Source organism: Mycobacterium fragae (assembly GCF_002102185.1).
GTDB lineage: Bacteria > Actinomycetota > Actinomycetes > Mycobacteriales > Mycobacteriaceae > Mycobacterium > Mycobacterium fragae.
In genome coordinates this window covers 1-44,833 of record NZ_LQOW01000021.1, presented here as the reverse complement: position 1 = coordinate 44,833, position 44,833 = coordinate 1, and the positions used below count along the sequence as shown (strand labels likewise).

Sequence of the window (44,833 nt, the reverse complement as noted above, 5' to 3'; positions counted from 1 at the left end):
CACCCGCCGAGAGTCGAGCGCTCAACCTATTCCGATGTCTTGCGACACGCTATTCGCATGTCCTGGAACCACACACCTCCGCCACCGCGCGCGCCCAGCCTCACCCGCGGGATCTCGGCGGCGATGCAGTCCATCAGGGCCGCATAGCGGCCGGATTCCGGATCTCTGCCCGGTTTCCCACTGCTGACCAAGCCCGCGGCCAGCTCGCGCTCGGGGTCAGCCCAGATCGCGACGTTCACCAACCCGAGGTGGCCGAATGCTGCCGGCGCGTTGCGGCCGAACGGTCCAAACCGGTTGGATCCCAGCATGAACCCGGTGCCCCAGCGAAGCGGAACCAGCCCGGTCGCGAAATCCGGTCGTAGGCGGCGGCATTCGCGCACCGCCTCGCGTAGCGTTTCCGGACGCATGACCCGGACCCCGTCGAGTTCGCCACCGCGACGCCATATTTCGGCAAATCGTGACATCTCATCCGCATTCGAGACGGTGTTGGATGACGGGACCACTGTGGTGAGGAACCTCGGGTCGTTGGTGAACGGGATGATCTGGTGCACCGTTCCACCGATCGCCTTGCGGAACGCCGTCGCGATCGGGGGCGGCAATGGCTTACCGGTCGCGTGGCTGGGCGCGACCAGCGGGACATCCTCTTTGGCGACACCGAAGTTGGTCCACCGGAAACCCAGTGGGTCGAGGATTTCGGTGGCGAGAATCTCGCGGATGTCCTTGCCGGTGGCGGCGTAAACAATCTCGCGCATCAGCGGGCCCCACGTCAGCGCGTGGTAGATGTGCACCAGTCCCGACCGATACAGCGGTCGCAGCTTCCCAAGCTGTTCCTGTGCGTACTCGTGGTCGTCCGCGCGCCTGAGGTCCGGCCTGGGCCCGGTCGGGAAAGGCACGCCCGCGCTGTGGGTCATCACGTGCCGGATCGTCGTGCGGTGCTTGCCGTGGCTGGTGTAGGTCGGCAGGTAGTCGCAGACGCGGTCGTCGAGCGAGAAGTGGCCTCGCTCGACGAGCATGTGCACGACGGTCGCGGTGATCGCCTTGGCCGACGAGTACACACAGAACGGCGTATCGGTCTGCACCGGAATCTTCTCCGCGTCCGGCGGGTCCGTGGGGGCATTGCCCCAGCCGTGCCCGATCGCCCGGTTCAGCACGACCTTGCCGTTGTGTCGCAGGCACAGCTGGATCGCCGGGTGCATCCCCGCCTGATACCAGTGCCGCACGGCCTGCCAGATCCGCTCGACGGCCAGGGGGTCGATCCCGGAGTAGTCTTCTTCGCTCACCGCGGTGACGGCGTCGAGGTCGGCCGGAACACGGATCCTGCCGCCAAAATTGCTCACCCAGCGAGGGTACGTGGACTGTTCAGTGAAGCGTGGGCGCGTACCGCAGCACGGCACCGATACCGTCGGCCGGGGCGATCCGCTCGTCGGTGCGCACCAGTGACGCGCCGACCGACACCGCGAGCAGCGGCAGCGCCTCGTCGGCGCGCAGCGTTCGCGCCGGGGCGGCGCCCTGCTCGGATAGCACCTCGGCGTTCGGCGCGACGGTCGTGAGATCCTCGTCGGCGACCACCGTCTGCTCCCCGATATCGCCGATGATCAGGGTCTCCACAGCGCCCTGGCGTAGACCCGAGCACACCGGCCCGAGCCCTTCGGCGGCCAGCCCTGATTGGCGGCCGATCTCGGCGGTGAAACGTTGCGCGGCGTCGTCGAGCACGGCCAGCCGGCGTTTGAGCAGCTCGGCCTCGATGGCCTGCTGGACCTCGTCGAAGTCGTGCCCGCTGTGGCGCGCTCCGACCTGCAGCTCAATCGCGAGGTCGGCGACCCGGTCCGGCAGCGTGGCCAGAAGATCCGAGCGTGATCGCACCTCGCCGACCACGAACACAGCGTCGGCGCCGACGCGGTCCACCAGCTCGGCGACCCGGTCGGCCACTGCGCGCAAGTTCTTGCGCGCGGCTTCGTCGGTGCGCAGCTGGGGATCCCCGTATCCGGCGGTCTCGGCGCCCGCCGACTTGTGCACGGGATGACCGCCGCCGTCGACAGTCTCCGAGCGCAGCCCGCCGTCGGCGTGCACGGTGATATCGGCGCCGGTGTGATCAACCGCGACCAGCACGTAGTCGAGATCCTCAAAGCCGTGCTCGACGATCGGCACGATGTAGGGCAGCTCGGAAACCCGGACGATCGGCGCGGTGGTGGGGCGCAGCAGGTGCTCGTTGAGCACCACGCCGTCGGCGCCGGCGACCACCGCGCGGCCGCTGCGGCCGATCGGCGGGCGCAGGTCCATGACGGCCCGCTCGATATCGGCGGTGACGGATTCATCCACACCCTGCTCGACGAGTTGATCGCGTACTCCCCGCCATTTGAGGTCAAGCTGGGCGGCGGCGTCCTGGGTGTCGTGCGAGTCCTCGAAGTAGACCGATGCGAACGGGCCCTTGGTGGTCAGCAGTTCGCGGAAGCGTTCCGAATCCATGCCTGGTTGGGTTGCCGTCCGGCGCGGCAGACAAACGCGCCGCGCTAGGGGCGGTCGCCCTCGGTGTGTTCGAAGAACCGCCAGTCACCGTCGAGGTTGACTTCCAGCCGCCAGCCGAGTTCGGTGTTGTCGGCTTTCTGGTCGACGAACCATGCGTGCGCGTCGTCGGCGCTGGCGATGTCCTTGGTGGCGACGACCTCGCCCTTCGGGTTGAGCACTCGGTAGGTAGACATACCCGAGTGTTCCCGCCCACCGGCGAGCCGAATCGCCTATTCGCCGGTGAACTGCGGCGGACGTTTGGCGAAGGTGGCCGACATTCCCTCGGCCAGGTCCTTGGACGGCAGGAACGCCGCATTCCAGGCGGCGACGTAGCGCAGACTGGCCGACACAGCCGAAATCCGTTGCTGGTCAAGGACATCCTTGATGCCGCGTACGGTCAGCGGCGGGTTGGCGGCGATCTCCGCGGCGGTGGCGTGCGCGGCGGCCAGTGTGGCCTCGGGGTCGGCGAACACATCGTTGACCAAGCCGATCTTCTCGGCGCGGGCGGCATCGATGTCCTTGCCGGTCAGTGCGAGTTCCCGCAGGTGCCCGTCGGAAAGGATCAGCGGCAGCCGGGCGAGGCTGCCGACGTCGGCGACAATCGCCAGCTTGACCTCGCGGACGGAGAACTTCGCGTCAGCGCTGGCGTAGCGGATGTCCACCGCCGATATCAAGTCGACGCCACCGCCGACGCACCAGCCGTGCACTGAGGCGATGGTCGGGGTGCGGCAATCCGCGACGGCGTTGATGGTGTTCTGCATGCGCAGTACTTCGGCGTGGAAATCGGCGCGGGGTCGGGCCAGCGCGCCCTCAGCCAGGACGGGCGCCAACGTCCCACCCATCGCCGGCAGGTCCAGGCCGTAGCTGAAGTTGGCGCCGGAGCCCGTGATCACGATGGCGCGCACATCGTCGTCGGCGTCCAAAGCGGCGAACACCTCGGGCAGCTCCGACCAGAAGGCCGGCCCCATCGCATTTCCCTTGCCCGGCCCGATCAGCGTCACCTGTGCGACCTGATCTTTGGTTTCGACTGTTACGGATTCGTACGGCTGACCCATGTCGAGACCGTACCGTGGACGTCATGTCTCCCGATCTGCGACCCGGACCCGATGCCCCGCCCACCGACGAACTGGCCGGCGCGGAAGCCACGCTGGGTGCTCTGCAACATGTGCTGCATCCGATTTCGCGCGACGAGTTGTCCAAACCGACGCCGTGCACGGAGTATGACGTGGCGCAGCTGACCGACCATCTGCTGAACTCCATCACGATCATCGGCGGCGCGGCGGGCGCACAGTTCCCTGACCGCGACGCCGGCGATTCGCTGGAGGGCCAGGTCATCAGTGCGGCCCGGCCAGCGCTTGACGCATGGCACCGCCGCGGCCTGGATGGCACCGTGAGCCTGGGCCCGAACGAGGTCCCGGCCAGATTCGGGCCCGGCATCTTATCGCTCGAATTCCTGGTGCACGCCTGGGATTACGCGACGGCGACCGGGCGCCATGTGGACGTTGCAGATTCCGTCGCCGAGTATGTGCTCGGGCTGGCGAAGAAAGTCATTACGCCGCAAGGCCGTTCGACGGTCGGGTTCGCCGACCCGGTCGACGTCGCCGATGATGCCCCCGCCCTGGACCGGCTGGTCGCCTTCACCGGCCGAAGGCCCTAGACCCGCGCGAGCGTGCGGCTAGCTGCACACTCGTCGCCGAATGTGCGGTCAGCCGCACATTCGAGCGGTATGCCTAGATCCGCTCGAGGTAGAAGTAGAAGTACCGGCCGCCATCGACGACGCCCTTGCCGTTCATGATGCCCATCACGGCGTCGTCGTCGATCTTTTTGAAGTGATCGTGTACGGGCTGGCCGTCGTAGACCATGGTGGCGGTGACCTCGCCGCGGAACTCCTCCAGCCATAGGCTCGCTTCGCCCTTGCCCATTTTGACGTTGGAGAACCGGTTCCCGTCATCGTCGAGACACACCAGCGGCTGCACATCGGTGGAGGAGTTGAAAGTCTTACCGAACCAACGGGCCTTCTCCAGTTGGCCGTTCATCCGGTGGCCGGTGACGAATTCGCCGCCCTTCCACTCGCCGAGCATGCCGTCGATGGTCGCCGGCGGAAGACTCGCCCAGTAGTCGTCGAGCTCGGCATCGGCGATCGTGCCGGCGCGTTCCTTGAACTCGGTGAACTTCTTGCGGGCCAACTCGTCACTCATCGCGCTCTCCTCTGATCCAGCGCTGCGCGAACCGTAACAGGGCGTCGTTTTCCTCGGGCGAGCCGATCGTGATCCGCACACCGTCGCTGCCATACGGGCGCACCACGATCCCGGCGTCGGCGGCCTGCCCCACGAAGTCGAGCGTTCGTTCGGCGAGCGGCAGCCAGACGAAGTTTGCCTGCGACGGCGGCAACACGAAGCCGGCGTCGCGCAGAGCGGCAGAAACCCGCACCCGTTCGGCGACGACGGCGTCGGTGCGGGCCAGCAATTCGTCGGCGGCGTCCAGCGAGGCGATGGCCGCGACTTGGGAGATGCTCGTCGCGGTAAACGGCACGTAGACCTTGCCCAGTGCGGTGATCACGTCGGGGTCGCCGACCGCGTAGCCGATCCGCAGTCCCGCTAAGCCGTATGCCTTCGAAAAAGTCCGCAGCACAACAACATTCGGATGGGCCCGGACAAATCCCAGGCTGTCGGGCAGCATACCGTCGCGAATGTACTCGACATAGGCCTCGTCGATGGCGATCAGGATGTGCGACGGAACAGCCTCGATGAAGCGGGCCAGTGCGTCTGGGTCGACGACCGTGGACGTCGGGTTATTGGGATTGCAGACGAAGATCAGCCGGGTGCGGTCGGTTACCGCGGCCAGCATGGCGTAGAGGTCGAATGTCTCGTCACGCAGCGGCACCTGGACGGGGACAGCGCCGGCGACGCGGACCTGCAGCGGGTAGAGCTCAAAGCTGCGCCAGCCGAACAGCACCTCGTCGCCCACCGAGGCGGTGATCTGGATGAGCTGTTGGCACAGGCTCACCGAGCCGCAGCCCACGGAAATGTGCTCGGGGGCGAAGTCGACATGCTTGGCCAGCCGCGACTTGAGCTCCGCGTAGCCGTTGTCCGGATAGCGGTTGACGGTGTCGATGGCCCCCTCGATGGCCGCTCGGACGCTGGGCAGCGGCGCGTGCACCGTCTCGTTGCTGGCCAGTTTGATCGCGCCTGCAATGGACTTGCCTTCGACGTAAGCCGGCAGCTCAGCCAGCTCAGGGCGCAGGCGGGCAGTCACTTCGACAGCATATGTCCGGGCTGTGTACGCTGTGGCCCCGGCGGTTCCGCGGCCCGGCCGGGGTCCGGTACCCTCGGGAAATCCAAGGAGGCGTGCCAGAGCGGCCGAATGGGACTCACTGCTAATGAGTTGTCCTCTTTACCGGGGACCGGAGGTTCAAATCCTCTCGCCTCCGCCACCGACATAACTAAACACCTGCGCCCGTAGCTCAACGGATAGAGCATCTGACTACGGATCAGAAGGTTGGGGGTTCGAATCCCTTCGGGCGCGCTTTTCGCACAATGGATTAGCCTGCGCTGGGCCGGGTCGAAGTAGTCACGCCAGGCGGTGATCTTGCCGTCGTGCACCTCGAAGACGCCCACCACCGGCAAGTCAATCGTTCGCTGGCTGCTGACGAAGTGATCGACCCGCTCGACCATCACGACCGGGCCTGACGCGACGATGTGACTGATATCGACCCTCACCTGGCCGCCCATAGTCATGAAGCCCGCCACGGTCGCCTCAATCGCTTCGCGCCCCTCAACAGGATCCATCGGGACGTTGTGATAGATCGCATCGTCGCTGAAGAACGACGCAACCCGAGCCGCATCCCTCTTCGCTCAGGCCGACGAGAAGGCCGATATGAAGTCTTGGATCGTCTCCTTCGGCGTTGTCATTCCCTCAAGTCTGGCGGAACCCGCTCCGCGAAATCCGCGGGTTGCGACACGGTCACGGATGCATACCTATCAGTGCATCACCGATCACAACAGTCCCACTGAACACTATCGTCACATACGCCCACTGCGGACGTCTATGCGAGGTCTGCCCCTGGAAAGGTGTGACATTGTCGGCGATTCGTCGAATCGTTTCGGTATCGGTGGCATCGGCGGCCGTTGTCGGACTCATCGTGCCGATAGGCCCCGCGCCGCTTGCCGCCGCCACGCCTTGCACCGCACCGGAAGCCAACGTGGAGCCGCCTGCCGCGCCCCCGGCGATACCTGCGCCCGCTCCGGTCGTCCAGCCACCGACCGGGCGCAGGCCTCGCGGCACGAATGAGCACGCGCCGCTGCCCAAGCTGGGTCCACTGATATCCAGGTTGTTGAACCCGGGAAAATCGGCGCAACTTCAAGCTGCCGTCGTGCCGCCCGGGCCGAATCCGCCCGGCCCCGGCCAGCCGTCGCCGAATGCTGCGCAGCTGGGGCCGGACGGCGCCCCGGCGCCGCCGCCGCCCCCCTCGATTGCAGGCGCCCCGACATCTCTGGTCGAGTGGGTGACCGGACCGAACAGCCCGAACAAGACTCTTCAACGTTTCAGCATCTCCGGGACCGACCTCGGGATCCCCTGGGACAACGGCGATCCCGCCAACCATCAGGTGCTGATGGCCTTCGGTGACACGTTCGGCTACTGTGCAGTCCACGGTCAGCAATGGCGCTATAACACACTGTTCCGCAGCCAAGACCGTGATCTGTCGGACGGAATCCAGGTGGCCGACGGCGTGCCCAACAACCGATACTCCGGTTCGCCGCTTTGGGCCCCGGGCGTTTCCAAGCAGATCATCAGCAGCATCAAGCGGGCGCCCCACGAGACGGGACTCATCCCCACCTCCGGGATCTCCATCGGCAGAACCCAATACGTCAACTTCATGTCGATCAGGAACTGGGGCCGTGATGGCGAATGGTCGACGAACTTCTCGGCACTCGCGGTGTCGCCCGACAATGGCCAGAACTGGGGGATCTACCCGAGCTCGGTGCGTCCCGCTGACCCGGAGGCCATCCCCGGAGCCAGGTTCGTTCCGGGGAATGAGAATTTCCAGATGGGCGCGTTCATGCGCGGAAACGACGGTTACATCTATTCGTTCGGGACGCCGTCCGGACGCGGCGGCGCGGCGTTTCTTTCACGGGTCCCACCGCGCTATCTGCCCGACCTGACCAAATACCAATACTGGAACGGCGACTCGAACTCCTGGGTCGCGGCGGATCCGTCGAAGGCCACGCCGATTTGGCCCGGCCCGGTCGGTGAAATGTCTGCGCAATACAACAACTATCTCAAGCAGTACCTGGTGCTTTACACCAACGGCGGCAGCAACGACGTCGTGGCACGGACCGCGCCGGCTCCGCAAGGACCATGGAGCCCCGAGCAGGTGCTGGTCTCGTCATTCCAGATGCCCGGTGGCATCTATGCGCCGATGATTCATCCCTGGTCGTCGGGCAAAGACCTATACTTCAACCTGTCCTTGTGGCAGGCGTACGACGTGATGTTGATGCACACTGTGCTGCCATAGCGTTCAGCAGGCTCGCGACAGGCTGAAGCTCATGTCGACCGTGGTTCCCGACGGTGTGCACTCCAGCTCGAGCCAATCGCTCACGGCGCGAATCAACAACAGTCCCCTTCCGCGATTGCCTGGATGCTCCGGTGCCGCCTTCCATGAGCCGGAATCGATGATCCGCAGATGCGCTCGGGCGCCGTCGTTTTCGGCCTCGACGCGGACCTTGCCCGGCTCGTGTTCCCGGTAACCGTGCTCGATGCTGTTGGCACACGCTTCGTTGACCGCCAAGACGATGTCGGTGGCCAGCGCGTCCGGGATCCTGGCCGCACGGGCCCACGCGGCGAGCTGATGGCGGATGTCGCTCAATTCGTCTGCTGCTGCATACTTTTCGATGACGAGCGGCGGGTACGGCCGTCGATAAACCACAATCGCGACGTCATCGTCGTACCCCGCCGCCGGAGCCATCTCGGCAAGCAACGATTCGGCTACTGCGTCAACGGGCTGATGCATGCCGTTCGCCACGATCTCGGCGACCTGGGCGATCCCGTCGTCGATCGATGCGTCGCGCCGCTCGACCAGGCCGTCGGTGTACAGCATCAACGTCGAACCCGGAGGCAGGACCACCGATGTCTGCGGCCGAGAACCTTTGTGCTGCACAGCAAGCGGCACCGATCGAGCGTCCGAGAGCAATACCGGCTCGGACTGCGGCGCGGCCAGCACAGCCGGTAGGTGGCCAGCGCAACTGTAGGAGAAGGCGCCGGCTTCCGTATCGAGGATCGCCAGGAAAACGGTGGTGCAGAACGCGTCCGGGATAAGCTGAGCCGCCGCATCGAGCTGCTGGAGTAACATCGCGGGCTCGGCGCCGGTAAGCAGCAGCGCTCGCGCGGAGCTGCGAAGCTGACCCATCACCGCCGCAGCGGATAAGCCCCGACCTACGCAGTCGCCGACGATGATGCCGATCCGGTGGTCGCCGATGGGTAGTACGTCATACCAGTCGCCGCCGATTTCCAACGGCGGGACAGCGGGTTCGTAGCGAACGGCGAAGCCGGGCGGAAGCTCGGTGGGCGAAAGCATCGCGTGCTGGAGCGTCAGCGAAGTCTCACGCGCACTTTCGAACTGGCGCACATGCTGGATGGCCAGCCCAAGGTGCCCGGCAAGCACCGTTACCAGCAGGCGATCTTCGGCACTGACCCGGCGCGGTGCCCGGAGCTCGAGCCACAACGCGACGTCTCCTCCGCCGGAGAGCACTGCAATGATGCCGCGTGACTTGCCGGGTGAGTCCGCCCATTCGACCGGCTGGATCGTGAGCGGCAACTGATGGCGCGCCTGCTGAAACGTCTGGCGCAACAACGGATCGAGGTCACGCCAGGTCGGTGCGGGTTGCTCGCCTGCCACGTGGATGGTGGGGTCACCGCCGTTGGTCGGCCACACGGCGGCCACCACCCGGTGCACATCGATGGCCGCTCGGCATTCATCGAGGGTGGTGGAGAGCACCTCATCCAGGCTTTTGGCCAGCCCCACCGCAGTTGCCAGGCGCAGGACCGCGCTTTCCCGCGCCGCAAAGGCACGTTCGGCGGTGATATCACGAAGCGTCCCGACGTATACCCGATCAATGGCCGCATCCGCCGTCACCCTGTTGATGTTGGCCGCGACCCACGCGAGACGGCCGTCTCGATGCCGGATCGGCGTCTCGTATTGGACGTGGTTTTCGCTGTTGAGGCGGGATTGTTGCAGCCTCGCCGCGTTCTCGTCGACCAGCCACGGGTGCGGCCACGGGTACGGCAGATCGCTCGCCGGATAGCCGGTGATTCTGGTGAAGGCGTCATTGATCTCGATGACCGCACCGTTGTCGTCGGCGACGAAGAAGCCCTCCTGTAGGGAATTCACCAAAGCGGTGCGAAACTCGTCACGATCGGCGAGATCATCGGCTCGGGCCCGCTGCTCCTCGTAACGCTTTGTGCCGTCGAGGAATCCGCGCGTAGCGACGTCGAGGGGAGCCAGGGTTTGCAGCAGGAAACCCAGAGCTGCCGATCTGTCTACCGCCGATTGCTTTGAGAGCTCGTCGTTGACCAGCCGGAAGTGATTCTCGACGATCTCGAGCGTGCTGACGCCTTCCTGCAACGCAAGTCGCCCCAGCTCGTGTCCGACGGCGAGGTTCTCCTCGCCTCGCTCCTCCAGGTAGCGGCGCAGTGCGGCGGCATACCCGGCGTGAAAGTCGCCGGCGCGCGTCATCCCGATGTGCCTCGGTGGCGTGCGGCCAGCACCAGCGCGTCGTCATTGTCTTTACCGTGGCGGCGCAGGATCTGTTCGGCGATCGTACGAGCGGGCGCAGCGAAGTCGATGTTGTGCAGGTGGTCTTCGTCGATACCGTCGCTGGCAACGACGAGCAGATCGCCGGGGCGAATGGAGACTTCCTGGGGGGTCAGCGCTTCCGGTATCCGGTAGCCGACGATGCCGCCGGCAAGGCGCGCCGAAGAACGCACCTCCACACCGCCGGGGTGCTTGGCAACGAGGTTGGCGGTGACATTGCCGATCCCGACCCAACTCAACGTGTCGGTGCGAAAATTGATATGCGCCAACGTCATCGCCGCCCCTCTGGTGCCGGCCAGCGCGCGATGGCAAAGCTGGAACAGGACGTCGATCGGCTCCGCATGGGCGTCGCGCAGGGTTTCCACACCGCAGAGAGCGGCCTCGGCGGCCTCGGCGCCATGGCCGAGACCGTCCAGCACGCCGATGAGCGCGGCAGCACCTCCAACGTCGACGGCGATCGAACGGTCGCCGCAAACCTGTTCGCCCGGCCGCGGCCGCGCCTTCGCCGCCCACTCGATCGGCCCTAGCCAACCGTGCTCAGCCATTGGGCGGAATCCATTTCCACATCTCGACCACGGTCCCGTCTCCGGGTGTGGATTCCACGATCAACCGGTCCATTAACCGGCGCGCGCCCGGCAGTCCGAGCCCCAGCCCCCGTCCGGTCGAATAGCCGTCCTCGAGCGCCCTTTCGATGTTGGCGATGCCCGGGCCGTCGTCTTCGGCACGGACCACCAACGCCTTGCGGCCATCCCGGTCCTGTACCCCGACCCGGACCGTGCCCCGACCGGCGTAGCTGGTGATGTTGCGCGCGACTTCGGAGATCGCGGTCGCGATCATCGTGACATCGGTCAGTGAGAAACCCAGATCGCGGGCCAGATGATGGCCGGCCTGACGCGCGGCGACGATGTCGTCAGGATTGCCGACATCGACGACGACGTCATCCCACACCGTCGCGTCCGATCGATTTCCGCAGCGCCAGTTGTCGATTCAGCAGCGCCAGGCCCTCCTCCAGGTCCAGCGCCGTGTACATGTCGTCGAACATCAACCCGAGCTGGACCATCGCGAAGGCCACTTCCGGCTGCAGTCCGACGATCACGGTGTCCGCGCCACGCAGCCGGGTCATGTGAGCAATCGTGCGCAGCGATCGTGCGGCGAAGGAATCCATCACGTCGATGGCGGTGACGTCGACGATGATGCCCTGCGCGCGGAACTGGCTGACCCGTTCCATCAAGTCTTGGCGCAACCGTTCGGCGTCGGAGTCGGTGAGCGCCGCCTGCACCGAGGCGATGAGGATCGCGCCCTGTTTCAGGATCGGAACTGGCATAGGGCGCTCGCGTTAGCCTTCTTCACCCGCTCTGCTCGCCGGTGCGGGTGACCTCGTAGCCCAGCAGCCGTTCGGCTTCTTCGATGCCTCCCTGCAGGTCGCCGACGGCGTTCATCTTCGAAAGGTCAAGTCCGATCGTCACCAGGGTGAGCGCGATTTCCGAGGACAGGCCGGTGATGATCACGCTGGCACCCATCAAGCCCGACGCGTCGACGGTCTGCACCAAGTGGTTGGCCACCGTGGAGTCGATGGTCGGGACACCGGTGATGTCGATGACGACGACCTTGGCGCGGTTGGCGCGGATAGCCCGGAGGAGTTGCTCGGTGACCTGGCGGGCGCGCTGGCTGTCCAGGATGCCGATGATCGGCAGGATCAGCAATTGTTCGCGGACCTGCAGCACGGGGGTAGACAGCTCGCGGATGGCCTCCTGCTGCTGGCGGATGATGCGCTCACGTTCCTGGACGAAGCTCACTGCGACGGTGTTGGCGATGCGGTTGGCCGCCGGCTCATAGGCGTCGAGCACCCGGTTTAGCATCTCGAAGTCGGACTGGTACTTCTCGAACAGCGAGCGCGCCAGCACGTCGCGCAACAGCAACACGATGCCGACGACCTCGTCCGTCTCCACACCACGCGGAATGATGCGTTCGGATAGGTCGCGGGCATAGGCCTGCAGCGCCTCGACGCTTCCGGTCTCGAGCACTTCGACGTAGTTGTCGTAGACGGCGGTGGCTTCGGAGAAGATCTCCTCGGGCGTCATCGCGGTGAGCAACTGCGCCTCGGTGATCCGCTGGGCCCATTCCTCGCGCAGCGCAGTGCGGTTCTGCCGCAGGTGCTGCACCAGCTGAGGCAGCAAAACTTCGGCCGGGATTCCCGTCGTTTGGCTGACGGCAGTGATTCCCGCAATATCAGTCGACTGATCCGACATCGAACCTCCCGGCTCTCGGCACAGCGCAAACCCCGGGGCCAAGACTAACCGAGCCTCGGCGCGCCATCTCTTGAAGTAGTATTTTTGATAGTTTGCGACGGCGGCTAGGGTCGGCACCAATTCCGCCACGAGCGATCGGACTCCAGCCTAAGGACGGGCCGTTGCCATCTGCGGACCCCATTACCACCACCGTCGCTCGTCGCGGTGAAGTCGCCGTGGTAAGTATCGGCGGCGAAATCGATTTGAGCACCGCTCCCGCCTTCGAGGCGGCGATCGCGGCGGCGCTCGATGAGGGTTCGCCGGTTCTCGTCATCGAGCTTTCCAAGGTGACTTTCATGGCATCGGCCGGGCTGCGGGTGCTGGCGGCCGCCCAAGAGAAAGTCGGCAAATCGGCTCAGCTCGCGGTGGTGGCGAGCAATCCGGCGACAAACAGGCCGTTGCAGTTGACCGGCCTCGACAAGGTCATCTCGTTGTATCCGACGCTCGATGACGCGTTGGTCAGAGTGCGCACGACCGCGGACTAGGCGTACCCGCTCGCCATCAACGTCTGCGCCTGCTCGAAGAGCCGCACCGTGGTGGCGTGCAGTAGGTCGCCGACTTCCTTCGGCGCCTTACCGGCGCACGCTCTCGCGAGCGTGCCCTCCAGCACGATGCCGAGCTTGAAGCAGGCCAGCACGGTGTACCAATTGACGTGCGACAGGTCGCGGGTGGTGTTGCGCGCATACCGTTCCACCAGATCTTCGGCGCTGGCCAGTCCGTCCATGTCGAACAGCGAGTGGCCGAACGCGCTTGAACCGCCGGTCTGGCGCCAGGTGGCAAGCAGCCAGCCCAGGTCCAGCAGCGGGTCGCCGATCGTGCACATCTCCCAGTCGACGATGGCCACGACGTCGGGACCGGTGCGGGAGAACATCACGTTGGCTATGTGGTAGTCGCCGTGCATGATCCCCGGTGTCCAGGTCGACGGGCGGCCTTGTTCGAGCCAGGCAGCGACGTCTTGAACCCCGGGAATGTCTGGGCCGGGATAGTTTTCGAACTCCCGATACGATTCCAGCTCTGAAAGCCACCGCGGCACTTGGCGTTCCAGGAAACCCGCCGGTTTCCCGAAGTCAGCGAGTCCTACGGCGACATGGTCGACGGCTCCCAGCTTGGCCAGGGCATCGGCCATCGACAGCCCCATCTGGAACCGCACCGCCGGGTCGCCGGCATGAAGCGGGGGCAACTCTTCGCCCGCGTTGAACCCGTCGATGGGCTCCATCAGGTAGAAGACCGCGTCGCCAAGCACGCTTGGGTCGTCGCACGCCGCGATCAGGCGCGGATGGGGCACATCGGTGCCGGCCAGCGCCGCCAGTACCTGGGTTTCCCGCATGATCGAGATGTTGCTGCGCGGACGCAGGTGCCGCGGCCCGCGGCGCAATACGTAGGGTCGGCCGGACCTGGTGAACCGCAGCATGATGTTCTGTGTTCCGCCGGTGAGTTCCGCAACGTCGTCCAGTGGGCCCTCGCCCAAACCCTGCTGCGACATCCACTCGGCGATCGCCGTGAGGTTCTCCACGTTGCTGAAGCTACCGTCCACTCTGCAAGGATCGGGATATGACCCCACCCGTAATCCAGCGTTGGATCGACATCGTCGAAAACGGCCGCGCAGACGAACTGGACGCTCTGCTCGCCGAGGATGCAGTGTTCTTTTCGCCCGCGGTGTTCACGCCGCAGGAGGGCCGCACCAAGACCGCCGCTTACCTGAAGGCGGCCATAAAAGTCTTCGGCAACAGCGATTTTCACTATGTCGAGCAGTGGTACAAGGACAATTCGGCGATCCTGGAGTTCGCCGCGACCATCGACGGCATCCACGTCAACGGCATCGACATGATCCACTGGGACGACAACTCGCAGATCGTGTCTTTCAAGGTCATGCTGCGACCACTGAAAGCCTTACAGACGATCATGCCGGCCATGGCCGAGCAGCTGCAGCAGTAGGCCGATGACGGACCGGCTGGCCCGGCTCAGCGACGTTCATAAGATCGCCGCTGCCATGCCGCATACGAAGCGCATCGAAGGGCCGAAGGGCAACGCGATCTATCAGGTTGGCGGCAAGTCGTTCGTATTCTTCCGTACGCCGCAACCCGACGCGGTCGACCCCGACACCGGGGAGCGCTATTCCGACGTGATCATGCTGTGGGTGGAGTCGGAGAGTGACAAGCTGGCGCTGGTGCAGGATCACGGCACACCGTTCTTCACCACCGACCATTTCGACGGGCATCCGTCGGTCCTGGTGCGGGCCAGCCGATTAGCCGAAATCAGCAGGACCGAGCTGGCCGAGCTCATCCAGGACGCGTGGCTGTCACGGGCGTCGAAACGGCGGGCGGCCGAATGGCTCGCCGCGCATCGTCTGTAGCGTTCAGGCAGCAGGCGTACCCTCCGATGCTGACTGCTGACAGGAGGTAACGACGGTGCCGCGGACGGATGACGATTCCTGGGATATCACCGAGAGCGTCGGATCAACGGCGCTGGGGGTCGCCGCGGCGCGCGCCGCGGAGACCGAAAGCGAAGACCCGCTGATCCAGGATCCATTCGCCCGGGCGTTTGTGGAGGCTGCGGGCGACGGCATGTGGAGCCTGGTCGCGAATCCCGCACTGTCGGCCGAACTGGCCGATGTCGATCCGGACCTGCGGACCCGGATGCGGGTGATGGTCGACTTTGTGGCCGTGCGGACAGTGTTTTTCGATGACTTCTTCCTCAACGCCGCGAAGTTGGGCGTTCGGCAGGTGGTGATCCTCGCGGCCGGCCTGGACGCGCGTGCGTGGCGGCTGCCGTGGCCGGACGGGACCACCGTGTATGAGCTGGATCAGGAGAAGGTCCTCGAGTTCAAGTCGAACACGTTGCAACAAAGGGGTGCACGCCCAACCTGTAATCTGCGCAACGTCGCGGTCGATCTTCGGCAGGATTGGCCAACTGCGTTGCAGCAAGCGGGTTTTGACGCAGCGCAGCCAAGCGCATGGTCGGTCGAAGGGTTGGTCCGGTATCTGCCCGCCAGGGCTCAGGATTTGTTGTTCGACCGTATTCACGCGCTGAGCCCTGCGGGCAGTTGGCTGGCCGCGAACATACCCGCAAAGAGCGCCCTTGATCCGGCTTTGTTGGCTCGTCAACGGGAGCGGTCGCAGCGCATCCGCGCCGTGGCATCCCAGGTGCTCGACGCCGAGGTGCCGGATGTGGAAGACCTGTGGTACGCCGAGGAGCGCACCGACCTGCCCGAGTGGCTGCGCGAACACGACTGGGATGCATCGGCAATCAGCCTGGCAGAGATGCTGACGCGTTACGGCCGCAGCTGCCCCGACGACGATGTAATTCCGCCAACGGTATTCGTGGCGGCACAGCGTCTTTCCGCTACCGGGTAGGAATCGTCCACCCGCACTTGGTGTTTGGCCATCAGTTTTGGTACAGCGGTCCTATTCGCGGTCGGTTACCGGCAAGTAGTTAACGGCCAGATCCCGCCGTCCGCTTACTGGATGTTTGGAAAATAACGGGCTGGGTAATACCGCAACCTGCAAGAGTTAGGCCGACACGATGGAGGTCACGATGCGGTATGGCGGAGCTGTCGGCGTCATTGTGCTGGTTTGGCTGCTTATCGGGGTTTTTGCGGCCTGGCAGCGCGACTACTTCAAGGGTGGTGACACGAGCTGCGCCTCAGCGGGCACCATCGCCGCCACCGTGATCGCCGGTCCATTGAATTACGCCGGCGTCAACCCGAAAGTAGCGAACTGTCACCTACCACAGCCCAGTTCGATGCACGCAGTCGACATCGAACACCTTGTTGGAATGGAGTAGTCATGATCGTCCTCGGCATCATCCTGCTGATCCTTGGATTCGTGTTCGGCATTCACCTGCTGTGGGTGCTCGGCATCATCCTGCTGGTCATCGGCGCGATCTTCTGGATCCTGGGCAGTGTCGGCCGTCCCGTCGCCGGCCGACGATACTGGTATTAACCGCCCGGTTGCGCTGACTGACGACCTCACAGCGCGCGCATAGGGTTCGCACAGCATCGGCCCATGCCGGTGCGCATACTTGGATGCTGTGAGCCAACCCCACGCATCGGTCGAGCGTGTCGTGATGCGCCGGGCCGACGGCAACCCGATCAATGTGCTGGTGGTGGACGACGAAGCCGTCCTCGCCGAGATGGTGTCGATGGCCCTTCGGTACGAGGGCTGGAACATCGCCACCGCCGCTGACGGAGCGTCGGCGCTGGCCGCGGCCCGGGCGGAGCGCCCCGACGTCGTCGTCCTCGACGTGATGTTGCCCGACATGAGCGGCCTCGACGTACTGCACAAGCTGCGCGAACAGAACCCCAAGCTGCCGGTGCTGCTGCTTACCGCGAAGGACGCGGTGGAAGATCGCATCGCCGGGCTGACCGCCGGCGGCGACGACTACGTAACCAAACCGTTCAGCCTCGAAGAGGTGGTGCTGCGGCTGCGTGCGCTGCTGCGGCGCACCGGGGTGACAACCGAGGACAGCGGCGCGCAGCTCGTCGTCGGCGACCTGGTGCTCAACGAGGACAGCCACGAGGTGACTCGCGGCGGTGAACCGATCTCGTTGACCTCCACCGAGTTCGAGCTACTGCGATTCATGATGCGCAACGCCAAGCGGGTGCTCTCCAAGGCACAAATCCTGGACCGGGTGTGGAGTTACGACTTCGGCGGCCGGTCCAACATCGTCGAGCTGTACATCTCCTATCTGCGCAAGAAAATCGACAACGGGCGCGAGCCCATGATCCACACGCTGCGCGGCGCGGGCTACGTGCTCAAGCCGGCCCGCTAGCATGCGACGAACTTGGTCACTTCGGCTTCGGCTGTTGGTCGGCCAGGTCGTGGTGCTCGCCGTCGTCTGCGTCGGGATCGGTGCGGTGACCGAGTTGGCGTTGTACCGATACCTCGTCGGCCAGCTCGACGTCGAAGTGCATGAGGCATCCCACCGCTCGGTGCGGATCTTCAGCGGCCCACCCCCACCTCCCATGCCCTGGCGCCACCACCAGTGGCCGTCTCCCAGGCCGGGTCCGGGCCCGTTGTTCCTTGACGCTCCCGGCCAGCCGGTAGGCATGGTCGCCGCGGTGATCGCCAACGACACGAAGGTGGACGCCGGATACCTGACCAACACGGGCTCCCGTGCCGCGTTGACCGACACCGCGAAGGCCCAGCTCGCTGCGATCCCGATCAACCCAACGCCGGTGACTCGTGACCTCGACGGCCTGGGCCGTTACCGCGTGGTGGCCGCGCCGACGTGGCGCGGCGGCGATGTCGTCGTCACCGGTCTGCCGCTGTCCAACGTGGACGCCACCATGATCCGGGTGCTGCTGATCTTCGCGGTTGTCATCGTGATCGGCGTCGCGGCAGCCACCACCGCCGGCATCATGATCATCCGGCGCGCACTGGCGCCGTTGCGGCGCGTCGCGCAAACCGCCGGAGAGGTCGTCGACCTGCCGTTGGACCGCGGCGAGGTCACGCTGCCGGTGCGGGTGCGCGAAGCGGACGCCAACCCCCGCACCGAAGTCGGGCAGCTCGGCTCGGCCCTGAATCGCATGCTCGACCACATCGCCGCCGCGCTCTCGACGCGGCAGGCCAGCGAGACCCGAGTGCGCCAGTTCGTCGCCGACGCCAGCCACGAATTGCGTACACCGCTGGCCGCGATCCGCGGCTATACCGAGCTGGCGCAACGGGTCCGCGAGAAGGAAGGCGCCAGCGACGCGGTAGCGCACGCGATGAGCCGCGTGCAATCCGAAACCGAGCGGATGACCCGTCTCGTCGAGGACTTGCTGCTGCTGGCACGGCTGGATTCCGGTCGGCCATTGGACCGCGAACCGGTGGATCTGTCCCGGGTGGCCGTCGACGCGGTCAGCGATGCGCATATCGCGGGGCCCGATCAGCAGTGGGAGCTCGACTTGCCCGAGGAGCCGGTGATCGTCGACGGTGACGCCGCGCGGCTGCATCAGGTGGTGACCAATCTGCTCGCCAACGCCCGCATCCACACCGGCCCGGGAACCGTCGTGACCACACGATTGGCCTCCGATGCGACGCACGCCGTGCTGACCGTGATCGACAACGGGCCCGGGATCCCCGAGCAGTTGCAGACCGAGGTATTCGAGCGCTTTGCCCGCGGCGACACCTCCCGCTCACGTAAGGGCGGCAGCACCGGCCTGGGCCTGGCGATCGTGTCGGCGGTGGTCAAAGCGCACGACGGCACGATCACGTTGGAAAGCAAGCCGGGACACACCGAATTCAGCGTGCGGTTGCCACTCACAGCCCACACATAGTCGGCACTAACGGCAGACCCACGGCCCGCGGCGACCATTGGAACCATGACCACTGTCGAATTGCCCGGTGCCCGCGCAGATTTCGTGGCCCACCCCAACGCCGCACCGATCACCACCGAGTGCGGCGTTCCCGTTCTCGACATCGTCGTTCCGGTGTACAACGAACAAGCGGCCCTCGCGGATTCGGTTCGTCGTCTGCACCGCTACCTGTCGCGCGACTTCCCGTTCACGTTCCGGATCACGATCGCCGACAATGCCAGTACGGACGCGACGCCGCTGATCGCCATGAAATTGGCCGACGAGCTCGCCGAGGTTCGCGCAATCCGGCTGGAGCAGAAGGGCCGCGGCCGTGCGCTGCACGCCGTGTGGTCGACGTCGGACGCACCGGTCTTGGCTTACACCGACGTCGACTTGTCGACTGACCTCGCCGCGCTGGCTCCCTTGGTGGCGCCGCTGGTTTCCGGGCATTCCGACCTGGCGATCGGGACTCGGCTCGGCCGCGGCTCCCGCGTCGTGCGCGGCCCTAAGCGCGAGGTGATCTCGCGGTGCTACAACCTGATTTTGCGGTCGACGCTGGCGACGCGGTTCAGTGACGCACAGTGCGGGTTCAAGGCGATCCGCTCCGATGTCGCGCGGCAGCTGCTGCCGTATGTGCGTGATACCGGATGGTTCTTCGACACCGAGCTGCTGGTGTTGGCCGAGCGCAGCGAATTGCGGATCCATGAGGTGCCGGTCGATTGGGTCGACGATCCCGACAGCCGCGTCGATGTCGTCGCAACAGCGTTGGCTGACCTCAAGGGAATCGCCAGGCTGCTCAAGGGCTTTGCTTGCGGCGAGATACCGGTGCAAGCGATCGGTGCACAGTTCGGACGCGCCGGCGCGCCTCGGTCGCTGCTGGGCCAGGGTGTGCGCTTCAGCGCCATCGGCATCCTCAGCACGCTGGCGTACCTGGGGCTGTTCTTGCTGCTGCGCCCGCTGGGCCCGCAGCCGGCGAACCTGATCGCCCTGCTGGTGACCGCGGTGGCCAACACCGCGGCTAACCGCCGGTTCACGTTCGGGGTGCGGGGCGCCGTGGGCGCGGTACGCCACCAGTTCGAGGGGTTGGTGGTGTTCGCCATCGGGTTGGCGCTCACCAGTGGTGCATTGGCCGTCCTGCACTGGGCCGCCGACCCGTCACGGATGCTGGAGCTGGCGGTCCTGGTATTGGCCAACTTGGCTGCGACCGTCCTGCGGTTCGTGCTGCTGCGCAACTGGGTCTTCTCATGACCGACGTTGCACCGGTGGTGATCCCAGCGCCTGCGGCGCGCTCGTCGCGGTGGCTACGGCCCGCACTCTGGACACTGCTGGCAGCGACGGCGCTGCTCTACCTCTGGGGGTTGGGCGCCTCGGGATACGCCAACGAGTTCTACGCCGCCGCAGTGCAGTCCGGCACGCAAAACTGGAAAGCCTGGCTCTTCGGCTCGCTGGATCCCGGCAACGCCATCACCGTCGACAAGCCGCCCGCGGCGATGTGGGTGATGGGTCTGTCGGCTCGGTTGTTCGGGTTCAGCGCATGGTCAATGCTGCTTCCGCAGGCCCTGATGGGCGTCGGGTCGGTGGCGTTGCTCTACGGTGCCGTGCGCCGGACGAGCGGCCCGGTCGCCGGTCTGCTGGCCGGGACGCTGCTCGCGCTAACTCCCTTGGCGGCGTTGATGTTTCGATACAACGACCCCGACGCCTTACTCGTCCTGCTGCTCGTCACCGCTGCCTACTGCACGGTCCGTGCGCTGGACGGCTCGACGGGCCGATGGGTTGCACTGGCGGGCACCGCGCTTGGGTTCGCCTTCCTGACGAAGATGATGGCGGCTTTTCTGGTAGCTCCGGCGCTGGTGCTAGTGGTGCTGGTGGCGACGCCCGGCAGCATGCGCACCAGGATCCGCAATCTGTTGATCGGATTGGCGACGACGGTCGTCTCGGCGGGCTGGTTCGTTGTGCTGGTGGCCATTTGGCCCGCGAACTCGCGGCCGTACATCGGCGGGTCCACCGATAACAGCTTGCTGCAGCTCGCGCTGGCTTACAACGGCCTGGGTCGGGTGCTGGGCGGGGACGGCAACCACGGTTTTGGCCCCCGGCCGGGTGGCGGGCCGCCCGGGGGATCGCTGATGTTCGGCGGTGGACCGGGCATCGGCCGATTGTTCGGGATGTCCATGGGCACCGAGATCTCCTGGCTGCTGCCCGCCGCGTTGATCGGACTGATCGCCATGCTGTGGTTGACCCGGTCGGCGCCGTGGACTGGCCCCGTGCGGGCAAGCCTCCTGCTCTGGGGCGGTTGGTTGTTGGTGGCCGCACTGGTGTTCAGCTACATGCGCGGCATCATGCACCCGTACTACACGATCGAGCTGGCGCCGGCAATCGCCGCAGTCTTGGCCATCGCGCTGCGAGAGCTGTGGTGGGGCAGGCATTTCGGATCGTCGCGGGCCAGTTTGGCCGTGATGCTGGTCGCAACCGGTGTGTGGAACTTCGTCCTGCTCGACCGCACACCGGACTGGCTGCCCTGGCTGCGGTGGGCGCTGTTGATCGGAACCATCGCCACCGCATTCGTTTTGGTGATCGGCGCACATCGAGCGGGCCACCGGACCGCGATAGTGTGCGCGGCGGGACTGCTGTTCGGCCTGGGTGCCACCGCCGCATACACCGTCGAAGCCGTGGCGGTGTATCACGGCGGCGCCATCCCCACCTCCGGGCCCGGACACCGCGATCAACGAGCCACCGACAACCGGCCCCTCAGCGAGTTACTGGTCGGAGTCGATAACCGTTGGGCCGCGGCCACTGTCGGTGCACATACTGCCGACAATCTGGAACTGAGCGCAGGCAAGTCAGCCATGGCGGTCGGCGGCTTCAGCGGCCGCGACAACTTCCCGACGCTCGCGCAGTTTCAGCGCTATGTCGCAGACGGGCAGATCCGCTACTTCATCCGCGACGACACCGATAGGCACGGACCCCCCGGACACCAAGGCGATCCGCGTTCAGCCTCCACCGCAGCGGATCAGATCACCAAATGGGTGACCGCGAACTTCGTTCCGCGAAAGGTGAACGGCGCGACGGTCTATGACCTTGCTACGGGCAGGTGACGTTGATCTCGAACGGCTTGCTCACCATCCCCGCCATCGGGTTGGACGTGTTTACGCCCGTCGCTGTCCCGGTGAACTTGTAGCCGTTGCCGTCCACGGTGGCTTGAGCGCTGGCCCCGGGGCTGCCCTTCTGGTAAGCGAGGTTGACACCGTCGACATTGCCCAGTGCGATCTGGTGAATGTCGGGCGGATTGGCATCGGTGGCCTGGACCGCAATGGCGCCGGATGTACCAGGTTGACCGATCCCTATCTGGAGTTCGCCCCCAGCCTTTTGGCAGGTGACCTGACCCTTGACGTTCTGGTCCTTGCCGTCGACGACCACCTTGGCGTGGCCTGACGTGCTGACCTTCTGCCCGCCGCTCGAACATCCCGATAGACCTGCAACGACGATCGCCGTCGCTGCTGCAGCGATCGTTACTGATCGGTTCACTCCTGCTCCTTTGCCGTTGTGGCGGTCCATAGGCACTTCACGGACCGTTTCGGAAGTATGCAGGCTTACCGAACGGCGAGTAGCGAATTCGCCAAAAATTTATTTTCGGGTCACATAGTGTCGGGCGGTGGACCAGAAACCTCCCGCCGACCGGTCTCACGGGCTACCGCTCGGCGACACAACGGATTTCGACGACGCCGACCGCGGGTTCATTGCCGCGCTGAAGCCGTGCGTCGTCAAAGCCGCGGACGGCCGCGTGGTGTGGGACAACGACGCCTATTCGTTCCTTGCCGGCCCCGCACCGCCATCGGTGCATCCCAGCTTGTGGCGGCAGTCGATGCTGACCGCGAAGCACGGTCTGTACGAGGTTGTGCCGGGTATCTATCAGGTCCGCGGCTTGGATATCTCCAATATCAGCTTTGTAGAAAGCGATACCGGCCTCATTGTCATCGACCCGTTGGTGTCCACCGAAGTGGCGGCGGCGGCGCTGACGCTGTATCGCAGCCGGCGCGGTGACCGACCTGTGGTTGCGGTGATCTACACGCACAGCCACGTCGACCATTTCGGTGGGGTGCTGGGCGTGACCTCACAGGCCGACGTGGATGCCGGCAAGGTGGCGGTGCTGGCGCCGGAGGGATTTACCAAGCATGCCGTGCAAGAAAACGTCTACGCCGGACCCGCCATGGCGCGTCGCGCGACCTACATGTACGGCGCGATGCTGGCGCGCGGGCCGCAACGACAGGTCGGCTGTGGCCTGGGCCAGGTTCCCTCAACCGGTGAGATAGCCCTGATTGTTCCCACCGTCGACATCCGAGCTACCGGTGAAACTCACACCATCGACGGGGCGGAAATCGAATTCCAGATGGCCCCCGGCACCGAGGCTCCTGCCGAAATGCACTTCTACTTCCCGCGATTCCGCGCATTGTGTATGGCCGAGAACGCGACCCACAATCTGCACAACCTGTTAACCCTGCGCGGCGCGCTGGTGCGTGACCCGCATGCCTGGGCCGGCTATCTCACCGAGGCGATCGACACGTTTGCGCATCGCACCGATGTGGTGTTCGCGTCGCACCACTGGCCGACCTGGGGGCGCGAGCGGGTCGTCGAATTCCTGTCGCTGCAACGTGACCTGTACGCCTATTTGCACGACCAGACGCTACGGCTGCTCAACCAGGGTTACATCGGCACCGAGATCGCCGAAAACCTTGAGATGCCACCTGCATTGAACAAGGCGTGGCACACCCACGGGTACTACGGCTCGGTCAGCCACAACGTGAAGGCGATCTATCAGCGTTACATGGGCTGGTTCGACGGTAACCCCGCTCGTCTGTGGCCACACCCGCCGGAGGCGTTGGCTCCCCGGTACGTCGAGGCGATGGGCGGGATCGATCGTGTTGTCGAACTGGCTCGGCAGGCCTTCGCTACCGGTGATCATCGTTGGGCTGCAACGTTACTCGATCACGCGGTGTTCGCCGACAGTACGCATGCGGCTGCCCGCAAGCTGTACGCCGACACGTTGGAGCAGTTGGCCTACGGCGCCGAGAACGCAACGTGGCGCAATTTCTTTTTGTCGGGCGCCGTCGAGTTGCGCGACGGCAACTTCGGCACCGCGGCGCAAGTGGCCTCCCCGTCGTTGATGTCTCAGCTGACACCGGAGCAGATCTTCGACGGCCTGGCCATCGCCGTCAACGGGCCGCGCGCTTGGGACCTGGACCTCGCCGTCGACGTCACGTTCACCGACCTCGACACCAATTACCGGCTCACGCTGCGTAACGGCGTGCTGGTACATCGCAACGTGCCCGCCGACTCCGATTCGGCGAATGTGACTGTGACTGTGGGCAATGCGATGGGCCTACTCGCGGTGGTGATGGGCGACGTCGGCTCGCCCGGGCTAGAGGTATCCGGTGACCAGGCGGCCCTGCAGGCGTTTCTGGCCGTCCTGGAGAGGCCCGACCCGGCATTCAACATCGTCACGCCGTAACGAGCCGCAGCGGTCACATTTGCCACACAAGTCTCGATCGGGAGGGAAAGCACTATTTGCCCGCCTCTGAGCGACAACCGTGGTCGGCGGACAGAGCACTTCGTCGAATGTGCGTTTCTGTGCGCCAACGCCGGCGCGTCGCGTACGAAACCACACACCCGACGGCATGTTCGCCCCCATACCGGCGCGCAGCCCCGAACGCTCTGAGCGACAACTAAACCCCCGAAGAATTTGTCGCTCGAAGGCGGGCAAAGGGTATGTCTCTCGGCCCAGGGGCTCCCGTGACCAATGTGACTGCACCGCAAATCAAGCGACGTCGATAACCACCTTGCCGATCGCCTTGCGCTCGGCGACATGTCGTAGTGCCGTCGCGGTGTCCGACAACCCGAACCGCGCACCGATATAGGGACGGATCAGGCCGTCAGCGAACATCTGGTGCAGCTCGGCCATGTCGCGGGCGGCTTCGTCGGGGTGATCGGCAGTGAAGGTGCGGATCTCCATGCCGCGGATCGTGATGTCCTTGAGCAGAACCAGATTGAGCGGAATCGCGGGAATCGCGCCCGCGGCATAGCCGAGTGTGACGAAGACTCCGCCGCGGGCAAGGCCGCGCAGCGCCTGCTCGGCATACGGCCCGCCGACGGGATCGACGACGACGTGGGCGCCGACGTCGGTGAGCTCGCGGATGCGGGACTTGAGATCCTCCCGCTCGTAATCCACTGCCGCCTGGGCGCCGCGCTGCCGGCAGACGTCGAGCTTCTCCTCGGTCGACGCCGCAGCCAGCACACGGGCTTTCATGGCGACCGCCAAGTCGAGCGCGGCCTGCCCCACCCCACCTGCGGCCCCAAGGACAACCACCCAATCGCCATCCCCCACTTGGGCAACCGACCTCAGGGCGTGATACGCGGTGCGGTACGTGACGCCGAATGCCGCTGCGGAGGCGAAGTCTGCGCCGTCGGGCACTGGCGCCGCTGCGTGCGCGTCGAGCAGCGCCAGCTCGGCGAACGCGCCGGTGGGGGTGGTCCCGAACACCCGGTCGCCCGGCTGAAACCGCGCACTGGTGCCGACGGCCAGCACCTCTCCGGCCAGCTCGCTGCCCGGGGTGAACGGGACCGGAATCTTGACCTGGTATTTGCCGGCGATCAACAGCACGTCGGGAAAGTTCACCGCGGCGGCGCGCACCCGCACCACCAGCTGGCCCGGGCCCGGGGTCGGATCGGCGACGTCGTCGAGAACCAGGTCTTCCGGCGGGCCGTAGGAACGGCAGACAACCGCGCGCATCACGCGCCCAGACCGCGTAAACAGAACCGCACCAAATGATCGATGTCCTCGGGCCCGGGCCGGGCAGTGGAATCCAGGTAGCGGCGCATGGCGGCTGCCGTGCACTGGAAGACGACGTCGGCGTCGCGGCGAACGTCGGCGCTGCCCAATGCCGCGACCGGTTCGGTCAGCAGCTCGCGCATCGGCTGCATGATCTCCGCATCGACATTGGCGGTGGCCGATAGCTGGCCGGCCGCGGCTCGGCTCATGCTGATCAGGTGCGGGTCGGCGACCTGCGCGAGAGCGCCCTCGATCCAGCGTTTCACCTTGCCCGCCGGTGTTGGCTCCTTGGCCATCTGGTGCTGCAGATAGGAGACGACGATCGCGACGCCGCGCTCCATGACTGCAAGAATGACATCGTCCTTGCAGGCGAAGTACCGATAGAACGCCTTGTTCGACGAGCCGGCCTCAGCGACGATGTCGCTGACCCGCGGCGGCTCGGGCGCCACACGTTCCATCACCCGAACGGCCGCTGCCAGGATGCGTTCGACTTCCTCGGTGGCCTCGCGCTGCCGATCATCGAGTGCACGCTCGACCGCCGCGGTGACTCTGCTACTGGTCAACGAGCTCACCGTATTTGGCGCGCGCGGCCTCGCGTCGTACGTTCAGCATCTCGCTGGGCCACTCTGCCTCTTCGGCCTCGTAGTTTTTGAGAAGCATCCGGGCCAGGTTGACCTTGTGCGCCTCGGTTGGGCCATCTGCCAACCCGAGCGCGATGCCACCCAGTAGGACATTGACCAGTGGCAGTTGATCGGTGAGGCCCAGTGCGCCATGCACCTGAATCGCCCGCATTGCAATCGATTTGAGGACTTGCGACGCCAAAATCTTGCAGGCGCCAATCTCGGCGCGCGCGGCATGCTCGTCGCCGTTGTCGATCAGCCACGCGGCGTGCAACACGGTGAGCCGAAACGGTATCAACTCGGTATACGAGTCGGCGATGAACTCTTGCACCAGTTGCTTGTCGGCGAGCGAACTACCTTGGGTGTACCGGCTTTTCGCCCGCTTCGACATCATTTCAACAGCGCGCTGCGCCATCCCGATCGATCGCATCGCGTGATGCAACCGGCCACCGGCCAGTCGAGTCTGCAGGATCAAGAAGCCCTGGCCCGGCTCGCCCAGCAATGCATCGGACGGCACTCGCACACCGTCGTAGCGCACTAAGGAATGCCCCGGTTCATGCGGGTCCGCTCCGACCAGATGGTGGGTTGCTTCCACGGTCAGCCCCGGCGTGCCAGCCGGAATAAGGAATGTCGAGGCCCCGCGATGCACCGGCACGTCCGGATCGGTGATGGCGACGACGATGAAGAACGACGCGACGGATGCGTTGGAGGAGAAGTACTTTCGTCCGGTGATCACCCAATCGTCGCCGTTGCGCACGGCCCGGGTGGTGAACACACGCGGATCCGCGCCGCCCTGCGGCTCGGTCATCGAGAAGCAGGAGAAGATCTCTCCGGATAACAGCCCCGCCAGATAGCGGTCCTTCTGGTCTTGGGTGCCGAACCGAGCCAGGATCTCGGCATTGCCGGTATCGGGTGCCTGCGTGCCGAACACGATCGGAGCCCATGGGCTGCGCCCCAGAATCTCGTTGATCAGGGTCAGCTTGACCGCGCCGAAGCCCTGCCCGCCGAGTTCGGGACCCAGGTGCGGTGCCCACAGCCCCTGGTCGCGCACCTGCTGTTTGAGCGGGTCGACGATGCGGCGGCGCTCCTCGTTCAGCGGCAAGAACTCGCAGCCGGGGAAGAGCACCTCCAGCGGCTCGACCTCTTCGCGGACGAACTCGCGGATCCAATCGAGCTTCTTCTCGAATTCCGGTTCGGTGGAGAAGTCCCATGCCATCTGCAGCGCTCCTTTCAGGGGATCCCGCCGTCGGCCCGCAGAATCGAGCCGGTGGTGAAGCTGGACGCGTCGGAGGCCAAAAACAATGCGGCGCCGACGATTTCGGGCGGGTCACCGGCCCGCTGCAGCGAAAGATGAGCGAATGGGTTCTGGGTGGCCTGCTCGAGGTTCCACGACTTGCTGACGTCTGTCAGAAACGGGCCGGCCATCAATGTGTTGACGCGTACCTTCGGGCCGAAGGCCTTGGCCAGCGCCTCGGTCATCGCGTTGAGACCGGCCTTGGCCGCGGCGTAGGGGATGATGTCCGGTGTCGGACGCAGCGAGCCGGCGGTGCTGACGTTGATGATCGAGCCGCGGCCCGCGGCGACCATGCGCTCACCGACCAATGCGGACAACCGGAATGGGCCTTTGAGGTTGAGGTTGACCACCGCGTCGAACAGCTTCTCGGTGACATCGGTGAGCTTCCCGTAGAGCGGGGACATGCCCGCGTTGTTGATCAGGGTGTCAACCTTGCCGAAGCGCTCGTACGTCGCGTCGACCAAGCCGTCGAGCTGATCCCACCGTCCCACATGCACCGCATACGGCATCGCCGTCCGGCCGGTGTCTTGCTCGATCTCCTTGGCGGTGGCCACACAGTTGTCCATGTTGCGGCTGGCGATCACGACGTCCGCGCCACAGCGCGCGGCCCCGAAGGCCATTTCCCGGCCCAGCCCGCGGCTGCCGCCGGTGATCAGAACCACCTGGTCGGTCAGGTCGAAAAGCTGCTCGGCATAGCTCATTTCGCGTCCGCCAGTTCAGCCGCCGTGGCGATCAACTGCAGGATCATCGGCCCGAACGCCTCGGTGATCTTCGGGTCGACCTTGCCGGTGCGCACCCCGGCAGCATAGGTCTTTTCGAGCACGATCCCGAGTTTCCAATTGGCCAGCACCAGGTAGTAGTGGATGTTCTCGGTCGAGAGCCCACTGACCTTCTCGTAATGCTCGAGCAGTTCGCTGCGCGTCGGCATGCCCGCGAGGTCCAGATAGAAGCCGTCGGCCCGCGGATGCTCACCGTCATAGCCGAGCAGGCACCAGGCCAAGTCCAGCAGCGGGTCGCCGACCGTGGTCATCTCCCAATCCACGATCGCGGCCAGCCGGGCCGGCGCGCCGTGGGCGAACATCACATTCGCGAACTGGTAGTCGCCGTGCATGATGCCGGGCGTGTAGTGCGCGGGCCGGTTACGGCGTAACCAGTCGGCGGCCTTGTCCAGGCCGGGCAGGTCACGTACCCGGTATGCATCGAGAAAAGAGAGCCACCTGTCGACCTGCCGCTCGTGGAATCCGTCCGGGCGGCCGAATCCCTCCAGCCCCTGCGCGCGCCAGTCCACCCTGCCCAGCTTGGCGGCGCCTTCGACGAGCTGGAACGCCAGTCCGCGCCGGGCGGTCAGGTCGGTGTCGAACGGCGCCTCCCAGCCGCCCATCGGACTCCACCCGTCGATCGCAGCCATCACGTAGAAGGGCATGCCGAGCAGATCGCCGGCGTCGTTGGCGGCGATCAGCTCGGCATGTGGCACGTCGGTGTCGGACAGCGCCCGCACCAGTCGGATTTCGCGCAGCAGGCCGTCGATGCGGGCCGCGTCGGCCCGGGCGTCGGGCATCCGCAAAACCATGCGCCGCCCGCCACGCTCGATCAGATAGAGCGTGTTTTGCGAGCCGCCGGACAGCGGCTCCAGGAAGGGCTCTTCGCCGTCGCCAGGTGCGCCGTTCGCGTCCAGCCAGCGTCCGAGGATGCTCGCGTCCAATTGGGGCTCGCTAGCCACTGCCATGCCGCACACCTCGCTCTCTGTGCGGAGAATAGCATTCTCTAGGCGGGACGCCTACCCGGCTGTGCCCGCTTGTCACGCACCGCAGTAGTAGTTCCTTGCGGGGCCGCTGGCGTTGGAGTTGCAGAACGGGAAGCCCTGGTCCCCGCCGGCGATTGTCAACTCGAGTCCCTGACCCCCGCCGACGAGCTTGATGCTTACCGGACCACCTGTGGGCGACTTGGGATTTGAGGATGCGGTGATGGTCCCGGTCGCGGTGTCGCCCGAGACCTGCGTCAATAAGAAGTCGACGGTTCCTGTCACGCCACACCCAGCCATAGGGGCGTCCGGGCAAGTCGATCGGTCGCTGTAGGTCTCGCGACCGTGGCCGTCTGACTGGATGGTGAGACTCTCCTCGTGCGCGTGCCACGAGCCGACGAATCGGCCTAACGCCGCCGGCGGTGGCGCGGGTTGTGCGGGTCGCGGGGGTTGCGTGGGTTGGCCCGAAGGCGACGCGGGCTGTGCCGTTGGTGTTTGGGATGGCGGTGAGTGCCGCACCAGGAGGTAGCTGGTGACGCCCGCCCCGGCTGCCAGGAGCGCGACGGCCGCGACGTACACGGCGATTTGTGAAGTCCGGCGTCGGGGCCGTTGCGTCGGTGGGATCGGCTCGTCCGGTGGCCGCTCATCGGGTGAGGAGGCATCGGGGATCTGCTTGTGCCATTGCTCGCCGTCCCAATACATCAGGCCGGGCTTGCCGCTGGGGTCCGGGTACCAGTCCGGGGCCGGTGGGTGAGTCGTCATCTTCTTTCTCCCTCGGACGATGCCTAGAGGTGGTTGAAGTCTTGCCCCGCACGCTTGCAGAATTCTTGGCGCGGATCGTAACGCCAAGGGACTCGGCGTCAGGCCAGATCTCGCCGACGGCAGGATGAAGGCATGCAACTGCTCCTGGTCCGGCATGCCTTGCCGCTGCGCAGCGAACCTGGCCAGGGATCCGACCCGGACCTGTCCGAGGAAGGTTTCAAGCAGGTCGCGCGGTTACCCGACGCGCTGGCCAGGTTTCCGATCTCCCGGGTGGTGAGCAGCCCGCAGCGGCGCGCCATCCAGACCGCCGAGCCTGTCGCCGCGGCGCGCGAGCTGCCGGTCGAAATCGACGACCGCTTCGCCGAATACGACCGCGACCTGCCCGTCTACATCCCGATCGAGCACATCCGCGACGAGAACCCGCACGAGTGGGCCCGAATGGCGGAAGGTCATCTACCCAGCTCGGTCGACGAACAGGCGTTTCGCGCCCGGATAGCGGCGGCGGTCGACGACGTCGTCACCGCGGCCGATCACGAGGACACTGTGGCGGTGTTCAGCCACGGCGGCGTGATCAACGTGATGCTGCACGAGATTCTGGGAACCAAGCGGTTGCTGTCGTTCCCCATCGACTACGTGTCGGTGACGCGACTGCTGTTCTCCCGGTCCGGCCAAGCGACCGTGGTGACGGTAAACGGCACCGAGCACGTCTGGGACCTGCTGCCCCGCAATCAGCGATGGTAGACAAGTCCGGTGACTTCCTCGCCGCTTGACGGGCTCGATCTGGCCGCGCTGGACGAGTATCTGCGTTGCGCCGGCGTCGGCCGTGACGGCGAGCTGCACGCACAGCTGATCTCGGGCGGCCGCTCCAACCTGACCTTCCTGGTCCACGACGACTCGTCGAAGTGGGTGCTGCGCCGACCGCCGCTGCATGGACTGACGCCCTCGGCGCACGACATGGTCCGCGAGTACCGCGTGGTCGCCGCCCTCGCCGACACCGCGGTTCCGGTGGCCCGCGCGGTCGCGCTGTGTAACGACGAGTCCGTGATCGGCGCGCCGTTCCAAATCGTCGAATACGTTGCGGGGCAGGTGGTGCGCAGCCGCACCGAACTTGAGGCGTTGGGCGACGAGCACATCATCGACGGCTGTGTGGACGCGCTGATCCAGGTGCTGGCGGACCTGCACGCCGTCGACCCGAGCGCGGTCGGACTCGACGACTTCGGCAAGCCGAGCGGGTATCTGGAACGCCAGGTCCGTCGGTGGGGCTCACAGTGGGAGCTTGTGCGGTTGCCCGACGACGACCGCGACGCCGACGTTCAACGGCTGCATTCGGCTCTGGGCCAATCGATTCCGCAGCAGAGCCGCACGTCGATCGTCCACGGCGATTACCGGATCGACAACACCATCCTGGACGCGCGGGACCCCAGTCGGGTGCGCGCCGTGGTGGACTGGGAACTCTCCACGCTCGGAGATCCGCTCAGCGACGCGGCGTTGATGTGCGTGTACCGCGATCCGTCGCTGGATCTGATCCTCAACGCGCAGGCCGCCTGGACGTCGCCGATGTTGCCGGTCGCCGACGAACTTGCGCACCGCTACTCGCTGGTTTCCGGACAGCCGTTGGCGCACTGGGACTTCTACATGTCGCTGGCCTACTTCAAGTTGGCGATCATCGCCGCCGGGATCGATTTCCGCAGCCGCGTGTCGGGTTCCGCGGATATCGACGCCGCCGACCGGGTGGGGGACACGGTGGCGCCGCTGATCGCCCGTGGGCTGGCCCAGCTGCAGACGTCGGGCTAGGCGCTTACCGCGCGCCGAGGTTTCTCTTTGCGGCGCGACGCAACTGGAACATCCGGGCGGTGCCGACGGCCACGGTGATCAGACCGCCGCAGACCGCCGCCAGCAGGATCGCCACCCCTAACGGCAGGCTCCAGTCCCAGCCGAGGAAGTTGAACTCCGCCGACGTGGTGTTCTGGGTGATGAAGATCAGCAGCACGATGAGAACCAGGAAGCCCCCGGTCAGAGCCGTCCATACGCCTGCGGTGCGGGTGAACTTAACCGCGGGTTCGCGCGGTGCCGCGCCGGTGCCGCCAGTCGGCGCAGGTGTTGCACGAGGCTGATCGGGAGAGACCGACGGATCGCTACTCATGGTCCCATCTTCTACCCACTCACCCGCGAAAGAAACCGAATCGCACTGAAACGTGGGGAAAAAAGGCCGGTGCCTGAGCCGACGGGAGTGCCTGGCGATAGTGTCGCTGGTATGAGCATGCTGCGGCGCCGCGCGGCGGTGTTGCTAGCGGCGGTCTGCCTTATCGCGGCCTGCAGCAGTCCCAATCCGCTCGGCGGCGCCATGTGCGGCGACATGAAATCCATCGTGGTCGGGTCCGCCGACTTTCCGGAGTCGAAAATCGTCGCCGAGATCTACGCACAGGCCTTGCAGACCAACGGTTTCAGCATCGGGCGACGGTTGGGAATCGGCAGCCGAGAGACGTATGTCCCGGCGCTGAAGGACCATTCGATCGACCTGGTGCCCGAATACATCGGCAACCTGCTGCTCTACTTTCAGCCGGACGCGACCGTGACCATGCTCGACGCCGTCGAGTTGGAGCTCTACAAACGGCTGCCCGGTGACTTGTCCATTCTCACGCCGTCACCCGCGTCGGACACCGACACGGTCACGGTCACCGCCGAAACCGCGGCGAACTGGAATCTCAAGACGATCGCCGACCTGGCCGCACATTCACCGGAGGTGAAGTTGGCTGCGCCATCGGCCTTCGACAGCCGACCCGCAGGCCTATTGGGGCTCCGGCAGAAGTACGGGCTCGACATCCGTCCGGGTAACTTCGTCGCGATCAGCGACGGCGGCGGCGCGGTAACCGTCCGGGCACTGGTAGACGGGACGGTGAACGCCGCCAACATCTTCAGCACGTCGCCGGCCATCCCAATGAACCATCTGGTGGTACTCGAGGACCCCGAGCACAACTTCTTGGCGGGAAACATTGTGCCGCTGGTGAATTCGCAAAAGAAATCGGATCGACTCAAAGAGGTGCTGGATGCGGTGTCTGCGAAGCTCACCACGTTCGGCTTGGCCGATCTCAACGCCGCGGTGTCCGGGAACTCCGGTATCGACCCCGATCAAGCCGCACGAAACTGGGTGCGGGACAACGGCTTCAACCATCCGATCAAGCAATGATCAGCTTTGAGAACGTCAGCAAGGTCTATCCCGACGGCACCGTCGCCGTCGACAGCCTGACCCTGGAAGTACCGCCGGGCACTCTGACCGTCTTCGTCGGTCCCTCCGGCTGCGGCAAGACGACGTCAATGCGAATGATCAACCGGATGGTCGAGCCGACGTCGGGCACCGTCATGGTCGACGGCGCCGACGTGTCGACCGTCGATCCGGTGAAGCTGCGCCTCGGCATCGGTTACGTCATCCAGGGCGCCGGCCTGATGCCCCACCAGCGGGTGATCGACAACGTCGCGACAGTACCGGTGCTCAAAGGCCAGTCTCGCAGGGCGGCACGCAAAGCCGCCTACCAGGTGCTGGAGCGGGTGGGCCTGGACGCCAAGTTGGCGAGCCGCTATCCCGCCCAACTCTCCGGTGGAGAGCAGCAGCGTGTCGGCGTCGCACGGGCGCTGGCGGCCGACCCTCCCATTTTGTTGATGGACGAGCCGTTTTCGGCGGTCGACCCGATAGTCCGGCGCGAGCTCCAGCGCGAAATAGTCCGGCTCCAAAACGAATTGCACAAGACCATCGTGTTCGTCACCCATGACATCGATGAGGCGGTCCGGCTCGCCGACTACATAGCTGTGTTCGGCCCGGGTGGTTCGCTGCAGCAGTGCGACGAACCCGCCCGGCTTCTGTCACGCCCGGCCAACGATTTCGTGTCGAGCTTCATCGGACTTGGCCGCGGCTACCGATGGCTGCAGCGGTTGGATGCGGATGGGCTGCCGTTGCATGACATTCCACAGATCACCGAGTCCGAAGTCGGGTCCGCGCAACTGCAGGATGGATGGGCGCTGGTGGTCCATGGCGACGGCACGCCGCTGGGATGGATCGATGCGGCTGGAATGCGGTTGCACCGGGGCGGCGCATCGCTGTCCGACGCGGTGACCGCCGTCGGTTCCGTGTTCCACGCGGACGGCAACCTCAGCCAGGCACTGGATGCCGCGCTGGCCTCGCCGTCGATGCTGGGGGTGGCGGTCGACGGGTCAGGCAAGGTCATCGGTGGCGTACTGGCTGCCGACGTGTTGGCCGCGGTGGAATCCAGACGGCAGGATTAGCGTGCACTACCTCCTTTCTCACCGCGAAACGGCGTGGACGCTGACAGTGATTCACCTCCGACTGTCGTTGGTGCCGGTGCTGATCGGCCTGGCGATCGCATTGCCGTGGGGTGTGCTGGCGCGACGCAGAACCACACTGCGTCGGCTCACGACGGTGACAGCCAGTGTCGTCTTCACGATCCCGTCGCTGGCGCTGTTCGTGGTATTGCCGCTACTCATCGGAACCCGGATCCTCGACGAGGCCAATGTCATCGTGGCGTTGACCCTCTACAGCACGGCGCTATTGGTCCGCGCGGTATTCGATGCGTTGGACGCGGTGCCGGCGCAGGTACGTGACGCCGCCGCCGCAGTGGGCTACCGGCCGATCACCCGGATACTCAAAGTCGAGCTGCCACTGTCGATTCCAGTTCTGGTTGCCGGACTGCGCGTTGTCGTGGTGACCAATATCTCGATGGTCGCGGTCGGCGCGGTGATCGGCATCGGCGGTCTGGGTACCTGGTTCACCGAGGGTTACCAGTCGAACAAGAGCGATGAGATCGTCGCCGGGATCATCGCCATCTTTGTGCTTGCGGTAGTCATCGACATGCTGATCATGGCAGCCGGCCGGCTCGCCACACCCTGGGAGCGTGTGTCGCGCACCGGCCGTCGGCTGCTGAGGGCTCCGGTGGTGGGCGGCGCGCGATGAGCTTTATCGGACAGGCGCTGTCCTACCTCTTCACCGCCGACAACTGGTTCGGCCCCGTCGGGCTGGGGGCCCGCACCTTGGAGCATCTCGAGTACACGGCGCTGGCGGTGGCGGCGTCGGCACTGCTCGCTGTCCCGGTTGGCCTGATCATCGGCCACACCGGCCGCGGGACGCTGGTGGTGGTGAGCGCGGTCAACGCGCTGCGGGCGCTCCCGACGCTGGGCGTGCTGCTGTTGGCGGTGCTGCTGTGGGGCTTGGGACTGGTGCCACCGATTGTGGCGCTGATGCTGCTGGGCATTCCACCGCTGCTGGCCGGAACGTATGCGGGCATCTCCGCTGTCGACCGGGTGGTCGTCGACTCCGCCCGCTCGATGGGCATGAGCGAGCTCCGAGTGCTGCTGCGCGTCGAGGTGCCGAACGCGCTGCCGTTGATCCTCGGCGGGTTGCGCACCGCGACGCTGCAAGTGGTCGCCACCGCGACAGTGGCCGCGTACGCCAGCCTTGGCGGCCTGGGCCGCTACCTGATCGACGGGATCAAGGTCCGCCAGTTTCACATCGCGCTGGTCGGCGCGCTGATGGTGGCCGCGCTGGCGTTGATCCTCGACGGCGCGCTGGCGTTCGCAGTCTGGGCGTCGGTCCCCGGCACCGGCCGGCTGCGTCGTAAGCCGGCGACGACCGGGCCTCGAAACCATCCGCGCCGTCGCCTACCGTAGACGCGTGAGCCCAGCCCCTACGGACGCGACGCCGAGCTCCTGGTCGGCGATATTGACCTGGCGCGCACCCGATGCCTCGCGCATGGAATCGGTGCGAGTGCAGTTGTCCGGCAAGCGGATCAAGGCCAACGGCCGCATCGTCGCGGCAGCCGCCGAGACCCACCCGGCGTTCGGCGCCTACTACGACTTGCAGACCGATGAGACCGGCGCAACCAAGCGACTCGGGATGACCGTCACATTGGCCGAGCGTGAACGCCAGCTCTCCGTCGCCCGCGACGAGGAGAACATGTGGCTGGTCACCGACCACCGCGGGGAGTCCCGGGCCGCCTTCGACGGTGCGCTCGACGTCGATGTGGTTTTCAGCCCGTTCTTCAACGCGTTGCCGATCCGCCGCTGCGGCCTGATCGAAGGGCCGGGGTCGATCACGGTGCCGACGATTTACGTGACGCTGCCGGATCTCTCCGTCGACTCGGCAATGGTCAGCTACAGCAGCGCGGCCCCGGCGAGTGCGGAGAAGATCAAGGTGCGTTCGCCGGTGTCTGACACCACGCTCACCGTCGACACCGATGGGTTCATCGTGGACTATCCAGGCTTGGCAGAGCGGATCTGATCACTCCGCCGGCCCGGCCCTGCGCGGCCAGCTCCTCGCGCCAATTGTCGGCGCCGATGAACACCGTGACGATTTCCGGCCGCGCGAAGCTGTCATAACGGGTGCGGGCCGCGTGCCCGGCCTCGGCGAGCTCGGCCACGGAGTTGTTGTGCGCCAATGACTCCCGGGCATTAGTCAGCAATTCGATGGCCCGGTCCACCGTCGGCAGCAGTTGGCCGGCGTTGGCTTCGCACATGGCTCGCACCAGGTCTGGCGCGCTGCCCGCCACCCGCGTGCCGTCGCGGAACGATCCCGCGGCCAGGGCGAAGGCCAACGGAACTTCGGACGCGGTGACGGCCAGCGCCTCGGCGAGCAGATGGGGCAGATGCGAGATGGCAGCCGCGGCTGCGTCGTGCTCGTCGGATCGGGCCGGTACCACGACCGAGCCGCAGTCCAGCGCCAGCGTCATCACCATCGACCAGACTTGCGGGTCCACATGGTCGTCGACGCTGATAACCCATGGGGCACCGGTGAACAGCCGGGCATGGCCGGCGGCCCACCCCGAGTGGGCGGTGCCCGTCATCGGATGGCCCCCGACGAAGCCGGGCACGAGACCGGCGGCGGTCACCTCGTCGAGGACCGCGCTTTTGACGCTGGTGACGTCGGTCAGCGGGCAGTCGGGGGCCGATTCGCGGATGTGGGTGAGCAGCAGAGGCAACGCCGGCATGGGCACGGCGAGAACGATCAGCGCCCTGGCATCGGCGGCGCGGGTCAGCGCCTCGCTCAGGTCGGTGGTGGCGTCGAACCCGTCGAACCGGGCCGCCTGCACCCCCTCCACCGACCGGTTGTAGCCGAAGACCTGGTATCCGGCCGCGGTGGCCGCCCGCATGATCGAGCCGCCGATGAGCCCGAGGCCCAGCACGCACACCGGTGTCTTGGAAACAGTCCCAGCCACCCTCCAAGGTTGGCACATCCAGCGGGGAGCGTCGCTGCCGGTAGGCGACGTCGATTCGCTGGTCAATGGGCTGGTCAGGGACTAGCCTAGGCGGCCATGGGAGCACAGCGGGCCTCCGCGCAGGCCGACACCCCCGAGGGGTTCGGGGTTGCCGTCGTGCGCGAAGACGGCAAGTGGCTCTGCGCTCCGATGCGGCGTAAGGCGCTGACCAGTTTGGCTGCCGCTGAGACCGAATTGCGCGAATTGCGCAGCGCCGGCGCGGTTTTCGGCTTGCTCGATGTCGACGATGAGTTCTTCGTCATCGTGCGGCCGGGGCCGGCGGGAACCAGGCTGCTGCTCTCGGACGCGACGGCTGCGCTCGACTACGACATCGCCGCCGAAGTGCTGGACAACCTCGACGCCGACATCGAGCCGGAAGACCTCGAAGACGCCGAACCGTTCGAGGAGGGTGATCTCGGGTTGCTGTCCGATGTCGGGCTGCCCGAGGCGGTGCTGGGCGTCATCCTCGATGAGACCGATCTGTACGCCGACGAGCAGCTGGGCCGCATCGCCCGCGAGATGGGTTTCGCCGATGAACTTTCGGCGGTGCTCGACCGTCTCGGTCGGTGATCGCCGACGAAGACCTGATTCGCGCCGCGCTCGCGGTTGCTGCTACGGCGGGCCCGCGCGACGTGCCGGTGGGGGCGGTGGTCGTCGGCGCCGACGGAACCGAGCTGGCCCGCGCGGTGAATGCCCGTGAGGCACTTGGTGATCCGACCGCGCACGCGGAGATCCTGGCGATGCGGGCCGCGGCCCGCGCCCTCGGTGACGGATGGCGACTGTCGGGAGCGACCCTGGCGGTCACCGTCGAGCCCTGCACGATGTGCGCTGGCGCGTTGGTGCTGGCCCGGGTCGAGCGGCTGGTGTTCGGGGCCTGGGAGCCCAAAACCGGCGCGGTCGGGTCACTGTGGGACGTGGTGCGTGACCGCAGGCTCAACCACCGGCCGGAGGTCCGCGGTGGGGTACTGGCCGACGAGTGCGCCGCGCTGTTGGAGGAATTCTTCGCCCGCCAGCGATTGGGGTGAGCCCCGCAGCGTTCGGTAAGCTGTCCGGCGGTGGCGTGTCCGAGCGGCCTAAGGAGCACGCCTCGAAAGCGTGTGACGGGTAACCCCCGTCCGAGGGTTCAAATCCCTCCGCCACCGCCATAACCACTCCCCTATATGCCCAGCTGAACGGCGCTATCTCGGTTGGCTGCGACCCGTGTTGCCCACGGTTTGCCCACATTTTGCCCAAACCCCCCGTCACGGGTCGGCGGTAGGTTTCTGTCCATGGCTGAGGTCGTTTCATACGAGACCGCGGGGGCAAGCGCTACCGGGTGCGCTACCGCACTCCTCATCGCCGGCAGACGGACAAACGCGGATTCAAGACCAAGCGTGAGGCCGACGCGTTCGGCGCTGAGGTAGAGGTCTCCAAGATGCGTGGCGATTGGGAGGACTCATTGAACCGTATTTCCACCCGCTGCCAGGTCTGCGGCGAACCGCTGCGCAATGAACGGGCTACGACCAACGACCAAGCGATGGGAGGCAAAACAGGGTGAACACGACACCAACCCATCCCTGGCAACGCGGCACCAACGCAGAACACCAATCGACTGCTGCGCCAATACCTGCATAAAACCGCGGATCTGGGCAGCCTCACCCAGGATCAACTCGACTCCGTCGCAGCGAAGCTCAATCACCGCCCCCGGCGGGTGCTGGGCTGGATCACCCCAGCCGAAGCGTTCGACAGGGTCCAGCAGGCAGCGCGGCTTGGACTGCCGACGTGATGGGTCAGGGGTGACGCGCTGCTTCTTGGGCGAGTTGCACGCGCGAGGCGAGGCCGAGCTTGGTGTAGACGTGGGTGAGGTGGGTTTCCACGGTCCGGGGTGAGATGAAGAGCCGGGTGGCGATGTCCTTATTGGCAAGTCCCTCGCTGAGCAGTCGGACCACCGCGCGCTCGGTTGGAGTGAGCGAGCCCCAGCCGCTCGTCGGGCGTTTTCGTTCGCCGCGACCGCGCTGGACGTACGCGATCGCTTCCTCGGTGGAGAGGGCGGTGCCCTCAGCCCATGCGCTTTGCAACTCCTCGTCGCCCATCGCGTCACGAAGCGCCGCCGCCGAGGCTTCGTAGCCGGCGTCGTGAACCTTGAAGCGGACCGCGCCCATGTGCTGCCGGGCGGCATGTGCCGCGCCGAAGAGCCGGGCGGCTTCGCGGTGACTGCCGGCGTCGCCGGCCAGAGCGGCGAGGCACTCCAAAGTGTCAGAAATGCCCAGGTAAGCACCAACTTCGGCGGCACATGCGAGCGCCTCGTGGGCGTCGCGTTCAGCCTGGTCCGGTTCGCCCTGCGCGATCGCCACCCGGGTGCGCGCAGTCAACGCCAACATGAGGGACCAACCGGTTGCGGTCGTCACAGCGTCGTCGGCCCAGCGGCGGGCCGCGAGCAGATCCCCGCCCGCCAGCACGGCCTGCGCACTCAAGGCGTGATGCGTCGCCGCCAACACGGGCACAACACTCAGATGCTGCCAGGCCGACTCCATCGCTTCCAGCGCCGCCGCAGGATCGCCGGCGGCCAAGGCCGCGCCGCCCAGCGCGAGGTAGGCGAGGCCCGCGGCGATCCCGCCAAGCTCGCCGGCGGCGTCGAGGGCCGCGTCGGCCACGGCCCGGGCCGCACAAGTGTCACCCTGGTATGCCAGTGCGATGCCCTGAAACGCAAGGCCATACGCCTCAAAGAACCCATCGTGGGCCACCTCGGCCCCGGCGGCCACCGAGTCGAACTGTGCGGCGGCTCTGGCCAGATCGCCCTGGAATAGCTGTGCCATTCCGAGGCACCAGCGGCACTGGCGCGAGGTCCACCAGTCACCGATCGCATCGGCGAGGTCGCATCCTTCTTGGCCGGCCGCGCGCGCCGCGATCGGGTTCCCCACAAAGATCGCCGCGCGCGCCTGGCAGGCGAGGATCTGGCTGAGCCTCCACCGGTCGCCCAGTGCGCGAGCGAGGCCGAGCGCCTCGGCGAAGTACGGCCCCGCCACCTCGGCCTTTTGGACAATGGCGGTATAGCCGCAGGCGGTCAGAGCGCGCGCCAGCACGGCCGGGTCATCGACGTCGCGGGCGATCGCCAGGGCCTGCTGAGCCTGATGCAGGCTGTCCGCGGCGCCCACCCAGTTGGCGAGCATGGCCCGGTCGGCGAGCGCCCGAGCACGCACCGCAGGCGCCACTTCGGGGTGGCGCGTGTCGAGGTCGGCGAGAGCGGTGTCGAACCACACCAGCCCTTCCCGCAGGCGTCCCCGCGCTTGCCACAGTGGCTGCAGCGACGAGGCCAGCGCCAACGCCGGCTCGACATCGGAGGTTTCGCGGCTCCACCCGAACGCGGCGCGCAGGTTGTCAATCTCGGTCTCGGCCTGCTCGAGACGCCGCTCATAGTCGGCGCGCCCCGGGGTGTCGAGCAGGGCCGCCAGCGCCGTGTAGTAATCGCGGTGACGCGCCCGCACGGCGTTGGCCTCGCCGGACTCCCGGAGTTTTTCCAGCGCGTACTGGCGCACCGTCTCGAGTAACCCGTATCGCATACGGCCGGCGGTGTCTTCGGTGACCACCAGCGACTTGTCGACCAGCAGCGTGAGCTGGTCTAGGACCTGGTAGCGCTCCACATCACTACCGCCGGCGACCGCTTGCGCGGCTTCCAAATCGGACCCACCCAGAAACACCGCCAGCCGACGAAACAAGACCCGCTCGGGCTCGGTCAACAGCGCATGCGACCAGTCCACCGAGGCACGCAACGTCTGCTGACGGCGCACCGCGGTGCGCGACCCACCGGTCAACAGCCGGAAACGGTCACGCAAACCCTCGAGAATGTCGGCTAGCGATAGGGCGCGCACCCGCGCCGCCGCCAACTCGATTGCTAGCGGCATCCCGTCCAGGCGCCGGCAGATCTCGGCCACGGCCGCGGCGTTGTCGTCAGTCACGGTGAAGCCGGTCTGGGCCAGGCGGGCGCGGTCGGCGAACAACTCGATGGCTGCATCGGCCACTGAGAGCGACGGCACCCGCCACGTCGCCTCGCCACTCACCGCGATCGGCTCACGACTCGTGGCCAGCACGGTCAACCCCGGCGCCCCACTCAGCAGAGCCACGGCCAACTCGGCGGTTGCGTCGAGCAGGTGTTCGCAGTTGTCCAGCACCACCAGCAGCTGGCGGCCGCGAACAAACCGCAGCAGCGTGTCCATCGTGGAGCGCCCGGGTTGGTCGGGCAGACCGAGCCCACGGGCCACCGCGACCGGTACCACGCCGGGATCGGTGATCGGCGCCAGATCCACATACCAAACACCGTCACCGAACTCGGGCGCGATATGCGCCGCGATCTCAACGGCGAGGCGGGTCTTGCCGGCGCCGCCGGCACCGGTCAGGGTCACCAGCCGGTTATCCGCCAGCAGCTGACGCACCTCGTGCATCTCTGCTTGGCGCCCAACGAAACTGGTGAGTTGCACCGGAAGATTATGTGCACCAACGCTTTTAGGGGTACGCAATGGCGGGAACTCGTTGCGCAGGTCGGGGTGGCATAGCTGCACCACCCGTTCCGGACGGGGCAGATCGCGCAGGGGGTGAGTCCCCAAATCGGTCAGCCAGGCGTCGGCCGGGAGACGGTCGACCACTATGTCCTCGGTGGCGCCCGACAGCACCGTCTGGCCGCCGTGGGCCAGGTCGCGCAGGCGTGCGGTCCGGTTGATGGTCGGACCGGCGTAGTTGCCCTCGTCGCGCAGCTGCACCTCGCCGGTATGCACCCCGATGCGCAGCCGGATCGGCGCGAGCGGCGCCAGCTGCAACTGCAGGGCAGCGGCCACCGAATCAGAAGCACGGGCAAACGCAGCGACAAAACTGTCGCCCTCACCCTGTTCGAGCGGTCTAACCCCGCCGTGGGCGGCGATGACTTCGGACACCGTGCGGTTCAGGCGTACGATCGCGGCGGCCATCTCGCGGGGTTGGGTCTCCCACAGTCGCGTGGAGCCCTCGACGTCTGCCAGAAGCAACGTCACCGTTCCCATCGGCAGCAATTCGGTCACACTCCGACCCCGGTCATCGGCACTGTTTTCGCACGTGACTCCACACTTTCGCTCATGCTAACCACCTCGGGCAGCCACACGTGGCCAAAACATCAGCTGGCGTAAGCCGCCAGCCACAGGGCAAATCTACGAGCCCAAACTCGCACATCTACGAGTACCTACCGATGTTCTGTGCCTCGCGAAATTGGACGCTCGAACGATGCGGCGCAGTGCCGTTACTGAAGCGTCTCTCCAGCAGGGAGCGAGGGTCACTGAGATGAGTCGACTAGGTGAGCGTGCGATCGTTCTGGGTGCGAGCATGGGCGGGCTGCTTACCGCGAGGGTGCTCGCCGATTACTTCAGGACCGTCACGGTTGTCGAGCGCGATGAGTTGCCCGACGATCCCGCTAACCGGCGCGGGGTACCGCAGGGTCGGCATGTTCATACTCTTCTGCCGCACGGGGCTCGGATCCTGGATGAGCTCTTCCCCGGGATTCTTAATGAGTTGGTCGCCGGCGGCGCTCCGGTTTGGGACGACGGGGACCTCTCCAAGCTCTACATCTCGCTTAACGGCCACGAGTTTCTGCGGTCAGGCAAGTTAGCCCTCGATCCCACACAGCCGATGGCGCTGTATATGCCGAGCAGGCCATTTCTGGAGTGCCATGTCCGGCGGCGCCTGCAGGCGATCGGGAACATGACGATCCACGGCGGCCAGGACGTGGCCGCGCTGACGTCGACGGCGGATCGCACACGCGTCACCGGTGCGCGAGTGATCGACCGCGGCGGCGGCGCCGAACGGGAGTTGACGGCCGACCTAGTCGTGGACGCCATGGGCCGCGCGGCCCACACACCGGCCTTCTTGGAAAGTCTGGGCTATGGGCGACCGGTTGAGGACCACATCGTCATGCACACGACCTATACCAGCCAGCTGCTGCGGATCCCGCCAGGCACTCTCAAGGAAATGATGTGCCTCATAAGCCCCGCGCCCGGCCGGCCTACTGGGATGTTTCTCTTCGGCTATGAAAACGACTCGTGGATATTCTCGGTCTGCGGGATGGTCGGGCATGAGCCGCCCCGCGATTTGGCCGGAATGCTGTCGTTCGCCGAGGAGTACGCCCCGGCGCACTTGCTGACGGCAGTGCGGGCCGGCGAGCCTATCGCCCCGGTGGTACAACACCGCATGCCATCCAGCCAATGGCGCCGCTATGACAAGATGCGCCGCTTCCCCGACGGCCTGCTGGTCAGCGGTGACGCCATCTGCAGTTTCAACCCGATCTATGGGCAAGGAATGTCGGTGGCCGCGTTGGACGCTGTGGCGCTGCGGGAGTCGTTGCGTCGAGGCGTTCCCGACCTGCCCCGACGCTACTTCCACGCCGCGGCGAAATCGATCGGTGTGGCCTGGCAGATCGCGGCTGGCTCTGACCTGGCTTTCCCAGAGGTGGAAGGACGACGGACCCCGTCGATGCGTGTTACCAACCGGCTGGTGGACTGGGTGCAGACCGCATCTGAGTCCGATGCCGTGGTCGGCGGCCAGTTCTTCAAGGTCTTCGCCCTCGTCGACCCCCCGTCCCGCCTGCTGCACCCCGCGTTCTTCTACCGAGTTGCGACCGCAAATCTGCGTCGCCGGCGACATGATTCGCGACCTCGACAAGCTGTAGCGGCCGACCCCGCTGATGGCGGTAGATTCTTACCAGAAATGGTGTCGGAGTAATCGCCTAGAACCGAAGCGGCCAGTTCACCGCGTGCGCCGTAGCGATTGCCCCTGGCCCGCCAAACAGCCCCCGCGTCGCCCGTCGCGGTCGTCGAGCCAGTTGAGGATTTCCACCTCGCTGGTTTCGGCCAGGTTCCAGTGGGTGAAGTCTGATTGCCAGCATTCGTTTGGTTGCTCGGCGGCGAAGCGGTGATAGGAGCTTTTTGGGCGTTTGCGTGGCTGGGGTGTGATCAGGCCGTGGTGGTGCAGGATGCGGCGGATGGTGGCTGTGGAGGGGACGGGCAGGCCTTGGTGAGCCAGGTGAGTTTGCAGAGTCAGTGGGCCGGCGTCCAGGCCTTCGGCGGTGAGCTTTTCGCGCAGCAGCACGACGGCGGCGATGACGTCATCGGGTACGGCGCGGCGGTTGCTGGCGGGGCGTCGGGAGCGTGGCTCGAGGCGTCGAGGCCACCGAGTTGGTAGCGCTTGAGGAGGCGGCAGATGTGTTGCCGCGAGATCCCGTAGGCCCGGGCTGCGGCCGTCACGGACAGGTGACCACTGCTGACTTCGAGAACGACCACACGCGCTTTGGATATGAACCATGACTGTCACCTATGACGCGACTCATCAGGGGTCGTTGCAGGTGTAACCCATGTCCGAGGGTTCAAATCCCTCCGCCACCGCCACTGTGATGTCTCAGGACATAGGAATAGCCCGAACCCTCGTTTAGGGTTCGGGTTTTCTTTTTGGTCTGCCGCTGGAGA

46 protein-coding genes, 3 tRNA genes and 4 pseudogenes are annotated in these 44,833 nt (G+C 66.0%); 28 read left to right on the top strand and 25 right to left on the bottom strand.

Translation table 11 applies throughout. From position 1 onward, the window contains the following. Positions 1 to 92: 92 nt before the first annotated feature. From lipE to AWC06_RS10560, 4 genes and pseudogenes are all read right to left on the bottom strand, one after another. Positions 93 to 1,337: pseudogene (gene lipE / locus AWC06_RS10575) on the bottom strand (lipase LipE); the annotation flags it as partial. Positions 1,338 to 1,359: 22 nt separating this feature from the next. Then, a complete protein-coding gene (locus AWC06_RS10570; RefSeq protein ID WP_085197124.1) occupies positions 1,360 to 2,466 on the bottom strand; it encodes an Rv2629 family ribosome hibernation factor in 1,107 nt (368 codons plus the stop codon). 44 nt (positions 2,467 to 2,510) lie between these two features. Further along, a complete protein-coding gene (locus AWC06_RS10565; RefSeq protein ID WP_085197122.1) occupies positions 2,511 to 2,699 on the bottom strand; it encodes a hypothetical protein in 189 nt (62 codons plus the stop codon). 36 nt (positions 2,700 to 2,735) lie between these two features. Next, positions 2,736 to 3,560 (bottom strand): crotonase/enoyl-CoA hydratase family protein, encoded by an 825-nt coding sequence (locus tag AWC06_RS10560; protein WP_085197120.1) that lies wholly within the window; start codon positions 3,558 to 3,560, stop codon positions 2,736 to 2,738. A 23-nt stretch (positions 3,561 to 3,583) separates the two neighbouring features. Here AWC06_RS10560 and AWC06_RS10555 point away from each other — a divergent pair, with 23 nt between their 5' ends. Continuing rightward, entirely contained in the window at positions 3,584 to 4,162 is a 579-nt protein-coding gene (locus AWC06_RS10555; protein WP_085197143.1) for a TIGR03086 family metal-binding protein, read from the top strand. Positions 4,163 to 4,235: 73 nt separating this feature from the next. Here the strand turns inward: AWC06_RS10555 and AWC06_RS10550 are convergent, their stop codons facing one another. Together AWC06_RS10550 and hisC are read right to left on the bottom strand one after the other, a co-directional pair. Then, a complete protein-coding gene (locus AWC06_RS10550) occupies positions 4,236 to 4,703 on the bottom strand; it encodes a DUF4334 domain-containing protein (protein ID WP_085197118.1) in 468 nt (155 codons plus the stop codon). Beyond that, positions 4,696 to 5,760, bottom strand: a complete 1,065-nt coding sequence (gene hisC / locus AWC06_RS10545) for a histidinol-phosphate transaminase (protein ID WP_085197116.1) — start codon at positions 5,758 to 5,760, stop codon at positions 4,696 to 4,698. Before hisC ends, AWC06_RS10550 begins: the two co-directional genes overlap by 8 nt. A gap of 86 nt (positions 5,761 to 5,846) precedes the next feature. Here hisC and AWC06_RS10540 point away from each other — a divergent pair. Together AWC06_RS10540 and AWC06_RS10535 are read left to right on the top strand one after the other, a co-directional pair. After that, positions 5,847 to 5,938 (top strand) — tRNA-Ser (locus AWC06_RS10540). Between the two features lie 19 nt (positions 5,939 to 5,957). Beyond that, positions 5,958 to 6,030: transfer RNA gene (locus tag AWC06_RS10535), tRNA-Arg, on the top strand. Between the two features lie 44 nt (positions 6,031 to 6,074). Here AWC06_RS10535 and AWC06_RS23960 read toward each other — a convergent pair. Continuing rightward, positions 6,075 to 6,344: pseudogene (locus AWC06_RS23960) on the bottom strand (nuclear transport factor 2 family protein); the annotation flags it as partial. 239 nt (positions 6,345 to 6,583) lie between these two features. On the opposite strand from AWC06_RS23960, the gene AWC06_RS10525 reads away from it, so the two are divergent. Then, positions 6,584 to 8,020, top strand: coding sequence for a glycoside hydrolase family 183 protein (locus AWC06_RS10525; RefSeq protein WP_085197141.1), 1,437 nt, complete (start codon positions 6,584 to 6,586; stop codon positions 8,018 to 8,020). Between the two features lie 3 nt (positions 8,021 to 8,023). Here the strand turns inward: AWC06_RS10525 and AWC06_RS10520 are convergent, their stop codons facing one another. Genes AWC06_RS10520 through AWC06_RS10500 form a run of 5 tightly spaced genes read right to left on the bottom strand, consistent with a single transcriptional unit; the run spans position 8,024 to position 12,564 of the window. Then, positions 8,024 to 10,237 carry a SpoIIE family protein phosphatase gene (locus AWC06_RS10520; RefSeq protein ID WP_085197114.1) on the bottom strand — a complete coding sequence of 738 codons (2,214 nt, stop codon included), beginning with the start codon at positions 10,235 to 10,237 and terminating at the stop codon, positions 8,024 to 8,026. Further along, positions 10,234 to 10,860: a SpoIIE family protein phosphatase gene (locus AWC06_RS10515; protein WP_085197112.1), complete on the bottom strand. Its 627-nt coding sequence runs from the start codon at positions 10,858 to 10,860 to the stop codon at positions 10,234 to 10,236. Before AWC06_RS10515 ends, AWC06_RS10520 begins: the two co-directional genes overlap by 4 nt. After that, positions 10,853 to 11,263: an anti-sigma regulatory factor gene (locus tag AWC06_RS10510; protein WP_085197110.1), complete on the bottom strand. Its 411-nt coding sequence runs from the start codon at positions 11,261 to 11,263 to the stop codon at positions 10,853 to 10,855. The genes AWC06_RS10515 and AWC06_RS10510 overlap by 8 nt, the downstream gene beginning before the upstream one ends. After that, the gene (locus tag AWC06_RS10505; RefSeq protein ID WP_085197108.1) at positions 11,253 to 11,639 is read right to left on the bottom strand and encodes an STAS domain-containing protein; all 387 of its coding nucleotides are present in this window, start codon (positions 11,637 to 11,639) and stop codon (positions 11,253 to 11,255) included. The genes AWC06_RS10510 and AWC06_RS10505 overlap by 11 nt, the downstream gene beginning before the upstream one ends. 22 nt (positions 11,640 to 11,661) lie before the next feature. Continuing rightward, on the bottom strand, positions 11,662 to 12,564 hold the full coding sequence (locus tag AWC06_RS10500) for an STAS domain-containing protein (protein WP_085197139.1): 903 nt from the start codon (positions 12,562 to 12,564) through the stop codon (positions 11,662 to 11,664). A 161-nt stretch (positions 12,565 to 12,725) separates the two neighbouring features. Here AWC06_RS10500 and AWC06_RS10495 point away from each other — a divergent pair, with 161 nt between their 5' ends. Beyond that, the gene (locus AWC06_RS10495; protein WP_085197106.1) at positions 12,726 to 13,088 is read left to right on the top strand and encodes an STAS domain-containing protein; all 363 of its coding nucleotides are present in this window, start codon (positions 12,726 to 12,728) and stop codon (positions 13,086 to 13,088) included. On the opposite strand, the gene AWC06_RS10490 is transcribed toward AWC06_RS10495, so the two are convergent. After that, the gene (locus AWC06_RS10490; RefSeq protein WP_085197137.1) at positions 13,085 to 14,086 is read right to left on the bottom strand and encodes a phosphotransferase family protein; all 1,002 of its coding nucleotides are present in this window, start codon (positions 14,084 to 14,086) and stop codon (positions 13,085 to 13,087) included. The genes AWC06_RS10495 and AWC06_RS10490 overlap by 4 nt on opposite strands. Positions 14,087 to 14,154: 68 nt before the next feature. Here AWC06_RS10490 and AWC06_RS10485 point away from each other — a divergent pair, with 68 nt between their 5' ends. From AWC06_RS10485 to AWC06_RS10450, 9 genes are all read left to right on the top strand, one after another. Further along, positions 14,155 to 14,538, top strand: a complete 384-nt coding sequence (locus AWC06_RS10485; RefSeq protein ID WP_085197104.1) for a nuclear transport factor 2 family protein — start codon at positions 14,155 to 14,157, stop codon at positions 14,536 to 14,538. Positions 14,539 to 14,542: 4 nt separating this feature from the next. Beyond that, positions 14,543 to 14,956 carry an MmcQ/YjbR family DNA-binding protein gene (locus AWC06_RS10480; protein WP_085197102.1) on the top strand — a complete coding sequence of 138 codons (414 nt, stop codon included), beginning with the start codon at positions 14,543 to 14,545 and terminating at the stop codon, positions 14,954 to 14,956. Positions 14,957 to 15,011: 55 nt separating this feature from the next. Further along, positions 15,012 to 15,956 carry a class I SAM-dependent methyltransferase gene (locus tag AWC06_RS10475; protein WP_085197100.1) on the top strand — a complete coding sequence of 315 codons (945 nt, stop codon included), beginning with the start codon at positions 15,012 to 15,014 and terminating at the stop codon, positions 15,954 to 15,956. Positions 15,957 to 16,125: 169 nt separating this feature from the next. Continuing rightward, positions 16,126 to 16,386: a hypothetical protein gene (locus AWC06_RS10470; RefSeq protein ID WP_085197099.1), complete on the top strand. Its 261-nt coding sequence runs from the start codon at positions 16,126 to 16,128 to the stop codon at positions 16,384 to 16,386. 2 nt (positions 16,387 to 16,388) lie between these two features. Beyond that, a complete protein-coding gene (locus AWC06_RS22970) occupies positions 16,389 to 16,544 on the top strand; it encodes a DUF6131 family protein (protein WP_139820007.1) in 156 nt (51 codons plus the stop codon). Between the two features lie 124 nt (positions 16,545 to 16,668). Beyond that, the gene (locus AWC06_RS10465; RefSeq protein ID WP_085197135.1) at positions 16,669 to 17,373 is read left to right on the top strand and encodes a response regulator transcription factor; all 705 of its coding nucleotides are present in this window, start codon (positions 16,669 to 16,671) and stop codon (positions 17,371 to 17,373) included. Position 17,374: 1 nt separating this feature from the next. Continuing rightward, on the top strand, positions 17,375 to 18,862 hold the full coding sequence (locus AWC06_RS10460; RefSeq protein ID WP_085197097.1) for a sensor histidine kinase: 1,488 nt from the start codon (positions 17,375 to 17,377) through the stop codon (positions 18,860 to 18,862). A 45-nt stretch (positions 18,863 to 18,907) separates the two neighbouring features. Beyond that, positions 18,908 to 20,128: a bifunctional glycosyltransferase family 2/GtrA family protein gene (locus AWC06_RS10455; RefSeq protein WP_085197095.1), complete on the top strand. Its 1,221-nt coding sequence runs from the start codon at positions 18,908 to 18,910 to the stop codon at positions 20,126 to 20,128. Next, positions 20,125 to 21,972 (top strand): ArnT family glycosyltransferase, encoded by a 1,848-nt coding sequence (locus AWC06_RS10450; RefSeq protein WP_085197093.1) that lies wholly within the window; start codon positions 20,125 to 20,127, stop codon positions 21,970 to 21,972. The genes AWC06_RS10455 and AWC06_RS10450 overlap by 4 nt, the downstream gene beginning before the upstream one ends. Here the strand turns inward: AWC06_RS10450 and AWC06_RS10445 are convergent. Further along, the gene (locus AWC06_RS10445; protein ID WP_085197133.1) at positions 21,959 to 22,402 is read right to left on the bottom strand and encodes a lipoprotein LpqH; all 444 of its coding nucleotides are present in this window, start codon (positions 22,400 to 22,402) and stop codon (positions 21,959 to 21,961) included. The genes AWC06_RS10450 and AWC06_RS10445 overlap by 14 nt on opposite strands. A gap of 127 nt (positions 22,403 to 22,529) precedes the next feature. Here AWC06_RS10445 and AWC06_RS10440 point away from each other — a divergent pair, with 127 nt between their 5' ends. Continuing rightward, on the top strand, positions 22,530 to 24,383 hold the full coding sequence (locus tag AWC06_RS10440; protein WP_085197091.1) for an alkyl/aryl-sulfatase: 1,854 nt from the start codon (positions 22,530 to 22,532) through the stop codon (positions 24,381 to 24,383). 306 nt (positions 24,384 to 24,689) lie between these two features. Here the strand turns inward: AWC06_RS10440 and AWC06_RS10435 are convergent, their stop codons facing one another. The 6 genes from AWC06_RS10435 to AWC06_RS10410 all read right to left on the bottom strand — a co-directional run bounded on the left by AWC06_RS10435 (position 24,690) and on the right by AWC06_RS10410 (position 30,117). Then, on the bottom strand, positions 24,690 to 25,661 hold the full coding sequence (locus AWC06_RS10435; RefSeq protein WP_085197089.1) for an NADPH:quinone oxidoreductase family protein: 972 nt from the start codon (positions 25,659 to 25,661) through the stop codon (positions 24,690 to 24,692). Further along, positions 25,661 to 26,272 (bottom strand): TetR/AcrR family transcriptional regulator, encoded by a 612-nt coding sequence (locus tag AWC06_RS10430; protein ID WP_085197088.1) that lies wholly within the window; start codon positions 26,270 to 26,272, stop codon positions 25,661 to 25,663. Before AWC06_RS10430 ends, AWC06_RS10435 begins: the two co-directional genes overlap by 1 nt. Further along, positions 26,253 to 27,536 (bottom strand): acyl-CoA dehydrogenase family protein, encoded by a 1,284-nt coding sequence (locus AWC06_RS10425; RefSeq protein ID WP_085197086.1) that lies wholly within the window; start codon positions 27,534 to 27,536, stop codon positions 26,253 to 26,255. Before AWC06_RS10425 ends, AWC06_RS10430 begins: the two co-directional genes overlap by 20 nt. Before the next feature lie 14 nt (positions 27,537 to 27,550). Then, positions 27,551 to 28,315 (bottom strand): SDR family NAD(P)-dependent oxidoreductase, encoded by a 765-nt coding sequence (locus AWC06_RS10420; RefSeq protein WP_085197085.1) that lies wholly within the window; start codon positions 28,313 to 28,315, stop codon positions 27,551 to 27,553. Beyond that, positions 28,312 to 29,340, bottom strand: coding sequence for a phosphotransferase family protein (locus AWC06_RS10415; RefSeq protein WP_085197083.1), 1,029 nt, complete (start codon positions 29,338 to 29,340; stop codon positions 28,312 to 28,314). The genes AWC06_RS10420 and AWC06_RS10415 overlap by 4 nt, the downstream gene beginning before the upstream one ends. 72 nt (positions 29,341 to 29,412) lie before the next feature. After that, positions 29,413 to 30,117 (bottom strand): DUF2510 domain-containing protein, encoded by a 705-nt coding sequence (locus AWC06_RS10410; RefSeq protein WP_139820006.1) that lies wholly within the window; start codon positions 30,115 to 30,117, stop codon positions 29,413 to 29,415. Positions 30,118 to 30,249: 132 nt separating this feature from the next. Between AWC06_RS10410 and AWC06_RS10405 the strand changes: the two genes are divergently transcribed. Beyond that, entirely contained in the window at positions 30,250 to 30,858 is a 609-nt protein-coding gene (locus tag AWC06_RS10405; RefSeq protein ID WP_085197081.1) for a histidine phosphatase family protein, read from the top strand. Positions 30,859 to 30,867: 9 nt separating this feature from the next. Further along, positions 30,868 to 31,911 carry a phosphotransferase family protein gene (locus tag AWC06_RS10400; protein ID WP_085197080.1) on the top strand — a complete coding sequence of 348 codons (1,044 nt, stop codon included), beginning with the start codon at positions 30,868 to 30,870 and terminating at the stop codon, positions 31,909 to 31,911. 4 nt (positions 31,912 to 31,915) lie between these two features. On the opposite strand, the gene AWC06_RS10395 is transcribed toward AWC06_RS10400, so the two are convergent. Further along, positions 31,916 to 32,260, bottom strand: coding sequence for a LapA family protein (locus tag AWC06_RS10395; RefSeq protein ID WP_085197078.1), 345 nt, complete (start codon positions 32,258 to 32,260; stop codon positions 31,916 to 31,918). A 111-nt stretch (positions 32,261 to 32,371) separates the two neighbouring features. Here AWC06_RS10395 and AWC06_RS10390 point away from each other — a divergent pair, with 111 nt between their 5' ends. From AWC06_RS10390 to AWC06_RS10370, 5 genes are all read left to right on the top strand, one after another. Continuing rightward, positions 32,372 to 33,304 carry an ABC transporter substrate-binding protein gene (locus AWC06_RS10390; protein ID WP_085197076.1) on the top strand — a complete coding sequence of 311 codons (933 nt, stop codon included), beginning with the start codon at positions 32,372 to 32,374 and terminating at the stop codon, positions 33,302 to 33,304. After that, entirely contained in the window at positions 33,301 to 34,395 is a 1,095-nt protein-coding gene (locus AWC06_RS10385) for an ABC transporter ATP-binding protein (protein WP_085197074.1), read from the top strand. The genes AWC06_RS10390 and AWC06_RS10385 overlap by 4 nt, the downstream gene beginning before the upstream one ends. A 1-nt stretch (position 34,396) precedes the next feature. Continuing rightward, entirely contained in the window at positions 34,397 to 35,080 is a 684-nt protein-coding gene (locus AWC06_RS10380) for an ABC transporter permease (protein WP_085197072.1), read from the top strand. After that, positions 35,077 to 35,793: an ABC transporter permease gene (locus tag AWC06_RS10375; protein ID WP_085197070.1), complete on the top strand. Its 717-nt coding sequence runs from the start codon at positions 35,077 to 35,079 to the stop codon at positions 35,791 to 35,793. Before AWC06_RS10380 ends, AWC06_RS10375 begins: the two co-directional genes overlap by 4 nt. An 82-nt stretch (positions 35,794 to 35,875) precedes the next feature. Further along, positions 35,876 to 36,403, top strand: coding sequence for a putative glycolipid-binding domain-containing protein (locus tag AWC06_RS10370; RefSeq protein ID WP_264480371.1), 528 nt, complete (start codon positions 35,876 to 35,878; stop codon positions 36,401 to 36,403). On the opposite strand, the gene AWC06_RS10365 is transcribed toward AWC06_RS10370, so the two are convergent. Further along, a complete protein-coding gene (locus AWC06_RS10365; RefSeq protein WP_244899070.1) occupies positions 36,366 to 37,310 on the bottom strand; it encodes a prephenate dehydrogenase in 945 nt (314 codons plus the stop codon). The two genes, AWC06_RS10370 and AWC06_RS10365, sit on opposite strands and share 38 nt — an antisense overlap. 123 nt (positions 37,311 to 37,433) lie before the next feature. Between AWC06_RS10365 and AWC06_RS10360 the strand changes: the two genes are divergently transcribed. The 5 genes and pseudogenes from AWC06_RS10360 to AWC06_RS23605 all read left to right on the top strand — a co-directional run. Then, on the top strand, positions 37,434 to 37,946 hold the full coding sequence (locus AWC06_RS10360) for a tRNA adenosine deaminase-associated protein (RefSeq protein ID WP_085197066.1): 513 nt from the start codon (positions 37,434 to 37,436) through the stop codon (positions 37,944 to 37,946). Next, complete coding sequence (locus tag AWC06_RS10355) at positions 37,943 to 38,401, top strand: nucleoside deaminase (RefSeq protein ID WP_085197064.1); 459 nt, start codon at positions 37,943 to 37,945, stop codon at positions 38,399 to 38,401. The genes AWC06_RS10360 and AWC06_RS10355 overlap by 4 nt, the downstream gene beginning before the upstream one ends. Positions 38,402 to 38,430: 29 nt before the next feature. After that, positions 38,431 to 38,521: transfer RNA gene (locus AWC06_RS10350), tRNA-Ser, on the top strand. Between the two features lie 123 nt (positions 38,522 to 38,644). Then, positions 38,645 to 38,805: pseudogene (locus AWC06_RS24050) on the top strand (Arm DNA-binding domain-containing protein); the annotation flags it as partial. Between the two features lie 116 nt (positions 38,806 to 38,921). Beyond that, positions 38,922 to 39,141 (top strand): annotated as a pseudogene (locus tag AWC06_RS23605) (transposase); the annotation flags it as partial. A 4-nt stretch (positions 39,142 to 39,145) separates the two neighbouring features. On the opposite strand, the gene AWC06_RS10340 reads toward AWC06_RS23605, so the two are convergent. After that, on the bottom strand, positions 39,146 to 42,403 hold the full coding sequence (locus AWC06_RS10340; RefSeq protein ID WP_085197059.1) for a LuxR family transcriptional regulator: 3,258 nt from the start codon (positions 42,401 to 42,403) through the stop codon (positions 39,146 to 39,148). Positions 42,404 to 42,659: 256 nt separating this feature from the next. On the opposite strand from AWC06_RS10340, the gene AWC06_RS10335 reads away from it, so the two are divergent. After that, entirely contained in the window at positions 42,660 to 44,093 is a 1,434-nt protein-coding gene (locus tag AWC06_RS10335; RefSeq protein ID WP_085197128.1) for an FAD-dependent oxidoreductase, read from the top strand. A gap of 24 nt (positions 44,094 to 44,117) precedes the next feature. On the opposite strand, the gene AWC06_RS23400 is transcribed toward AWC06_RS10335, so the two are convergent. Together AWC06_RS23400 and AWC06_RS23955 are read right to left on the bottom strand one after the other, a co-directional pair. Beyond that, the gene (locus AWC06_RS23400; RefSeq protein WP_211281943.1) at positions 44,118 to 44,459 is read right to left on the bottom strand and encodes a hypothetical protein; all 342 of its coding nucleotides are present in this window, start codon (positions 44,457 to 44,459) and stop codon (positions 44,118 to 44,120) included. Beyond that, the gene (locus tag AWC06_RS23955) at positions 44,408 to 44,650 is read right to left on the bottom strand and encodes a helix-turn-helix domain-containing protein (RefSeq protein ID WP_227371156.1); all 243 of its coding nucleotides are present in this window, start codon (positions 44,648 to 44,650) and stop codon (positions 44,408 to 44,410) included. Before AWC06_RS23955 ends, AWC06_RS23400 begins: the two co-directional genes overlap by 52 nt. Between the last annotated feature and the right edge of the window lie 183 nt (positions 44,651 to 44,833).

What these genes read in the sequence shown, in the direction of transcription:
- AWC06_RS10360 (WP_085197066.1), top strand. Translation starts at nt 37,434, where the DNA reads ATGGGAGCACAGCGGGCCTCCGCGCAGGCCGACACCCCCGAGGGGTTC.
- AWC06_RS10480 (WP_085197102.1), top strand. Translation starts at nt 14,543, where the DNA reads ATGACGGACCGGCTGGCCCGGCTCAGCGACGTTCATAAGATCGCCGCT.
- AWC06_RS10455 (WP_085197095.1), top strand. Translation starts at nt 18,908, where the DNA reads ATGACCACTGTCGAATTGCCCGGTGCCCGCGCAGATTTCGTGGCCCAC.
- AWC06_RS10450 (WP_085197093.1), top strand. Translation starts at nt 20,125, where the DNA reads ATGACCGACGTTGCACCGGTGGTGATCCCAGCGCCTGCGGCGCGCTCG.
- AWC06_RS10390 (WP_085197076.1), top strand. Translation starts at nt 32,372, where the DNA reads ATGAGCATGCTGCGGCGCCGCGCGGCGGTGTTGCTAGCGGCGGTCTGC.
- AWC06_RS10405 (WP_085197081.1), top strand. Translation starts at nt 30,250, where the DNA reads ATGCAACTGCTCCTGGTCCGGCATGCCTTGCCGCTGCGCAGCGAACCT.
- AWC06_RS10415 (WP_085197083.1), bottom strand. Translation starts at nt 29,340, where the DNA reads ATGGCAGTGGCTAGCGAGCCCCAATTGGACGCGAGCATCCTCGGACGC.
- AWC06_RS10550 (WP_085197118.1), bottom strand. Translation starts at nt 4,703, where the DNA reads ATGAGTGACGAGTTGGCCCGCAAGAAGTTCACCGAGTTCAAGGAACGC.
- AWC06_RS10490 (WP_085197137.1), bottom strand. Translation starts at nt 14,086, where the DNA reads ATGTCGCAGCAGGGTTTGGGCGAGGGCCCACTGGACGACGTTGCGGAA.
- AWC06_RS10470 (WP_085197099.1), top strand. Translation starts at nt 16,126, where the DNA reads ATGGAGGTCACGATGCGGTATGGCGGAGCTGTCGGCGTCATTGTGCTG.
- AWC06_RS10570 (WP_085197124.1), bottom strand. Translation starts at nt 2,466, where the DNA reads ATGGATTCGGAACGCTTCCGCGAACTGCTGACCACCAAGGGCCCGTTC.
- AWC06_RS10395 (WP_085197078.1), bottom strand. Translation starts at nt 32,260, where the DNA reads ATGAGTAGCGATCCGTCGGTCTCTCCCGATCAGCCTCGTGCAACACCT.
- AWC06_RS10435 (WP_085197089.1), bottom strand. Translation starts at nt 25,661, where the DNA reads ATGCGCGCGGTTGTCTGCCGTTCCTACGGCCCGCCGGAAGACCTGGTT.
- AWC06_RS10460 (WP_085197097.1), top strand. Translation starts at nt 17,375, where the DNA reads ATGCGACGAACTTGGTCACTTCGGCTTCGGCTGTTGGTCGGCCAGGTC.
- AWC06_RS10420 (WP_085197085.1), bottom strand. Translation starts at nt 28,315, where the DNA reads ATGAGCTATGCCGAGCAGCTTTTCGACCTGACCGACCAGGTGGTTCTG.
- AWC06_RS10370 (WP_264480371.1), top strand. Translation starts at nt 35,876, where the DNA reads ATGGAATCGGTGCGAGTGCAGTTGTCCGGCAAGCGGATCAAGGCCAAC.
- AWC06_RS10410 (WP_139820006.1), bottom strand. Translation starts at nt 30,117, where the DNA reads ATGACGACTCACCCACCGGCCCCGGACTGGTACCCGGACCCCAGCGGC.
- AWC06_RS10520 (WP_085197114.1), bottom strand. Translation starts at nt 10,237, where the DNA reads ATGACGCGCGCCGGCGACTTTCACGCCGGGTATGCCGCCGCACTGCGC.
- AWC06_RS10500 (WP_085197139.1), bottom strand. Translation starts at nt 12,564, where the DNA reads ATGTCGGATCAGTCGACTGATATTGCGGGAATCACTGCCGTCAGCCAA.
- AWC06_RS10515 (WP_085197112.1), bottom strand. Translation starts at nt 10,860, where the DNA reads ATGGCTGAGCACGGTTGGCTAGGGCCGATCGAGTGGGCGGCGAAGGCG.
- AWC06_RS10425 (WP_085197086.1), bottom strand. Translation starts at nt 27,536, where the DNA reads ATGGCATGGGACTTCTCCACCGAACCGGAATTCGAGAAGAAGCTCGAT.
- AWC06_RS10560 (WP_085197120.1), bottom strand. Translation starts at nt 3,560, where the DNA reads ATGGGTCAGCCGTACGAATCCGTAACAGTCGAAACCAAAGATCAGGTC.
- AWC06_RS22970 (WP_139820007.1), top strand. Translation starts at nt 16,389, where the DNA reads ATGATCGTCCTCGGCATCATCCTGCTGATCCTTGGATTCGTGTTCGGC.
- AWC06_RS10465 (WP_085197135.1), top strand. Translation starts at nt 16,669, where the DNA reads ATGCGCCGGGCCGACGGCAACCCGATCAATGTGCTGGTGGTGGACGAC.
- AWC06_RS10485 (WP_085197104.1), top strand. Translation starts at nt 14,155, where the DNA reads ATGACCCCACCCGTAATCCAGCGTTGGATCGACATCGTCGAAAACGGC.
- AWC06_RS10385 (WP_085197074.1), top strand. Translation starts at nt 33,301, where the DNA reads ATGATCAGCTTTGAGAACGTCAGCAAGGTCTATCCCGACGGCACCGTC.
- AWC06_RS10375 (WP_085197070.1), top strand. Translation starts at nt 35,077, where the DNA reads ATGAGCTTTATCGGACAGGCGCTGTCCTACCTCTTCACCGCCGACAAC.
- AWC06_RS10335 (WP_085197128.1), top strand. Translation starts at nt 42,660, where the DNA reads ATGAGTCGACTAGGTGAGCGTGCGATCGTTCTGGGTGCGAGCATGGGC.
- AWC06_RS10505 (WP_085197108.1), bottom strand. Translation starts at nt 11,639, where the DNA reads ATGCCAGTTCCGATCCTGAAACAGGGCGCGATCCTCATCGCCTCGGTG.
- AWC06_RS10565 (WP_085197122.1), bottom strand. Translation starts at nt 2,699, where the DNA reads ATGTCTACCTACCGAGTGCTCAACCCGAAGGGCGAGGTCGTCGCCACC.
- AWC06_RS10555 (WP_085197143.1), top strand. Translation starts at nt 3,584, where the DNA reads ATGTCTCCCGATCTGCGACCCGGACCCGATGCCCCGCCCACCGACGAA.